Source organism: Paenibacillus sp. Soil750 (assembly GCF_001428045.1).
Taxonomy (GTDB): domain Bacteria; phylum Bacillota; class Bacilli; order Paenibacillales; family NBRC-103111; genus Paenibacillus_E; species Paenibacillus_E allorhizoplanae.
The window spans coordinates 1-56,256 of the sequence record NZ_LMSD01000018.1; the positions used below are offsets into that span (position 1 = coordinate 1).

Annotated in this window: 72 protein-coding genes and 1 other annotated feature (1 of these 73 only partly in view); of the genes, 3 read left to right on the top strand and 69 right to left on the bottom strand. The window is 43.6% G+C overall.

From position 1 onward, the window contains the following. Nucleotides 1-287 precede the first annotated feature (287 nt). Nucleotides 288-518 (bottom strand): hypothetical protein, encoded by a 231-nt coding sequence (locus ASL11_RS37520; protein ID WP_056618222.1) that lies wholly within the window; start codon nt 516-518, stop codon nt 288-290. 152 nt (nt 519-670) lie between these two features. Further along, nucleotides 671-1,282 carry a stage II sporulation protein M gene (locus tag ASL11_RS19140; RefSeq protein ID WP_056618226.1) on the bottom strand — a complete coding sequence of 204 codons (612 nt, stop codon included), beginning with the start codon at nt 1,280-1,282 and terminating at the stop codon, nt 671-673. Nucleotides 1,283-1,395: 113 nt separating this feature from the next. On the opposite strand from ASL11_RS19140, the gene pdaB reads away from it, so the two are divergent. Beyond that, nucleotides 1,396-2,178, top strand: a complete 783-nt coding sequence (pdaB, locus tag ASL11_RS19145; protein ID WP_056618230.1) for a polysaccharide deacetylase family sporulation protein PdaB — start codon at nt 1,396-1,398, stop codon at nt 2,176-2,178. Nucleotides 2,179-2,215: 37 nt separating this feature from the next. Here the strand turns inward: pdaB and ASL11_RS19150 are convergent, their stop codons facing one another. Next, nucleotides 2,216-2,812 (bottom strand): KinB-signaling pathway activation protein, encoded by a 597-nt coding sequence (locus ASL11_RS19150; RefSeq protein ID WP_056618234.1) that lies wholly within the window; start codon nt 2,810-2,812, stop codon nt 2,216-2,218. Nucleotides 2,813-2,951: 139 nt separating this feature from the next. Here ASL11_RS19150 and gerD point away from each other — a divergent pair, with 139 nt between their 5' ends. Next, nucleotides 2,952-3,725, top strand: a complete 774-nt coding sequence (gene gerD, locus ASL11_RS19155; RefSeq protein ID WP_056618239.1) for a spore germination lipoprotein GerD — start codon at nt 2,952-2,954, stop codon at nt 3,723-3,725. A 53-nt stretch (nt 3,726-3,778) separates the two neighbouring features. Here gerD and ASL11_RS19160 read toward each other — a convergent pair whose 3' ends face one another. From ASL11_RS19160 to ASL11_RS19460, 62 genes are all read right to left on the bottom strand, one after another. Beyond that, nucleotides 3,779-4,867, bottom strand: coding sequence for an Mrp/NBP35 family ATP-binding protein (locus tag ASL11_RS19160; RefSeq protein WP_056618242.1), 1,089 nt, complete (start codon nt 4,865-4,867; stop codon nt 3,779-3,781). A gap of 54 nt (nt 4,868-4,921) precedes the next feature. Next, complete coding sequence (gene cwlD / locus ASL11_RS19165) at nt 4,922-5,683, bottom strand: N-acetylmuramoyl-L-alanine amidase CwlD (RefSeq protein WP_056618248.1); 762 nt, start codon at nt 5,681-5,683, stop codon at nt 4,922-4,924. A 226-nt stretch (nt 5,684-5,909) separates the two neighbouring features. After that, nucleotides 5,910-6,602 (bottom strand): phosphoadenylyl-sulfate reductase, encoded by a 693-nt coding sequence (locus ASL11_RS19170; RefSeq protein WP_056618250.1) that lies wholly within the window; start codon nt 6,600-6,602, stop codon nt 5,910-5,912. A 214-nt stretch (nt 6,603-6,816) separates the two neighbouring features. Further along, nucleotides 6,817-7,209, bottom strand: a complete 393-nt coding sequence (gene rpsI, locus ASL11_RS19175; protein ID WP_028557465.1) for a 30S ribosomal protein S9 — start codon at nt 7,207-7,209, stop codon at nt 6,817-6,819. Between the two features lie 18 nt (nt 7,210-7,227). After that, nucleotides 7,228-7,665: a 50S ribosomal protein L13 gene (gene rplM / locus ASL11_RS19180; protein WP_029196440.1), complete on the bottom strand. Its 438-nt coding sequence runs from the start codon at nt 7,663-7,665 to the stop codon at nt 7,228-7,230. A gap of 174 nt (nt 7,666-7,839) precedes the next feature. Then, nucleotides 7,840-8,601, bottom strand: a complete 762-nt coding sequence (gene truA / locus ASL11_RS19185; protein ID WP_056618374.1) for a tRNA pseudouridine(38-40) synthase TruA — start codon at nt 8,599-8,601, stop codon at nt 7,840-7,842. Nucleotides 8,602-8,741: 140 nt separating this feature from the next. Further along, nucleotides 8,742-9,107 (bottom strand): 50S ribosomal protein L17, encoded by a 366-nt coding sequence (gene rplQ, locus ASL11_RS19190; RefSeq protein ID WP_056618253.1) that lies wholly within the window; start codon nt 9,105-9,107, stop codon nt 8,742-8,744. Nucleotides 9,108-9,131: 24 nt separating this feature from the next. Further along, on the bottom strand, nt 9,132-10,076 hold the full coding sequence (locus ASL11_RS19195) for a DNA-directed RNA polymerase subunit alpha (RefSeq protein WP_056618255.1): 945 nt from the start codon (nt 10,074-10,076) through the stop codon (nt 9,132-9,134). 125 nt (nt 10,077-10,201) lie between these two features. Further along, the gene (rpsK, locus tag ASL11_RS19200) at nt 10,202-10,597 is read right to left on the bottom strand and encodes a 30S ribosomal protein S11 (protein WP_028557470.1); all 396 of its coding nucleotides are present in this window, start codon (nt 10,595-10,597) and stop codon (nt 10,202-10,204) included. A gap of 18 nt (nt 10,598-10,615) precedes the next feature. Further along, nucleotides 10,616-10,984 (bottom strand): 30S ribosomal protein S13, encoded by a 369-nt coding sequence (gene rpsM, locus ASL11_RS19205; protein ID WP_028557471.1) that lies wholly within the window; start codon nt 10,982-10,984, stop codon nt 10,616-10,618. A 19-nt stretch (nt 10,985-11,003) separates the two neighbouring features. Continuing rightward, entirely contained in the window at nt 11,004-11,117 is a 114-nt protein-coding gene (gene rpmJ / locus ASL11_RS19210) for a 50S ribosomal protein L36 (protein WP_003333770.1), read from the bottom strand. Nucleotides 11,118-11,220: 103 nt separating this feature from the next. Further along, complete coding sequence (gene infA, locus ASL11_RS19215; RefSeq protein ID WP_009676800.1) at nt 11,221-11,439, bottom strand: translation initiation factor IF-1; 219 nt, start codon at nt 11,437-11,439, stop codon at nt 11,221-11,223. Nucleotides 11,440-11,441: 2 nt separating this feature from the next. Further along, nucleotides 11,442-11,747, bottom strand: a complete 306-nt coding sequence (locus ASL11_RS19220) for a KOW domain-containing RNA-binding protein (protein ID WP_056618257.1) — start codon at nt 11,745-11,747, stop codon at nt 11,442-11,444. Nucleotides 11,748-11,756: 9 nt separating this feature from the next. Continuing rightward, the gene (gene map, locus ASL11_RS19225; protein WP_056618260.1) at nt 11,757-12,509 is read right to left on the bottom strand and encodes a type I methionyl aminopeptidase; all 753 of its coding nucleotides are present in this window, start codon (nt 12,507-12,509) and stop codon (nt 11,757-11,759) included. Next, nucleotides 12,509-13,159: an adenylate kinase gene (locus ASL11_RS19230; RefSeq protein ID WP_056618263.1), complete on the bottom strand. Its 651-nt coding sequence runs from the start codon at nt 13,157-13,159 to the stop codon at nt 12,509-12,511. Before ASL11_RS19230 ends, map begins: the two co-directional genes overlap by 1 nt. 87 nt (nt 13,160-13,246) lie before the next feature. After that, nucleotides 13,247-14,551 (bottom strand): preprotein translocase subunit SecY, encoded by a 1,305-nt coding sequence (secY, locus tag ASL11_RS19235; protein ID WP_056618266.1) that lies wholly within the window; start codon nt 14,549-14,551, stop codon nt 13,247-13,249. Beyond that, nucleotides 14,551-14,991, bottom strand: coding sequence for a 50S ribosomal protein L15 (gene rplO, locus ASL11_RS19240; protein WP_056618269.1), 441 nt, complete (start codon nt 14,989-14,991; stop codon nt 14,551-14,553). The genes secY and rplO overlap by 1 nt, the downstream gene beginning before the upstream one ends. A gap of 36 nt (nt 14,992-15,027) precedes the next feature. Continuing rightward, nucleotides 15,028-15,216, bottom strand: coding sequence for a 50S ribosomal protein L30 (gene rpmD / locus ASL11_RS19245; RefSeq protein ID WP_056618272.1), 189 nt, complete (start codon nt 15,214-15,216; stop codon nt 15,028-15,030). A gap of 11 nt (nt 15,217-15,227) precedes the next feature. Continuing rightward, nucleotides 15,228-15,725 (bottom strand): 30S ribosomal protein S5, encoded by a 498-nt coding sequence (rpsE, locus tag ASL11_RS19250; protein WP_056618277.1) that lies wholly within the window; start codon nt 15,723-15,725, stop codon nt 15,228-15,230. 27 nt (nt 15,726-15,752) lie between these two features. Then, nucleotides 15,753-16,121, bottom strand: coding sequence for a 50S ribosomal protein L18 (rplR, locus tag ASL11_RS19255; RefSeq protein WP_056618280.1), 369 nt, complete (start codon nt 16,119-16,121; stop codon nt 15,753-15,755). A 101-nt stretch (nt 16,122-16,222) separates the two neighbouring features. Beyond that, nucleotides 16,223-16,765 carry a 50S ribosomal protein L6 gene (gene rplF / locus ASL11_RS19260; RefSeq protein WP_028557480.1) on the bottom strand — a complete coding sequence of 181 codons (543 nt, stop codon included), beginning with the start codon at nt 16,763-16,765 and terminating at the stop codon, nt 16,223-16,225. A 29-nt stretch (nt 16,766-16,794) separates the two neighbouring features. Beyond that, the gene (gene rpsH / locus ASL11_RS19265; protein ID WP_028557481.1) at nt 16,795-17,193 is read right to left on the bottom strand and encodes a 30S ribosomal protein S8; all 399 of its coding nucleotides are present in this window, start codon (nt 17,191-17,193) and stop codon (nt 16,795-16,797) included. 33 nt (nt 17,194-17,226) lie between these two features. After that, nucleotides 17,227-17,412 carry a type Z 30S ribosomal protein S14 gene (locus ASL11_RS19270; RefSeq protein WP_028557482.1) on the bottom strand — a complete coding sequence of 62 codons (186 nt, stop codon included), beginning with the start codon at nt 17,410-17,412 and terminating at the stop codon, nt 17,227-17,229. A 36-nt stretch (nt 17,413-17,448) separates the two neighbouring features. After that, nucleotides 17,449-17,991 (bottom strand): 50S ribosomal protein L5, encoded by a 543-nt coding sequence (rplE, locus tag ASL11_RS19275; protein WP_056618284.1) that lies wholly within the window; start codon nt 17,989-17,991, stop codon nt 17,449-17,451. A 33-nt stretch (nt 17,992-18,024) separates the two neighbouring features. Next, nucleotides 18,025-18,378, bottom strand: coding sequence for a 50S ribosomal protein L24 (rplX, locus tag ASL11_RS19280; RefSeq protein WP_081787661.1), 354 nt, complete (start codon nt 18,376-18,378; stop codon nt 18,025-18,027). Between the two features lie 55 nt (nt 18,379-18,433). Further along, complete coding sequence (gene rplN / locus ASL11_RS19285) at nt 18,434-18,802, bottom strand: 50S ribosomal protein L14 (protein WP_028557485.1); 369 nt, start codon at nt 18,800-18,802, stop codon at nt 18,434-18,436. 35 nt (nt 18,803-18,837) lie between these two features. Beyond that, nucleotides 18,838-19,101: a 30S ribosomal protein S17 gene (gene rpsQ / locus ASL11_RS19290; protein WP_028557486.1), complete on the bottom strand. Its 264-nt coding sequence runs from the start codon at nt 19,099-19,101 to the stop codon at nt 18,838-18,840. A gap of 27 nt (nt 19,102-19,128) precedes the next feature. After that, complete coding sequence (gene rpmC / locus ASL11_RS19295) at nt 19,129-19,326, bottom strand: 50S ribosomal protein L29 (protein ID WP_028557487.1); 198 nt, start codon at nt 19,324-19,326, stop codon at nt 19,129-19,131. Beyond that, nucleotides 19,316-19,750 (bottom strand): 50S ribosomal protein L16, encoded by a 435-nt coding sequence (rplP, locus tag ASL11_RS19300; protein WP_028557488.1) that lies wholly within the window; start codon nt 19,748-19,750, stop codon nt 19,316-19,318. The genes rpmC and rplP overlap by 11 nt, the downstream gene beginning before the upstream one ends. Before the next feature lie 3 nt (nt 19,751-19,753). After that, a complete protein-coding gene (gene rpsC, locus ASL11_RS19305) occupies nt 19,754-20,416 on the bottom strand; it encodes a 30S ribosomal protein S3 (RefSeq protein WP_028557489.1) in 663 nt (220 codons plus the stop codon). 13 nt (nt 20,417-20,429) lie between these two features. Further along, on the bottom strand, nt 20,430-20,762 hold the full coding sequence (gene rplV / locus ASL11_RS19310) for a 50S ribosomal protein L22 (RefSeq protein WP_028557490.1): 333 nt from the start codon (nt 20,760-20,762) through the stop codon (nt 20,430-20,432). A gap of 29 nt (nt 20,763-20,791) precedes the next feature. Continuing rightward, the gene (gene rpsS, locus ASL11_RS19315) at nt 20,792-21,070 is read right to left on the bottom strand and encodes a 30S ribosomal protein S19 (RefSeq protein ID WP_028557491.1); all 279 of its coding nucleotides are present in this window, start codon (nt 21,068-21,070) and stop codon (nt 20,792-20,794) included. A 48-nt stretch (nt 21,071-21,118) separates the two neighbouring features. Next, nucleotides 21,119-21,949 (bottom strand): 50S ribosomal protein L2, encoded by an 831-nt coding sequence (gene rplB / locus ASL11_RS19320; RefSeq protein ID WP_056618285.1) that lies wholly within the window; start codon nt 21,947-21,949, stop codon nt 21,119-21,121. A gap of 29 nt (nt 21,950-21,978) precedes the next feature. After that, complete coding sequence (gene rplW / locus ASL11_RS19325) at nt 21,979-22,269, bottom strand: 50S ribosomal protein L23 (protein ID WP_056618288.1); 291 nt, start codon at nt 22,267-22,269, stop codon at nt 21,979-21,981. Next, a complete protein-coding gene (gene rplD, locus ASL11_RS19330; protein ID WP_056618294.1) occupies nt 22,266-22,892 on the bottom strand; it encodes a 50S ribosomal protein L4 in 627 nt (208 codons plus the stop codon). Before rplD ends, rplW begins: the two co-directional genes overlap by 4 nt. A 16-nt stretch (nt 22,893-22,908) precedes the next feature. Further along, nucleotides 22,909-23,532, bottom strand: a complete 624-nt coding sequence (gene rplC, locus ASL11_RS19335; RefSeq protein WP_056618299.1) for a 50S ribosomal protein L3 — start codon at nt 23,530-23,532, stop codon at nt 22,909-22,911. Nucleotides 23,533-23,575: 43 nt separating this feature from the next. After that, the gene (rpsJ, locus tag ASL11_RS19340) at nt 23,576-23,884 is read right to left on the bottom strand and encodes a 30S ribosomal protein S10 (RefSeq protein ID WP_028557496.1); all 309 of its coding nucleotides are present in this window, start codon (nt 23,882-23,884) and stop codon (nt 23,576-23,578) included. Between the two features lie 412 nt (nt 23,885-24,296). Next, nucleotides 24,297-25,487, bottom strand: a complete 1,191-nt coding sequence (tuf, locus tag ASL11_RS19345; protein WP_028557497.1) for an elongation factor Tu — start codon at nt 25,485-25,487, stop codon at nt 24,297-24,299. Nucleotides 25,488-25,526: 39 nt separating this feature from the next. Then, on the bottom strand, nt 25,527-27,602 hold the full coding sequence (gene fusA / locus ASL11_RS19350) for an elongation factor G (RefSeq protein WP_056618302.1): 2,076 nt from the start codon (nt 27,600-27,602) through the stop codon (nt 25,527-25,529). A gap of 39 nt (nt 27,603-27,641) precedes the next feature. Continuing rightward, nucleotides 27,642-28,112, bottom strand: coding sequence for a 30S ribosomal protein S7 (gene rpsG / locus ASL11_RS19355; protein ID WP_028557499.1), 471 nt, complete (start codon nt 28,110-28,112; stop codon nt 27,642-27,644). A gap of 44 nt (nt 28,113-28,156) precedes the next feature. Next, entirely contained in the window at nt 28,157-28,576 is a 420-nt protein-coding gene (gene rpsL / locus ASL11_RS19360) for a 30S ribosomal protein S12 (RefSeq protein ID WP_028557500.1), read from the bottom strand. A 162-nt stretch (nt 28,577-28,738) separates the two neighbouring features. After that, nucleotides 28,739-28,990, bottom strand: coding sequence for a ribosomal L7Ae/L30e/S12e/Gadd45 family protein (locus tag ASL11_RS19365; protein WP_056618306.1), 252 nt, complete (start codon nt 28,988-28,990; stop codon nt 28,739-28,741). A 181-nt stretch (nt 28,991-29,171) separates the two neighbouring features. Further along, a complete protein-coding gene (gene rpoC, locus ASL11_RS19370; protein WP_056618310.1) occupies nt 29,172-32,792 on the bottom strand; it encodes a DNA-directed RNA polymerase subunit beta' in 3,621 nt (1,206 codons plus the stop codon). A 69-nt stretch (nt 32,793-32,861) separates the two neighbouring features. Further along, nucleotides 32,862-36,401 carry a DNA-directed RNA polymerase subunit beta gene (rpoB, locus tag ASL11_RS19375; protein WP_056618311.1) on the bottom strand — a complete coding sequence of 1,180 codons (3,540 nt, stop codon included), beginning with the start codon at nt 36,399-36,401 and terminating at the stop codon, nt 32,862-32,864. 356 nt (nt 36,402-36,757) lie between these two features. Next, nucleotides 36,758-37,354, bottom strand: coding sequence for a class I SAM-dependent methyltransferase (locus ASL11_RS19380; RefSeq protein ID WP_056618315.1), 597 nt, complete (start codon nt 37,352-37,354; stop codon nt 36,758-36,760). Between the two features lie 188 nt (nt 37,355-37,542). Next, nucleotides 37,543-37,905, bottom strand: a complete 363-nt coding sequence (gene rplL / locus ASL11_RS19385; protein WP_056618322.1) for a 50S ribosomal protein L7/L12 — start codon at nt 37,903-37,905, stop codon at nt 37,543-37,545. Nucleotides 37,906-37,970: 65 nt separating this feature from the next. Further along, nucleotides 37,971-38,480 carry a 50S ribosomal protein L10 gene (gene rplJ, locus ASL11_RS19390; protein WP_056618329.1) on the bottom strand — a complete coding sequence of 170 codons (510 nt, stop codon included), beginning with the start codon at nt 38,478-38,480 and terminating at the stop codon, nt 37,971-37,973. A 68-nt stretch (nt 38,481-38,548) separates the two neighbouring features. Then, nucleotides 38,549-38,702 (bottom strand) — a sequence feature (ribosomal protein L10 leader region). 54 nt (nt 38,703-38,756) lie between these two features. Beyond that, on the bottom strand, nt 38,757-39,449 hold the full coding sequence (gene rplA, locus ASL11_RS19395; RefSeq protein WP_028557507.1) for a 50S ribosomal protein L1: 693 nt from the start codon (nt 39,447-39,449) through the stop codon (nt 38,757-38,759). Nucleotides 39,450-39,565: 116 nt separating this feature from the next. Continuing rightward, nucleotides 39,566-39,991, bottom strand: coding sequence for a 50S ribosomal protein L11 (gene rplK, locus ASL11_RS19400; RefSeq protein WP_028557508.1), 426 nt, complete (start codon nt 39,989-39,991; stop codon nt 39,566-39,568). A gap of 135 nt (nt 39,992-40,126) precedes the next feature. Beyond that, complete coding sequence (gene nusG, locus ASL11_RS19405; protein WP_028557509.1) at nt 40,127-40,660, bottom strand: transcription termination/antitermination protein NusG; 534 nt, start codon at nt 40,658-40,660, stop codon at nt 40,127-40,129. 24 nt (nt 40,661-40,684) lie between these two features. Continuing rightward, nucleotides 40,685-40,897, bottom strand: coding sequence for a preprotein translocase subunit SecE (gene secE, locus ASL11_RS19410; protein ID WP_047683213.1), 213 nt, complete (start codon nt 40,895-40,897; stop codon nt 40,685-40,687). Between the two features lie 19 nt (nt 40,898-40,916). After that, the gene (rpmG, locus tag ASL11_RS35900) at nt 40,917-41,066 is read right to left on the bottom strand and encodes a 50S ribosomal protein L33 (protein ID WP_079418041.1); all 150 of its coding nucleotides are present in this window, start codon (nt 41,064-41,066) and stop codon (nt 40,917-40,919) included. Between the two features lie 223 nt (nt 41,067-41,289). Further along, nucleotides 41,290-41,934, bottom strand: a complete 645-nt coding sequence (sigH, locus tag ASL11_RS19415) for an RNA polymerase sporulation sigma factor SigH (RefSeq protein WP_028557511.1) — start codon at nt 41,932-41,934, stop codon at nt 41,290-41,292. A 119-nt stretch (nt 41,935-42,053) separates the two neighbouring features. After that, nucleotides 42,054-42,566, bottom strand: coding sequence for an NYN domain-containing protein (locus tag ASL11_RS19420; RefSeq protein ID WP_056618332.1), 513 nt, complete (start codon nt 42,564-42,566; stop codon nt 42,054-42,056). Nucleotides 42,567-42,571: 5 nt separating this feature from the next. Then, nucleotides 42,572-43,312, bottom strand: coding sequence for a 23S rRNA (guanosine(2251)-2'-O)-methyltransferase RlmB (rlmB, locus tag ASL11_RS19425; RefSeq protein WP_056618335.1), 741 nt, complete (start codon nt 43,310-43,312; stop codon nt 42,572-42,574). Between the two features lie 35 nt (nt 43,313-43,347). Continuing rightward, a complete protein-coding gene (locus tag ASL11_RS19430) occupies nt 43,348-43,782 on the bottom strand; it encodes a Mini-ribonuclease 3 (protein ID WP_327205106.1) in 435 nt (144 codons plus the stop codon). Continuing rightward, on the bottom strand, nt 43,779-45,179 hold the full coding sequence (gene cysS / locus ASL11_RS19435; RefSeq protein ID WP_056618340.1) for a cysteine--tRNA ligase: 1,401 nt from the start codon (nt 45,177-45,179) through the stop codon (nt 43,779-43,781). Before cysS ends, ASL11_RS19430 begins: the two co-directional genes overlap by 4 nt. After that, a complete protein-coding gene (gene cysE, locus ASL11_RS19440; protein ID WP_056618342.1) occupies nt 45,176-45,832 on the bottom strand; it encodes a serine O-acetyltransferase in 657 nt (218 codons plus the stop codon). Before cysE ends, cysS begins: the two co-directional genes overlap by 4 nt. Before the next feature lie 344 nt (nt 45,833-46,176). After that, on the bottom strand, nt 46,177-47,634 hold the full coding sequence (gene gltX / locus ASL11_RS19445) for a glutamate--tRNA ligase (RefSeq protein WP_056618343.1): 1,458 nt from the start codon (nt 47,632-47,634) through the stop codon (nt 46,177-46,179). A gap of 39 nt (nt 47,635-47,673) precedes the next feature. Then, a complete protein-coding gene (ispF, locus tag ASL11_RS19450) occupies nt 47,674-48,159 on the bottom strand; it encodes a 2-C-methyl-D-erythritol 2,4-cyclodiphosphate synthase (protein ID WP_056618346.1) in 486 nt (161 codons plus the stop codon). Beyond that, nucleotides 48,156-48,911, bottom strand: coding sequence for a 2-C-methyl-D-erythritol 4-phosphate cytidylyltransferase (ispD, locus tag ASL11_RS19455; protein ID WP_235550515.1), 756 nt, complete (start codon nt 48,909-48,911; stop codon nt 48,156-48,158). Before ispD ends, ispF begins: the two co-directional genes overlap by 4 nt. A gap of 52 nt (nt 48,912-48,963) precedes the next feature. Further along, nucleotides 48,964-50,031 (bottom strand): PIN/TRAM domain-containing protein, encoded by a 1,068-nt coding sequence (locus ASL11_RS19460; protein WP_056618349.1) that lies wholly within the window; start codon nt 50,029-50,031, stop codon nt 48,964-48,966. Nucleotides 50,032-50,184: 153 nt separating this feature from the next. Here ASL11_RS19460 and ASL11_RS19465 point away from each other — a divergent pair, with 153 nt between their 5' ends. Further along, nucleotides 50,185-50,580: a hypothetical protein gene (locus ASL11_RS19465; protein ID WP_056618352.1), complete on the top strand. Its 396-nt coding sequence runs from the start codon at nt 50,185-50,187 to the stop codon at nt 50,578-50,580. A 79-nt stretch (nt 50,581-50,659) separates the two neighbouring features. Here ASL11_RS19465 and pssA read toward each other — a convergent pair whose 3' ends face one another. From pssA to clpC, 4 genes are all read right to left on the bottom strand, one after another. Continuing rightward, complete coding sequence (gene pssA / locus ASL11_RS19470) at nt 50,660-51,418, bottom strand: CDP-diacylglycerol--serine O-phosphatidyltransferase (RefSeq protein ID WP_056618353.1); 759 nt, start codon at nt 51,416-51,418, stop codon at nt 50,660-50,662. Nucleotides 51,419-51,503: 85 nt separating this feature from the next. Then, nucleotides 51,504-52,583 (bottom strand): DNA integrity scanning diadenylate cyclase DisA, encoded by a 1,080-nt coding sequence (gene disA, locus ASL11_RS19475; protein ID WP_082595602.1) that lies wholly within the window; start codon nt 52,581-52,583, stop codon nt 51,504-51,506. Between the two features lie 39 nt (nt 52,584-52,622). Continuing rightward, complete coding sequence (radA, locus tag ASL11_RS19480; RefSeq protein ID WP_056618365.1) at nt 52,623-53,990, bottom strand: DNA repair protein RadA; 1,368 nt, start codon at nt 53,988-53,990, stop codon at nt 52,623-52,625. Nucleotides 53,991-54,207: 217 nt separating this feature from the next. Further along, nucleotides 54,208-56,256, bottom strand: partial view of an ATP-dependent protease ATP-binding subunit ClpC gene (gene clpC, locus ASL11_RS19485; protein WP_056618369.1) — the 3' portion only. 396 nt of this gene lie beyond the right edge of the window; the window shows 2,049 of its 2,445 coding nt (coding positions 397-2,445); its start codon lies beyond the right edge, outside the window — the gene reads right to left on this strand; it ends in the stop codon at nt 54,208-54,210.

The following is a 56,256-nucleotide window of genomic DNA, read 5'->3' on the forward strand; positions in this document are numbered from 1 at the left end:
TTAATTGCTCATTTGAAGCTAGCGAGATTTTGCAATCTCTTTTATAGTCGATTGCTCGACTGTGCTTACTCACTCGTTGTTCAGTTTTCAAAGATCAATTTCTTCCACATTACATCGCCATCCGTTTAGCGGCGACTTTTTAAATATATCACAGTCACACCAGAGATTGCAAGTTTTTTTTGAAAGTTATATGTAACCTCTTCTGTAATAAGACTCACTCGCTTTTGTTACGAAGTGACGAGTTATAAAATAACACAGGTGGAGAGGGTAAGTCAAGCACTTACCCCCTATTTTTTCTGAGCTTGGTAATTACGGTTTCTGGCGTACTTTGATATTTCCTTTGGTGTCGCTAAGCGAGCATACATCCTGAAGATGACCTTGTATCTGGATTCTATAGCTCCCTTTATCTCTTGATCAATTCTCTTATCATTGAGATCGAATAGCATTTCGTCTAATTCTTTACGCAGTACATAATCTAATTCTCTGCATTCTCTCTCATTGAACAAAAATCCGAGCATACATCCATCCAAACCCCTCTCGACTGTAGAGATTCATGGCACTAACAAATTTAGTTAGACGTGGAGAGTTGAGCCAATTATGCCCCTCTTCTTTTACGCCTTATTGTTATGCTCAGATTTTGCCAATTTTATGACGAGAGATTGAAAATATTTTACAAATGCACCAACCAGTAGGTAAGTGTGCTCTCAATTATAGCCGCAATCAAAAGAAGTATAACGATTCCCATACTGAGCGGTTTGGTTAATTGAAAAATTCTAATCAATTCAATTCGAGCACTTCTTTTCTCAGCAGGCACGAGTAGCTGTACACCCATTTTCCAAACCAACATCCCTATCTTCAAGCCATATGCGCACGCAAGCAATATAACAGGGATCTCAATGATACCATGCGGCAATATCCCTTTAAGAACGATGGACAATGTACTTTCATGCGTCTGCAAAGAAAGAACATAACCTAGAATCATTCCATTAGCGATTAGCATAAAGAGCGGTAATACACCTAGGAAAACCCCACAGAAAACAATAAGCACCGACTTAATCGCGTTATTTAAAAAGATAAAAATGAACAGCCAAACCTGCGGGTTTTCTTTGGTACTTATCGATTTAATCATAGGCTGGAGTCCCTCTAATTGCTTTTCCAAGAAATGCGTAAATTGGTCGGAATTTGCCCAACCCATATACAAACTAAATCCAAAAACAAGAACAACCACAATAAAGTAATGCTTCATTTCTTTAAAATGTCTAAGCAATGCTGGAAAATTCATTTTGTAATTCCTCCAATTTCGGAAGCATAAGTACCATGTGTACGAGCATACATTATTTACTAAAGGTTATACAAGCTATCTATGGCTTGACATAAAGGAGGTACAAGCTGTTTATGAACTACTTTTTTGTAATCAACGCACGCAAATTTAAACAATATTTATTCATTGCTCTTGCCATCATCTTCTCCGCGGCCATTGTATATTCCGAACAAAGTAATGTATCCGTCTTTATGAACTCCGAGCCATCGGCTATCTACAGCGTGCAGACCGAAAAGAAAGTTATCGCCCTTACCTTTGATATTTCTTGGGGGGATACTCGAGCTGAACCGATCTTGAAAATCCTAAAGGACAATGGTGTTAAGGATGCAACATTCTTCTTATCCTCGCCCTGGAGTAAGAGCCATCCCGACATTGTCTCGCACATCAAAAGCTACGGATTCGAGATTGGTAGTCACGGAAACAAATTTGACAACTACAGCGATCTAAGTGACGAGGAAATTCGAAACGAAATTACTACTGCACATGGCATTTTAACAGAATTAATTGGTAAGGAGCCTAACCTCATTCGCCTACCTAATGGCGACTTCGACAAGCGTGTGTTGCGCATTGCTGATGATCTCGGCTATTCCGTCATACAATGGGATACAGACTCTCAGGATTGGCTGAATAAAGGCGTCGACACCCTTGTAAACCGTGTAGTGAGCAAGGCACATCCTGGCGATATCGTTCTTCTACATGCGAGCGACTCCTCCCAACAAACACATGAGGCTTTGCCCGCCATCATTCAACAACTAAGAGAAAAAGGATATCAGTTCGTAAGTGTTAGTGAGCTCATTAAGCAAACCCAGGTGGAGACAACCCCTGTTGAGGATCAAGCCATGAAACAAATCCATTAGTATTTATGAATAAATTTTAAAAAAAGAGCTAATCAAATTAGCTCTTTTTGTTATCCAATATTTTATGTAGGGTAAGAATCTGCCATGCATTACAGACGAACAATGGTGCCAACATAAATAGACTTGATGCCGTGTTATCCAATTTCAATGCTGGTACAGCCTCAAGCACAGTAACTGCCGTCATGAAAAATAAAGTAGGAATGAATGCATTCCGATTCGTCATTTTTACCTTCCAATAACTTACTGCTAAAGAAATCACTAATACGCACACAGGCAAGATAAAATATCCAAGCAGCGATTCTGAACTGTTGAAATTCGTTTTCCTCAAGTAGACAAGGTCGAATAAAACAACAATAACAACGGCAAGCTGCAACAAGTCCCATACTGTTTTAGATCGTATAATACCAACAGCAATGAACCTAACTATTAAATATGCGAAGAAGCCCATTTGACTCAATACACTTATCGTAGCTCCACCAAGAATCATATTAATCAAATTAAATCCGACCGCCGATAAGCCCATTACAGAGAATTCTTTGTCTGAAAATTGAAGGATAAGTCCAACCCCAGTGGATACTACAATCCCTAATACTAATGTTGTCCAAAATAAGTGAAACCATTTACGTAAAGTCACGTTTTATTCCCTCCACACATCAACTCTAATTGTTAATTGTACCAATCTTTACGTTAAAAAGCCAATAATGTCCCCTTATATTCTGACCCTAACCACACATACTAAGACCATTAAAGTTCAGGGAAGGGAGCATGTAGTTATGTTAAAGACAAGACTTAGAAAGCTTCAGGTCCTACCGGCTATATCATTGGCTTTTCTTCTCGCCTCTTGTGGTACAGATAACTCATCTCAAGGCCAATCTCAAGCCAACACGTACAAAGAACAAAAGACAATGATCCTTGATATTCTGAAGTCAGATGATGGTAAAAAAGCAATAAGTGCTGCAAATCGAAGTATCATGAATGGAGATGTAGGTGCTAACAGCGTTGCTGGCCAATCACAAATTAAACTACTATCTGCGAATGAGTCCCTGCAGCTTCAAATGGCTGTCAAGGATGTACTGACCGCTAAGGAAAATAATATGTTTTTGACCGATATGATGAAGGACCCTAAGTTCGCAGGTGACTTTGCCACGGCAATCCAAAAAGAAACCAAACAGATGTTCAAGGAACTGCTCAAGGACCCTACCTACCAAAAATCACTGATTGATGTTATGAAAAACCCAGATTATGAGAAAATGGTCCTTGATGTTATGAAAACAGCACCATACCGCCAGCAAATGATGACAGTCATGGAGGAATCCATCCAAAGCCCTCTTTTCAGGGCGCAAATGGTTGAATTACTTAAGTCTGCTATCGCCCAACAAAGCAAGCCTGATCAAATGCCTTCCGCAAAGAGCACAGAAAAAAGTGATGATAAAGCCAAAGAAGGAGATAAAAAACAAGACGGCGGGGATGAAAAACAGAAGGATGATTCCTCAGGGGACTCCGATAAACAAGGTGAAGAGAAGAAAGATGGAGGTTCTGATTCATAAACGAAAAAGGAAGAGTTGGCAGATTCCTTCTGCTTCCTCTTCCTTTTTTCGCACTATTTATCCAGCTTCGTAATTATCCGATCCGCTATTTCCAAATAGATTTGACCCGCTTTGGATTCTGCCTTATATACGGACGGCGAGTAATCTATTTCAGATATATGATTATCAGGCGCTCCTAATGGAATTTGCGCTAATAGCTCACTGTGTAGATCTTCAGCAAGTTTAGCACCTCCACCTTTACCAAAAACATGCTCAATGCTGCCATCCTTACTTTCATAGTAAGACATGTTCTCAACGATACCCAAAATTTCATGATTCGTTTGAATGGCCATAGCACCGGCTCTAGCAGCTACAAAAGCTGCTGTAGCATGTGGTGTCGTAACAATGATCTCTTTGCTTTGCGGTATGAGCTGATGCACATCAAGTGCAACATCGCCAGTACCCGGAGGAAGGTCTAGGAGGATGTACTCCACATCTCCCCAATTTACTTCATTGAAGAAGTTGCGTAGCATTTTACCTAACATCGGCCCACGCCATACAACAGGTGCATTGTCTTGGACAAAGAACCCCATCGATATCACTTTTACTCCAAATTTCTCAACAGGAATAATCACGTTTTCTACCAACTGCGGCTGTTCTTCAATCCCCATCATATCCGGAATACTAAATCCATAAATATCCGCATCGATGATCCCTACCTTTTTCCCTTTACGAGCCAGTGCGACTGCTAGATTAACTGTGACTGTTGATTTACCAACGCCACCTTTGCCACTCGCAACAGCGATGAACTCCACCGTAGAAGATTGTCCAAGAATCGGCTGCTGAATCGGAGGTTGAACAGGCTTCTGCTGGTTTGTATCCGCCTGATGTGAAGTTCCTTCCAAACGACTCCGCTCATGGTCCGTCATCAATCTAAACCGGATATGAACTTGAGGTACTCCTATATTTGCTAAAGATTGTTGAATAAATGCTCTGGCTTGCTCCTTATATCCTTCATCCTCGGTTACTACGAGCAAACTTAAGGATACCGCATCTTCTTTCACCATTACATCACGAATCAAATTTAATTCCACTACACTTTTATTAAACTGGGGATCTATTAGCTTGCTCAACGCTTCTAGAATTTGATCTTTATGTACCATAGCCACATCACACCTTTATTGGGACATTGTATTCGCGGCTTTTATTATAACATATTATGAAGCAGAACCCACTTTTTCACCTGCATAATATCTCAAAATTCCTTGATAAACTGATGCTGCCAGTATCTTCTGGTAGTTCTCATCAGCTAATAACTTCGCCTCTTCTGGGTTTGAAAGAAAGCCTACCTCAACAAGTGCACTTGGGATTTTCAACGTTTTTAACAGATACACAGTCTTATCCGCCAACTTAGCAACACGATCGGTATTTTCTAAATTACGCTTAAGCTCGGACTGAATGAGTGCCGCTAGATTGGGATTATCAGGATTATTCAAATAATAGAACGTTTGTGCGCCTCTCCATTTATCCGATGGAATACTGTTCAAATGAATACTCAAAAACATATCGGCATTATTGTTCTGAATCAAGTCCGCGCGGTTGTGGAGATCCTGCGTCTTACGTTTGCTGTAGCCTTTCGTACCCGAATCCGCTAGATCAGTATCCGTTTCTCTTGTTAAAACCACAATCGCACCAGCTTGTTGTAAGTAGTCGCGTAGCCGCAAGGTTATAGCTAAATTGATGTCCTTCTCGATGATACCACCCTTACTCTCCGCCCCACCGTCTGGCCCCCCATGACCGGCGTCTAGCGCTATTGTCTTACCCGATAAAGGGAGCGTCCAATCCGACCAGGTCTTCGTTGTAGGGAGCTCGTACGCATAAATAAAGACAACCAAGGCAACCAGCATAGCTGAAAGCAATAGCTTCAGACTACTGTGAAAGGTCAGCCATACCACCAACCTCTTCTTCCTTTTACGCATAAAAAATCCACCTCTGTTCCCCTATAGACTCTGTAACATCTATATGGGACAGGGTGGACAAATATACCAGACTTATACGCGATATTCAGGGTCGCTTCAACCTTCCACCTACACCCGTGTAATCGCGTCATACGATGAAATTCGAACAACAATTAGTCCTAAGTACAATCGCATGTAGAATCGCTTCACGAGGCCTTGTATTGTGCATTGCAGTGTTGAAACAAACTTACTTATGGAGACCACATTCCGTTTTCTCAATACTTGCCCAACGTCCCGCGCGCGGATCTTCACCTTCGGCGACTTGGCGTGTGCAGTGCGTGCAACCGATACTAGGATAGTTACGATCATGCAACGGGTTGTATATCACATCATTGTCGCGGATGTATTGCCATACGTCTTCTGAAGTCCATCCAGCTAGTGGGTTGAATTTAATTAGACCAAATTTCACATCGTATTCAACTTTTTTAGCATTTGCTCGAGTAGGTGCTTGATCGCGGCGAATACCAGTAATCCACGCATCATAGTTTCTAAGGATATCTGTAAGTGGATCAACTTTACGTATGTTGCAGCATTGGTTCGCGTCACTTTTCCATAGCTCATCCCCAAATTTCTCCGCTTGCTCATCAAGAGTTAACTTAGGCAATACTTGAACGAATTTCGTACCATAGTGCTTCTCAAGACGATCTTTCGTTTCATAAGTCTCATCAAAGTGCACATTCGTATCCAAGTAGAAGATATCTACGTTTGGGTTAATCTTTTGCAGCATGTCGACCAACACCACATCTTCCGCTCCAAAACTACAAGCAAGTGTCAATCTTTGAAATGTATCTACAGCTAATTTCAATATGGCTTCAGGCGATTGATTTTCGAATTCTTCCGCAGCTTTCGTTACAAATGCTTCTTTCTCAAATAGATTCATCTTCCGATTCCTCCAATAGTCGACAATCCCGACTGATTTTGTATGATTTATAACTTCATTATATCTGACTTCTACAAGGTGTCAATTACTTTTTATCATTTTGGTATTAACTTATTCTATTGGGATAAAGTTGGATCATGATGAACATAAAAAAGAAAAACCTCTCCAGCCATAAGCCGAAAAGGTTCTTCTTGTGTGCCAAAGGCACAATATCTTAACGTTTGGAGAATTGAGGAGCACGACGTGCTGCTTTCAATCCGTATTTTTTACGCTCTTTCATACGGGAATCACGTGTTAAGAATCCAGCTTTTTTCAAGGATCCACGGTATTCCGGATCAGCTTTCAACAATGCACGGGAGATACCGTGACGAATTGCGCCAGCTTGTCCGCTGATTCCGCCGCCATTTGCAAGAACTAGAACATCGTATTGACCGATAGTTTCAGTAAGAGCAAGTGGTTGTTTTACGATTAGCTTCAATGTTTCTAGACCGAAATACTCATCTAGATCACGTTTATTGATGATGATGCGTCCTTCACCCGGTATTAAGCGAACACGCGCTACCGAATGTTTACGACGACCCGTTCCATAATATTGAACTTGTGCCACGAAACGTTCCTCCTTATATTAACCGCGAAGATTCCAGACTTCTGGTAGTTGTGCTTGGTGCGGATGCTCTGCTCCACCGTAGACTTTAAGCTTAGTTTTCAAGCTGTCGCCTAGACGGTTCTTAGGAAGCATACCATGAACTGCGAATTCGATCATACGATCAGGCTTGCTGTTAAGCAAGTCTTGAGCGGAAGTCACTTTCAAACCACCTTGGTACAAAGAGTGACGGTAGTACATTTTGTTTTGCATTTTCTTACCAGTAAGCTTAATTTGGGAAGCATTGATAACAACAACGAAATCACCAGTATCTACGTGTGGAGTGAACTCCGGTTTGTGCTTACCGCGGATAATGCTAGCAACTTCACTTGCAAGACGGCCAAGTGTTTGGCCTGCAGCGTCAACAATGTACCATTTACGCTCTACTTCATTTGGCTTAGCCATATATGTGGTGCGCATGCTTAATCCTCCTAAAAATATATCTGAAATACATAAGTTATAGTTGTTAATTATTCATAAGCGATGGATAGTTATGGTCATTTGTGATCAGGGGCTGTGGGGTAGCCGATCACGAAACGCCAAGTTATATTTTACACGATAACGTCTTAATAATCAAGTAGTAATGATAACTTTTTAATAGTCGACTTTCCACAAGGTTAATCCCATGGCTTCAGCTGTAGGACCCGCTTGAGAGCGATCTCTGGCCTCGAGAACACGTTGCATATCGCTAGATGGTCTCTTACCCTCACCGATCTGTATCAACGTTCCTACGATGATCCTCACCATGTTATAAAGAAAACCATTTCCCGTTATGATTAACCGGATACGTTCTACTTTACCTGTTGCCAACAACTCATCTGATTCGGTCTCCATACGTACCTCATATAAGGTTCTCACTTTGATTTCCTTATCCGTTCTCACTGTGCAAAACGAAGTAAAATCATGCTCACCTAGCAAACAAGGGAGCGCCTCTCTCATGGCTTCCACATTTAAATGCGTGGGGTGATGATACTCGAAGTTGCGGTGAAAGACATCAGGGAAGCGCGCCGAACGAATCGTATAACAATAAGTTTTACGTTTCGCGGCTTTGCGAGAGTGAAATGTAGGGAGGACTTCTTCTGCAGTATGTGCGACGATGTCCCTGGGTAGTCTAGCATTTAGAGCTAAACACCAACGTTCTACTGGAATCTTAGAACTCGTTGTAAAATTAATAACTTGCGCCTTGGCATGAACACCGGCATCTGTCCGACCTGATGATATGACTTTCACTGTCTCACCTGTCAGCAAGAACACGGCCTGCTCTAAACGATATTGCACCGTATCAGATCTAGGCTGTATCTGAAAGCCAGAGTAAGATGTACCATCATAGCTTATGGTAAAACGTAGATTTCTCAAGGCTTGTTCCTCCATGAGTCATCCTTTCTACCTAGCTTGAGTTGCTTAAGCAGCTCAAAACACTAGAACGCGATCCAAGACTGCAAAAAAAGGGCTTCACCAGAATCTAGTGATTCCGTCCACCCTTTCCCATCCGTCTTCTATGCGCGATCTACTAGCTCTAGGTAAACCATTGGTGCTGCGTCACCGCGGCGTGGTCCCAGTTTAAGGATACGAGTGTATCCGCCTGGACGCTCGGAATAACGTGGTGCCAATTCAGAGAATAGTTTTTGAATCGCATCTTGATTTTCGTTAGCAGCTTCTCTACGAACAAAAGCAGCAACCTGACGGCGTGCGTGAAGATCTCCGCGTTTCGCAAGAGTAATTAACTTCTCAGCGATTGAACGAATTTCTTTAGCTTTTGCTTCTGTTGTTTGAATGCGCTCATGTATGAACAGATCCGTTACCAGATCACGAAATAATGCTTTACGATTACTGGAATCGCGGTTCAATTTTCTGTAGTTCATTGAGTTAACCTCCTTCTGACAAGATTATTCCTCGGTACGTAGACCCAGACCCAGCTCTTCGAGCTTCTCTTGAACTTCTTCAAGGGATTTGCGTCCTAAGTTCCGAACTTTCATCATGTCTTCTTCTGTTTTGGTAATCAGCTCTTGTACGGTATTAATCCCTGCACGTTTGAGACAGTTGTAAGAGCGAACGGAAAGGTCTAGTTCTTCGATCGTCATCTCAAGAACTTTTTCTTTCTTATCTTCTTCTTTTTCAACCATGATCTCAGCGTCTTTTGCTTCATCCGTCAAACCAACGAACAAGAGCAAATGTTCAGTTAAGATTTTAGCGCCCAAGCTTACTGCTTCTTCTGGACGAATACTTCCATCGGTCCACACTTCGAGGGTCAACTTATCATAGTTAGTCACTTGGCCGACGCGAGTATTCTCAATAGCGTAGTTTACCCGAGTAATAGGCGTGTAGATCGAATCAATTGGAATTACACCAATTGGTTGCTCTTCATGCTTATTTTTGTCTGATTGGACGTAACCGCGCCCTCTGCCCGCATGAATCCTCATATGAAGACGTGCATCTGGAGACAAGGTAGCGATGTGTAAGTCCGGGTTAAGGATTTCAACATCACTATCACCGCGGATATCAGCCGCTGTAATGTTACCTTCTCCTTCAGCATCAATTTCTAGCACTTTCTCCTCATCGGAGTGAATCTTCAACGATAAACCTTTGAGATTGAGGATAATTTCCGTAACATCCTCAAGCACGCCAGGAATCGTTGAAAATTCGTGCAAAACGCCATCGATTTGGACAGAGGTTACTGCTGCCCCCGGTAAGGAGGACAGTAAGATACGACGTAGTGAGTTTCCTAAGGTTGTACCGTAGCCACGCTCCAACGGTTCAATGATAAATCTACCATAAGCGCCATCTTCACTTAATGCTACAGTTTCTATTTTTGGCTTTTCAATTTCGATCATGAAATGTACCCTCCATTCAATACGTCGGTTCCCTCTGGATACTTCGTTGAAAATTTCATAGTATGCCTATCCTTCAAACCATTATTCACGATTTTGGAATAATTATACTACAAAGTGATCCTGAATTATACGCGACGACGTTTTGGAGGACGGCAGCCATTATGAGGAACCGGCGTCACGTCTTTAATCAGGTTTACTTCAAGACCTGCTGCTTGCAAAGAGCGGATTGCTGCTTCGCGGCCAGCGCCTGGACCTTTAACCATAACTTCAACAGTTTTCAAGCCGTGCTCCATTGCTGCTTTTGCTGCTTTTTCAGCTGCCATTTGTGCTGCGAAAGGAGTGCTTTTACGGGAACCTTTGAATCCAAGGTTTCCTGAACTTGCCCAAGAAATTGCGTTACCATGCGGATCCGTGATCGTTACGATCGTGTTGTTAAATGTTGAACGGATGTGTGCTACACCGCTCTCAATATTTTTCCGGTCACGACGTTTCGTACGGACGACTTTTTTAGGTTTTGCCATTAGCTCTAACCCCCTTTATTATTTCTTCTTATTAGCTACTGTACGACGAGGACCTTTACGTGTACGAGCATTAGTTTTAGTACGTTGACCACGAACAGGAAGACCACGGCGGTGACGAAGACCACGGTAGGATCCGATTTCGATTAGACGTTTGATGTTTAGGGAAATTTCACGGCGAAGATCGCCTTCTACTTTAAGGGTTTTGTCAATTACATCACGGATTTTGCTCACTTCATCTTCAGTCAAGTCACGAACGCGAGTACTCGCATCGATACCTGTGGAAGCAATGATTTTCTGAGCAGTTGTAGTGCCGATACCGAAAATGTAAGTCAACGCGATTACAACTCGTTTGTCACGAGGTAAGTCAACTCCAGCTAAACGTGCCATCTACAGAATGCACCTCCTTTTAACCTTGTTTTTGTTTGTGCTTAGGATTTTCGCAAATTACCATTACATTGCCTTTACGGCGAATGACTTTACATTTTTCACAAATCGGTTTTACTGACGGTCTTACTTTCATTTTAAGCCCTCCTTTTTATCGTAAGCAACCATGTTGCGTTTTCGTTAGAAAACTTGCTTCGTAAGCATACGCCTTGAGAGAGTATTACTTCTAAGCCGAACATTTATTTGAAACGGTAGGTTATACGGCCTCTCGTCAAATCATAAGGCGATAATTCTACGGTAACCTTATCTCCAGGCAAAATGCGAATAAAATGCATTCTGATCTTTCCTGAAACATGGGCTAGGATTTTATGACCATTTTCCAATTCAACTTTAAACATTGCATTCGGAAGAGGTTCAATCACTGTACCTTCTACTTCAATTACATCTTCTTTGGCCACAGTCATTCTCCTTTCTCTTGTGCTTCAACTTGCATAAGTTCAACAAATTTGGCGATTGCAAAGCGCAATTTCCCATTAGTCACACGACCTGTTTCCCTAATGCTTGACGCTACTTCACTGCTAATCGTTTCTTGTAAATGAAGATGATTCAGGTTCTTCTTCTTCGGTTGATCGAATTTACGACGATCGCCGTCGGCAAGCCAGACAAAACGATGATCTTCAATCCCAATCACGACCGCATATTCTCCGGGATCTCTACCGCGAAGCACCTTTACGATTTGACCCACTTGAGGAATCTTACTATCCACTCAGTTCACCTACGATCTAGGCAAAGTTAGTATTTCATAACCAGCTGCCGTAATAGCAACCGTATGTTCGAAATGAGCACATAGGGTACGATCTGAAGTGACTACAGTCCAATCGTCTTCGAGTGTTTGGACAAATCTTTCGCCAACAACCACCATGGGTTCAATGGCTAGGACCATGCCTGGTTTGAGTCGAGGACCTTTGTCAGGTATACCATAGTTCGGAATTTGTGGTTCTTCGTGAAGATCCGTTCCAATACCATGACCGACATACTCTATAACCACGGAGAAGCCTGCGTCTTCAATACAAGTTTGGATTGCATGCGACAACGTGTAGAGTCTAGCATCCGGTTTAGCTTCTGCAATGCCTCGATAGAGTGACTCTTCTGTCACAGTCAACAAGCGCTGAGCTGTTTCAGAAATTTCACCGACAGGATATGTCCAAGCAGAATCTCCATGATAACCTTTATATTGAGCACCAATATCAATGCTGATAATGTCGCCCTCAACTAGCTTTCTTGGACCAGGAATACCATGAACTAATTCTTCGTTGACTGAAGCACAAATGCTCCCAGGAAAACCATTGTAACCTTTGAAAGATGGAATTGCTCCCTGACTGCGAATGAATCCCTCTGCGATCTGATCAAGTTCTTTCGTTGTAATGTTCGGACGAATCGCCCTTGCCAATAAGCGGTGCGTTTCGGCTACGATACGACCAGCTTCTCGCATTAGGTCTAGTTCAACCTCGGACTTACAAATGATCATTACGCTAGACCTCGTAGCAGTGAGCTAATTTGTTCGGTTACCGCATGAATGTCTTGTTCCCCGTTAACCTCACGCAATAATTCCCTCTTTTGGTAGTAATCCAGAAGCGGAGCCGTTTTGTTAATGTATTCATCCAAACGTGTTCCGACTTTCTCTTCCGTATCATCAGATCGTTGGTACAACTCACCGGAACATTTATCGCATACGCCTTCTTGCTGAGGTGGGTTGAAGATTACATGATACGTAGAACCACAGGATTTACAAATTCTTCGGCCAGTTAGTCGTGCTAACAGATAACTGCGATCAACAGCTAGATTGATTACGACCTCAATCTTCTTACCAAGTGAATCAACGATTTCAGACAATGCATCAGCTTGAGCTACCGTTCTAGGGAACCCATCTAGCAAAAATCCTTTATCGCAATCCGGTTGGGCAAGACGCTCTCTCACAATACCGTTCGTAATTTCATCAGGAACAAGAAGCCCCTTATCTACATATCCTTTAGCTTCAATACCCATTGGAGTACCTTGGCTCATTGCTGCGCGAAATGCATCGCCAGTTGAAATATGAGGAATTTGAAACTCAGAAACGATTTTCTCTGCTTGCGTACCTTTGCCTGCACCAGGAGGCCCCATAAATATTACGTTCACAATTAAAACCTCCCCATCGCACTCGGCATTACGAACAGCACAATAGGTGCCGATGTCGCAGAAACTTGCCCCATCAGTACCTATTAGCTATTTATTGATGAACCCTTTGTAATGACGCTTAATCAATTGGCTCTCGATTTGCTTCATTGTCTCAAGACCAACGCCTACTACGATAAGCAAAGATGTACCACCTATTTTAACCGAACTAGGCAATCCAGCAAGTCCTCCAAATAGCATTGGAAGAATGGAAATTGCTGAAAGGAACAAAGCTCCAGAAAGAGTAATTCTAGTCATTACGCGTGTCAGATAAGTCGACGTTGTTTTACCTGGTCTGATACCTGGTATGTATCCGCCGTTCTTCTTCATCTGATCAGCCATTTGAACTGGATTAATTTGTACGAAGGTGTAGAAGTAGGTGAAACCGATAATCAGCAGTACATACAGTACAATCGCTAATGGTGCAGTTTGGTTAATACTCAAGTTGTTAATAATCCATTCTGCGACTACATTCCCTCTCCAGTAGCTTGCAATGGTTGGAGGAAACATCAAAAGTGATAATGCGAAGATTACAGGGATAACACCAGCAGCATTCACTTTAAGTGGAATGTGTGTTGTTTGCCCACCATACATTTTACGACCAACTACTCGCTTAGCATATTGTACAGGTATCTTACGAACACCTTGTTGTACGAATATAACGCCAGCAATAATCAGGATAACAACTAAAGCAATAATGATTAGTTTCACAATGTTCAGGAACAGAGCTCCATCGGTTGCAAAGAGTGATTTGTAGATTTGTTGAATGCTTGTTGGAATCGCTGAAACGATACCAGCAAAGATGATAATGGAAATACCGTTACCAATCCCGTATTCCGTGATTTGCTCACCTAGCCACATCAAGAAAGCTGTACCAGCTGTCAACACGATAGCGATTAATGCGAAAGTTGTAAACCCAGCATCAATGACCAAACCACTGTATAAGCGATTAAAGCCAATTGAAAGACCGAAAGCTTGAATCAACCCTAGAACAATCGTACCGTAACGAGTCACCTGCGTCATTTTCTTTCTTCCGACATCTCCTTCTTTTGCCCACTGCGCAAAGCGCGGGATAACATCCATGGACAAAAGCTGAACAATGATCGAAGCCGTGATATAAGGCATAATTCCCATCGCGAAGATGGAGAATTGGAAGAGCGCACCGCCGGAGAACGTGTTAAGCAAACCAAAGACATCGCTCTGATTCGCTTGATCTTGAAGTTTCAGAACATCTGTATTAATGTTTGGTACCGGAATAAAGGCACCCAAACGGTAGACGATTAGCAAGATAAGCGTGAAGAGAATTCTTCTGCGTAAATCTTCTACTTTGAAGATGTTGGCTATGGTATTGAACATTAAATCACCTCGGTTTGACCGCCGGCAGCTTGGATTTTCTCAATCGCTGATTGAGAGAACTTATTCGCTTTAACGGTTAATTTTACTGTGATTTCACCGTTTCCTAAAATCTTAATGCCGTCTTTAGGAGCTTTAACAATACCAGTCTCCATTAAAACTTCTGGAGTAACTTCAGTACCAGCTGCGAAATTGTTCAAGTCTTCAAGATTAACGATCGCGTACTCCGTACGGAAACGGTTCGTAAATCCACGCTTAGGTAAACGACGATACAATGGGTTTTGTCCACCCTCAAATCCAGGACGAACGCCTCCACCGGAACGTGCGTTTTGACCTTTGTGTCCGCGAGTTGATGTTTTACCCATACCACTACTTGTTCCACGTCCAACACGCTTAGGTGATTTACGAGCGCCAGTAGCAGAACTTAGCTCATGTAACTTCATCGTTGCACACCTCCTCTAGATCTTAAATTCGTATTTCTATGCTTCGATTTCTTTAACTTCTACCAAATGGCTTACTTGGTTAACCATACCTCTGATTGCAGCATTATCTTGGTGAAGAACAGTTTGGTTAATCTTACGAAGACCAAGAGTTTTCACTGTAATGCGTTGCGTTTCAGGGCGGCCGATCAAGCTGCGTTTTAGGGTAACTTGTAATTGTTTAGCCATGTATACCCCTCCTAACCTAATAGCTCTTGAACAGTTTTACCACGAAGCTTTGCAACTTCTTCCGCTTTTTTCAAGCGGCTTAAGCCTTCAAGCGTAGCGTTAACCATGTTCATGGAGTTCGATGAACCTAGGGATTTTGTCAAGATATCGCCAACACCAGCAAGTTCAAGTACTGCACGAACTGGTCCGCCTGCGATAACTCCTGTACCTTGGGATGCTGGTTTCAATAGAACGCGTCCCGCGCCAAATTTACCAGTAACAAGGTGAGGAATCGAAGTGCCTACGATAGGAACATGAATCAAGTTCTTTTTCGCATCTTCAATACCTTTACGGATTGCATCTGGAACTTCGGAAGCTTTACCGATTCCTGCACCAACCCAGCCATTGCCATCGCCAACGACAACAAGTGCGCTGAAGCTGAAACGACGTCCGCCTTTTACTACTTTAGCTACGCGATTAATATTTACGACTTTTTCTGTTAGCTCTAAAGTATTAGGATCTACACGCAAGTCTTTTACCTCCTTATTAATGTATTTCTAGAATTCAAGACCAGCTTCACGAGCTGCGTCAGCCAATGCTTGAACACGTCCATGATAAAGGTATCCACCGCGGTCAAAAACCACTTTGTCTAAACCTTTTTCTTTCGCACGTGCTGCGATTAATGCGCCAACTTTACGAGCAGCTTCAACGTTACCACCGTTACCAATTTCACTTTTAAGCTCTTTATCTTGAGTCGAAGCTGCAACGATTGTTACACCAGTTGTATCATCGATTAATTGAGCATACATATGTTTGGATGAACGGAAGATGTTCAAACGTGGGCGAAGAGTTGTTCCTTCAATTTTCTTACGAACACGAAGGTGTCTTTTCAGACGAGCTTTATTTTTATCGCTTTTAGTAATCATCTATACTTACACTCCTTTCATCATCTTATGATGCGAGGCTTATGCTTACGTAGCAAGTTTTCATCAGAAAACTCTTAGCTATTACCCGCGATCTTTCGATCTTATTTCTTCTTACCAGCTTTACCTTCTTTACGAAGAATACGTTCGCCTTCATACTTGATACCTTTACCTTTATACGGCTCTGGTTCACGTACGGAACGAACTTTTGCTGCCATTGCGCCAACTAGCTCTTTATCAATACCTTTAACGATGATTTTCGTGTTCGTTGGAACATCGAACTCAATGCCGTTTTCAGGGTTGATTTCAACTGGATGGGAGTACCCAACGTTAAGAACCAATTTGTCACCGCTTTTGTTTGCACGGTAACCAACGCCTACTAGATCCAAAGATTTCGTGAAACCTTCCGTAACACCACTTACCATGTTGGCAACAACACTACGTGTTGTACCATGCAGGGAACGGTGGAGTTTGTTATCGGAAGGACGCTCAACGGAAATCTCGTTTTCTAGAACATTAACTTTCATATCAGTATGAAGTACACGGGACAAGGAACCTTTAGGTCCACTAACCGTGATTTGAGTATTGTCTAGTGTTACATTTACACCACTTGGAATGGTGATTGGCTTACGACCAATACGAGACATGTTTGCACCTCCATTCAATTACAATTGTATTACCAAACGTAGCAGATAACCTCTCCGCCAGCTTTGGATTGACGAGCATCTTTATCCGTCATAACTCCTTGAGACGTGGAGATGATGGCAATCCCTAATCCGCCCAGAACACGAGGGACTTCTTGTGATTTTGTATAAACGCGTAGACCTGGTTTCGAAATTCTTTTCAAACCAGAGATAACACGCTCATTGTTTGAACCATATTTCAGGAACAAACGAATGATACCTTGTTTGCTATCTTGAACGTACTCAGCATCACGGATAAATCCTTCTTTTTTAAGGATTTCAGCGATTTCCCTCTTCACTTTTGAAGCTGGGATTTCAACTGTCTCATGACGTACGATGTTCGCATTACGAATGCGTGTTAGCATATCTGCAATTGGATCTGACATGACCATTTTGTGTAAACCTCCTTCCCGAAAATAGGGTGATTACCAGCTTGCTTTTTTCACGCCTGGAATCTGACCCAAGTGTGCTAATTCGCGGAAACAAATCCGACAAATTTTGAACTTGCGAAGCACTGAATGCGGACGTCCGCAGCGCTCACAACGTGTGTATGCTTGCACTTTAAACTTCGGGGTACGTTGCTGTTTGACTTTCATCGAAGTTTTTGCCACTTAATATAACACCTCCTGATAGGTACAACTGGTAACCTATTTTACGAAAGGCGCTCCGAGTTGTGTTAAAAGCTCGCGAGCTTCCTCGTCGGACTTAGCCGTCGTTACGATAACAATATCCATACCACGAACTTTATCGATTTTATCATACTCAATTTCAGGGAAAATGAGTTGTTCTTTCAAACCTAGCGTGTAGTTACCGCGACCATCAAATGCTTTGTTGGAAATACCGCGGAAGTCACGTACACGTGGAAGTGATACGTTAAATAATTTATCCAAGAAGTGGTACATGCGCTCGCCGCGAAGAGTTACTTTCGCACCAATCGGCATGTTTTCACGAAGTTTGAAACCCGCGATCGCTTTTTTGGATTTTGTTACAACTGGTTTTTGACCAGAGATCTTTTGAAGATCTTCTACTGCAGTATCAAGTACTTTGGAGTTTGAAACAGCTTCACCAACACCCATGTTGATTACAACTTTCTCAATTTTCGGCACTTGCATAACTGTCGTGTAGTTGAACTTTTGAATTAATGCTGGTGTAATCTCGTTCAAGTAACGATCTTTCAATCTTACTGCCATAACTTAGTTTCCTCCTTTCCATACATGTGTGTATTAGTCGATAACTTCGCCGGATTTTTTCGCGATACGAACTTTCGTTCCGTTATCTAATACTTTGTATCCTACGCGAGTAGGTTTGCCGCTCTTAGGATCAATTAGCATCACGTTAGAAACGTGGATCGCAGCTTCTTGATTCAAGATACCGCCTTGTGGGTTAAGTTGGGATGGTTTCGCATGTTTCTTAACCATGTTTACACCTTCAACAAGAACACGATTTTGACGAGGGTAAGCAGCGATAACGCGGCCTTTCTTACCTTTGTCTTTGCCAGTGATAACGAAAACAGTATCGTCTTTTTTCACGTGCAATTTATTGTTATGAGATTCTAGTCTCTTTTTAAGTCTTGGCATTAGCTTCTACACCTCCTGGGGTTCTCCACAATGGAAAACAACATCGTAACACGTCTTAGATAACTTCTGGAGCCAAGGATACGATCTTCATGAAGTCTCTATCGCGAAGTTCGCGAGCAACTGGTCCGAAGATACGAGTACCACGTGGGCTCTTATCTTCTTTCACGATAACAGCTGCATTCTCATCAAATGAGATATATGAACCGTCTTTACGGCGAGCACCGCTCTTCGTACGAACGATAACTGCTTTAACAACGTCACCTTTTTTGACAACGCCACCTGGTGTTGCTTCTTTTACTGAACATACGATCAAATCACCAATGTGACCAACGCGACGACCAGTACCACCCAAAACGCGGATACACATTAATTGTTTCGCACCTGAGTTGTCAGCGACAGCCAAACGAGTAAATGGTTGAATCATCGTATTCCCTCCTTTCGGGGTTCATATCTAGAATATTAGATAACAACTGCCACTTCAAGAATTTCAACCAATCTCCAACTTTTATCTTTGGACAACGGTCTAGTTTCACTGATTTTCACAGTGTCACCAATCTTAGCTTGGTTGTTTTCATCATGTGCTTTGAATTTTTTTGTAGATTTAATTCTTTTGTGGTAGAGTTCATGTTTTTTGTAAGTTTCAACAGCAACAACAATGGTTTTATCCATTTTATCGCTGACAACTTTACCGATCAGAACTTTACGATCGTTACGTTCAGTCATCTAAGGAACACTCCCTTCTAGATTTGGTTACCCAATACCCAGTTCTCTTTCACGCAAAATAGTCTTGGCACGAGCGATCTCTTTACGCAAATCACGAATCTGAGTCGGGTTGTCCAATTGACCAGTAGCTAGTTGAAAACGGAGGTTAAAGAGTTCTTCTTTAAAACCATTAACTTTTTGCTCGATTTCAGCAGTGGTTAAGTTCCGGAATTCACTACCCTTCATTTGCTTCACCGCCTACTTCTTCTCTTTTCACGAACTTCGTTTTGATTGGAAGCTTGTGAGCTGCAAGACGCATTGCTTCGCGAGCAACCTCTTCGCTTACACCAGCTAGTTCAAACAAAATTTTGCCCGGTTTTACTACGGCAACCCATTTTTCCACGCTACCTTTACCACTACCCATACGAACTTCAAGCGGCTTTTGTGTAACTGGTTTAGCTGGGAAAATTTTAATCCATACTTTACCGCCACGTTTGATGTAACGTGTCATGGCAATACGTGCTGCTTCGATTTGACGGTTGGAAACCCAAGCCGGTTCTACCGCTTGCAGACCATATTCGCCAAAAGCAACTTCCGTTCCGCCTTTAGCGCGACCTTTCATGTTACCGCGGTGTTCTTTACGGTGTTTTACACGTTTAGGTACTAACATGATTTAATTTCCTCCTTCCGGCTGAGCCTTTTTCTTAGCTGTCGGAAGCACTTCTCCACGATAAATCCATACTTTTACACCAATACGTCCATAAGTAGTGGCTGCTTCAGCCGTACCATAGTCGATATCCGCACGAAGTGTATGAAGTGGAACAGTTCCTTCGCTATATCCTTCCGTACGAGCAATCTCAGCACCGCCAAGACGTCCGCTAGTTGCAACTTTGATACCTTTTGCTCCGGATCTCATAGTTCTTTGCATTGCTTGCTTCATAGCACGACGGAAAGATACGCGACGCTCCAATTGAAGTGCAACTGCTTCAGCTACTAGAATAGCATCAAGATCAGGGTGTTTGATTTCAGAAATGTTGATATGAACTTTTTTGTTCGACATTGCTGCGATGTAGTTACGAATAACTTCAACTTCAGCTCCGCCTTTACCAATAACCATTCCTGGTTTAGCAGTATGAATCGTTACGTTAACACGGTTAGCCGCGCGCTCGATATCGATATGGGAAACTGCAGAATCTTTAAGTTTATTCTTTAAGTATTCGCGGATTTTGACGTCTTCAAGCAGCAGAGTTCCGAAATCTTTTTCTGCGAACCATTTGGACTCCCAATCACGAATGACACCAATTCTAAAACCTATCGGGTGTACTTTCTGACCCACACGTTACCCCTCCTTATTTTTCAGATACCACGATTGTAATGTGGCTGGTACGTTTTTTGATCGCGCTAGCGCGGCCCATTGCACGTTGTTGGAATCTTTTCATTGTTGGCCCTTGATTTACGAAAGTCTCGGAAACAACAAGTTTATTTGGATCTAATGAATAGTTATGCTCTGCATTGGCAATTGCGGAATTCAATAGTTTCTCCAGAATTGGAGAAGCTGCTTTTGGTGTATGACGCAAAATTGCGATCGCTTCACCTACCGCTTTTCCCCGAATCAAGTCAACAACTAGCTTTGCTTTACGAGGAGCAATCCGAGCGTGGTTCAATATTGCTTTAGCTTGCATGGTAGTACCTCCTCTCGGTTAAAAATGAATTAACGTTTTCCGGTTTTCTTATCGTCATCGTGGCCTTTATACGTACGTGTTGGAGCAAATTCACCAAGCTTATGCCCAACCATATCTTCCGTTACATATACTGGCACGTGTTTTCTTCCGTCATATACTCCGAAAGTGTGACCAACGAATTGCGGGTAAATTGTAGAACGACGGGACCACGTTTTGACAACTAATTTCTTGCCAGAAGTGTTTAAGTCTTCTACTTTTTTCAGTAAGTGACCATCGATAAATGGACCCTTCTTTAAGCTGCGACCCATGGGTGTTCCTCCCTTCCTTGAACCTCAAGAGAATGTCTATATCCTAGATTACTTCGTACGGCGACGTACAATGTATTTATCGGATGCTTTACCTTTTTTACGAGTTTTGAAACCAAGCGTCGGTTTACCCCATGGAGACATAGGTGATTTACGTCCGATTGGTGCGCGTCCTTCACCACCACCGTGTGGGTGATCATTCGGGTTCATAACAACCCCACGAACTTGAGGACGATTGCCTTTCCAACGATTACGTCCTGCTTTACCGATTTTCACTAGTTCGTGATCTTCGTTACCAACAGAACCGATTGTTGCGCGGCAAACTTTTAGTACTTTACGAACTTCACCGGATGAAAGGCGAATTGTAACGTAAGATTCTTCTTTACCAAGCAATTGAGCTTCAGTACCAGCAGCGCGCACAAGTTGTGCACCTTTACCAGGTTTCAACTCAATGTTGTGGATAACTGTACCAACTGGAATGTTTTCCAATGGAAGAGCGTTACCTACTTTGATATCTGCTTGTGGTCCAGAAACGATACGATCATCCACTTTAAGACCTTTAGGAGCGATGATGTATTTTTTCTCGCCATCAGCATAGTGAATCAATGCGATGTTCGCGGAACGGTTAGGATCGTACTCAACTGTAGCAACGCGTCCTGGTATTCCATCTTTAGTACGTTTGAAATCGATAATACGGTATTTACGCTTGTGTCCACCACCGTGGTGACGAACCGTAATTTTACCTTGGTTGTTACGACCAGCATGCTTGAACAAAGGAGCAAGCAATGATTTCTCGGGTGTTGATGTTGTGATTTCTTCAAATGTAGAAACCGACATCGCACGACGAGCTGGTGAGGTTGGTTTGTATTTTTTAATTGGCACTCTGTTTCCTCCTTACTTCAAGAAATGGGTTATACCGTTTCGAAGAATTCCAATTCTTTGCTCTCAGCGCTTAGGGACACGATAGCTTTCTTCCAGATGGAAGTGTAACCAGAGTGTTTGCCATAACGTTTAGGCTTAGCTGGCATTCTGAGTGTGTTTACATTTGTAACTTTCACTTTGAAGATTGCTTCGATAGCTTGTTTAATTTCTGTTTTGTTAGCGCGAAGATCCACTTCGAAAACATACTTTTTGTTAGCCATTAGGTCGCTTGTACGCTCAGTGATGATCGGGCGCTTGATAATGTCGCGTGGATTTTTCATTGTGCAAGCACCTCCTCAACTTTCTGTACAGCCTCTTGCGTTAAGATCAATTTGTCATAAAGCATGACATCAAGAACGTTAACTCCATCAGCAGCAACAAATTTCACACCTGGGATATTACGAGCAGATAACGCTACATTGGAGTCGTTAGGTACGCCTACAACTAGTACTTTTGTATCTACTTTCAGGTTGTTCAAAATAGCAACGAATTCTTTCGTTTTCGGAGCATTCAATTGAAGTTGATCCAGAACGATCAAGTTGTTATCGATAAGTTTCGAGGACAAAGCGGATTTGATCGCTAAGCGACGAACTTTTCTTGGCAATTTGAAACCATAGCTACGAGGAGTTGGTCCGAATACGGTACCGCCGCCTTTCCACTGTGGAGCACGAATACTACCTTGACGCGCACGACCTGTACCTTTTTGTTTCCAAGGTTTACGACCACCGCCGCGAACTTCTGAACGACCTTTTGTTTTGTGAGTTCCTTGACGCACAGCTGCTTGTTGTAAAAGAACAGCTTCGTGAATCGCATGAACGTGAGGCTCAATTCCGAAAACAACGTCAGACAGTTCAATTTCTCCTACCTGAGCACCTGTTACATTATATAAAGCTACTTTTGGCATCTGTCTTCCTCCTTTCTTACTTTTTCACAGCAGACTTCACGCTAACGTAGCTGTTTTTAGGACCCGGAATGGAACCTTTAACTAGCAATACATTACGCTCAGCATCTACTTTAATGATTTGAAGATTTTGCAAAGTTACCGTCTCGTTACCCATATGTCCTGGCAATTTCTTACCTTTAGGAACGCGGTTTGCTTGAATGGAACCCATCGAACCTGGTCCGCGGTGATAACGTGATCCGTGTGCCATTGGCCCAGTGGATTGGTTATGTCTTTTGATGTTACCTTGGAAACCTTTACCTTTGGAAGTACCCGTTACATCAACGAATTCGCCCTCTGCGAACAGATCTGCCTTCAGTTCTTGACCTACTTCATAGTCACCCAACTGAATGCCACGAATTTCTTTAACGTAGCGCTTAGGCGTTGCCCCTGCTTTTTTCGCATGGCCAAGCTCTGGTTTAATGATACGGCTAGCTTTTACATCATCAAAACCGATTTGGATCGACTCATAACCATCGTTATCCACATCTTTCTTTTGCAGTACCACACATGGTCCTGCTTGAATGACAGTTACCGGAACAACATTACCCTCCGGAGTAAACAACTGTGTCATCCCAAGTTTTTTCCCTAAGATACCTTTCATCGTTGACACCTCATTTCCTTCCATTGTTAACTCTATAGTTGTTTTACAGTTTGATCTCGATATCAACGCCAGACGGTAAGTCTAGACGCATTAGAGCATCAACTGTTTGTGGTGTTGGATTCACAATATCGATTAGACGCTTATGCGTACGCATTTCGAATTGCTCACGCGAATCCTTGTACTTGTGCACCGCACGAAGAATCGTGATGATTTGCTTCTCTGTCGGAAGCGGAATCGGACCGGATACACCTGCACCGGAACGCTTGGCAGTTTCCACGATTTTCTCAGCTGATTGATCAATAATTCTGTGATCATAAGCCTTCAAACGGATACGAATTTTTTGCTTTGCCATTTAAAAGTCCCTCCTTCTATCGCCCAATTTATTATCGGACATACTCCGCGAAAATTCTCCAACAGCCATCCCCATGGCAAAGGGGCCTGGTGTGTCGGCAACCTTTCGCATCATCGCAACGTCACAGACCAACGTTTAATATTATATAAAATTATAAAACGAAAAGCAAGTGAAATTTTAGGCATATACACATATTTATTTACACGTGATTTTCTCTTCTATATAAGTAACAATCCGCTGTCGTTTTCTGAATCCGTTTCTACATTATAATAAAAGATTATTATTAAAACCACTGCATTCTGTTTCCAATCGATCTTAGCAGCAGAGCATTATTATCTTAGCCGCGGTTATCCTATAAACAAAAAAACATCCACCGATAAATCGATGGATGTTTCGATCTCTCAAAGAGAGATTATTTTTGAATTGTAGCAACCGCGCCCGCACCAACTGTACGTCCGCCTTCACGAATCGCGAAGCGTGTTCCTTCTTCGATTGCGATTGGGTTGATTAGTTCTACAGTAACTGTGATGTTATCACCTGGCATAACCATCTCAGTACCTTCTGGAAGGGAGATGATACCCGTTACGTCAGTTGTACGGAAGTAGAACTGTGGGCGGTAACCAGTGAAGAAAGGCTTATGACGGCCACCCTCTTCTTTAGTTAGAACGTAGATTTGTGCTGTAAAGTTCGTGTGTGGTTTAACTGAACCCGGTTTCGCAAGAACTTGTCCACGCTCGATATCTTTACGATCAACACCACGAAGCAATGCTCCAATGTTGTCACCAGCTTGAGCGGAATCAAGCAATTTACGGAACATCTCTACACCAGTTACGATGCATTTACGAGTTTCTTCAGCGATACCAACGATTTCAACTTCTTCTTGTACTTTAACAGTACCACGCTCAACACGACCAGTTGCAACTGTTCCACGACCAGTGATTGAGAATACATCCTCAACTGGCATAAGGAAAGGTTTGTCTGTTTGACGCTCAGGAGTTGGGATGTAAGTATCAACTTGCTCGAACAACTCGATGATTTTGTCAGCCCAAGGACCATCTGGGTTTTGAAGAGCTTCACGAGCTGCTCCACGGATGATTGGAGTATCATCGCCTGGGAACTCATATTCGTTAAGAAGGTCGCGAACTTCCATCTCAACCAATTCAAGCAACTCTTCGTCTTCAACCATGTCACATTTGTTAAGGAATACCACGATGTATGGTACGCCTACTTGACGGGAAAGAAGAATGTGCTCACGTGTTTGTGGCATAGGGCCATCAGCTGCGGAAACAACTAGGATAGCGCCGTCCATTTGAGCAGCACCAGTGATCATGTTTTTAACATAGTCAGCATGTCCTGGGCAGTCTACGTGTGCGTAGTGACGGTTAGGAGTTTCGTACTCAACGTGAGCTGTGGAGATTGTGATACCGCGCTCGCGCTCTTCTGGTGCTTTATCGATTTGGTCGAATGCTACTGCAGCTCCACCGTATCTTTTGGACAGTACAGTTGTGATTGCAGCTGTCAAAGTAGTTTTACCATGGTCGACGTGACCGATAGTACCGATGTTAACATGCGGTTTGTTACGTTCAAATTTAGCCTTTGCCATTTTAAACGATTCCTCCTTAGAGTGACTATTAGTTTTATATTAAGCGCCTTTGCCTTTTGCAATAATTTCTTCTGCAATGGACTTAGGTACTTCTTCATAATGTGAAAGTTCCATGGAGTAAACACCACGGCCTTGTGTTCTTGAACGAAGTGTTGTGGAATATCCAAACATTTCGGACAAAGGCACCTTAGCGCGGATGATTTGCGCGCCATGACGGTTATCCATACCTTCGATACGTCCACGACGGGAGTTAAGGTCACCCATAACATCGCCCATGTACTCTTCTGGTACAGTAACTTCAACCTTCATGATTGGCTCAAGAAGAACCGGTTTACATTTTTCTTTTGCAGCTTTAAGTGCCATGGAACCCGCGATTTTGAACGCCATTTCATTGGAGTCAACATCATGGTACGATCCATCAACAACTGTAGCTTTGATATCCACAAGCGGGAATCCTGCGATTACACCGTTTTTCATGGATTCTTCGATACCAGCTTGAATAGGTGCGATGTACTCTCTTGGAATAGATCCACCCACTACTTTGCTTTCGAAAATGAAACCTGTGCCAGCTTCTTGAGGTTCGAACTCAACCCAACAATGTCCGTATTGACCACGACCACCGGATTGACGAACGAATTTACCTTCAACTTTAGCTGCCGCGCGGAATGTTTCACGATAAGCAACTTGTGGTTTACCTACATTGGTTTCTACTTTGAACTCGCGAAGCATACGGTCAACTAGGATCTCAAGGTGAAGCTCACCCATACCTGCGATGATCGTTTGTCCTGTTTCTTCGTCTGTGGAAGCACGGAAAGTAGGATCCTCTTCAGCAAGCTTTTGCAATGCGATACCCATTTTATCTTGATCGGCTTTCGTCTTCGGCTCAACAGCAAGCTGGATAACCGGTTCAGGGAAGACCATTTTTTCAAGGATAACTGGGTTTTTCTCATCACAAAGTGTATCACCAGTCGTTGTATCTTTCAATCCAACGGCAGCGGCGATGTCACCAGCGTAAACAATGCTGATCTCTTGACGGCTGTTCGCATGCATTTGCAGGATACGACCAACGCGCTCACGTTTGCCTTTTGTCGCGTTAGAGACATAGGAACCGGAGTTCAAGGTACCAGAGTAAACACGGAAGAACGTAAGACGACCAACGAAAGGATCTGTCATGATTTTGAATGCAAGCGCTGAGAACGGTTGATCATCAGCAGACTTACGAACCACTTCAGTACCATCGTCAAGTACACCTTTAATATCAGGTACATCAAGTGGTGATGGCAGGTAGTTAATTACCGCATCCAACATCAATTGAACACCTTTGTTTCTGTAAGAAGACCCTACGATAACTGGGAAGATTTTCACTTCGCAGACACCTTTACGTAGAGCTGCTTTGATCTCGTCAACAGTAATTTCTTCGCCTTCGAGATATTTCATTGTAAGCTCTTCATCAAGCTCAGCAACTTTCTCGATTAGTTCCAAACGAAGTTCTGCAACTTGATCTTTGAACTCAGCAGGAATTTCGATTTTCTCGATGTCCTTACCAAGATCGTCTTTGTACATATACGCAACTTCATCAACCAAATCGATGATTCCTTTGAAATCACTCTCAGCACCGATTGGAAGTTGAATAGCTACAGCATTTGCACCAAGTTTTTGACGCATGGACTCAACAACTTGCAGGAAGTCTGCACCGATGATGTCCATTTTGTTTACGTAAGCAATACGTGGAACGTTGTATTTATCAGCTTGTCTCCAAACTGTTTCGGATTGAGGTTCAACGCCCTCTTTCGCGCTAAATACACCAACTGCTCCATCTAACACACGAAGGGAACGCTCTACCTCAACGGTAAAGTCAACGTGCCCTGGGGTATCAATAATATTGATGCGGTGACCTTCCCATTGCGCAGTTGTAGCGGCGGAAGTAATCGTGATTCCGCGCTCTTGCTCCTGCTCCATCCAGTCCATCGTAGCTGCACCTTCGTGCACTTCTCCGATTTTGTGAACTTTACCAGTGTAGTACAAGATACGCTCTGTTGTAGTCGTTTTACCAGCATCGATATGAGCCATGATCCCGATATTACGTGTGTTTTTTAAGGAGAACTCTCTAGCCATAGGTCGTTATGTCTCCTTTCTGTTAATTGTATTTGAATTCTACCAACGGTAGTGAGCGAAAGCTTTGTTAGCTTCAGCCATTTTGTGTGTATCTTCACGTTTCTTAACGGAAGAACCTGTGCTATTGCTAGCATCGATAATTTCGTAAGCCAATCTTTCTTCCATCGTCTTCTCACCGCGAAGACGGGAATAGTTAACCAACCAACGCAAACCTAATGTCGAACGACGGTCAGGTCTAACTTCGATAGGCACTTGATAGTTTGCTCCACCAACACGGCGAGCTTTAACTTCTAGTACTGGCATAATGTTTTTGATAGCAGCTTCAAACACTTCCATCGGCTCTTTACCTGTACGATCTTTCACGAGGTTAAAAGCGTTGTATAGAATCGTTTGTGCTACCCCTCTTTTTCCATCAACCATAATACGGTTGATAAGACGAGTAACTAGTTTGCTATTATAAATAGGATCTGGCAATACGTCTCTGCGAGTAACTGGACCTTTACGAGGCATAGTTATCCCCCTTTCTTATAAGAATCATCCCTGATTATTATCTCTTATTTTTTAACTTTCGGACGTTTCGTACCGTATTTGGAACGGGATTGCTTACGGTTGTTAACACCGGAAGTATCTAGAGCTCCACGAACGATGTGATAACGTACCCCTGGAAGATCTTTAATTCTACCACCACGGATCAATACAACACTGTGTTCTTGCAAGTTGTGACCGATACCTGGGATATAAGCTGTCACCTCTACGCGGTTCGTTAAACGAACACGTGCGTATTTACGAAGTGCGGAGTTAGGCTTCTTAGGAGTCATAGTACCTACACGCGTGCAGACACCACGTTTTTGAGGAGCGCTCAAATCCGTTGCTTCTCTTTTCAAAGCGTTAAAACCTTTTTGTAAAGCTGGTGATTTGGACTTATCCACCTTCGCTTGACGACCTTTACGTACTAGTTGGTTAATTGTTGGCATATCGCCACCTCCTCCCTACATTCATAACATGATGTGCTTCTTGCAAGCCCACAGATCCAGGCGAGTCATAAATGAGCAAAGAGAAAGTCTTTGTTATGGAGAGCTGTCAAAGTCACGAAAACTTGCACAAACTTCTTCCACTAACAAAAACGCCTTTAGCACTTATTCATTTACAACAGCTGCTACCGCAGCTCCAACTTCAATTCCACATGCTTTACCTAGCATCTTCATAGAATCTACGTAGGTTACAGGCACACCCATCTGCGTACAGAGAGCTACCAGATTTATCGTCAATCGCGGATCTGCATCTTTAGAAACAAAAACTTCTATCGCCTTACCTTGCTCGACTGTTTTTGTAACCTTCTTCGTGCCTACACATCTATTCTTCGCCTGTTTGACTATTTCATAAGACATTAGGCACCCCCTTCAAAGAAAGGAAAGAATATCGACTTAGGCACACTTCGATATATTATCATTTTGATTGGGTAGTGTCAAGGGTTAGTTTAAGTAATTCTAGTAAGAAGATGACCTTTTCGTTAAATAAAAAGAGATAGCGCACCCCTAATCAAGTGGCTACCTCTTTCTCTATATTTAATTACTCAACAGCAACTGTTTCTTTTTCCAAATCTTCATCCAAAACGACAACCTCGTTCGGGTTCGTGATTCGAATATTACGGTATCTTGGCATACCTGTTCCCGCAGGGATCAGTTTACCGATGATAACATTCTCTTTCAAACCTAACAATTGGTCGACTTTCCCCTTAATCGCTGCATCTGTCAAGACACGTGTAGTCTCTTGGAAAGACGCCGCTGATAAGAAGGAATCTGTTTCAAGGGAAGCTTTGGTGATACCGAGCAAGATCGGACGAGCAACCGCAGGTTCTGTGCCAGCGAACAAAGCAACTTTATTAGCTGCTTCATACTCATGAATATCAACAAAGGAACCAGGTAGAAGCGTAGTATCACCCGCGTCTACGATGCGGATTTTACGTAGCATTTGACGAACCATAACTTCAATATGTTTATCGTTAATTTCTACCCCTTGGTTACGATATACACGTTGTACTTCTTGAAGAATATAGTTCTGAACGCCGCGAATACCTTTGATGCGAAGCATTTCTTTCGGATCGATAGATCCGTCCGTTAACTCGTCACCAGCTTCAACTTGTTGATTCAACGAAACACGTACACGAGATCCGTAAGGAACTGCATATACTTTGGATTCCGCTTCACCTTGAACTTCGATTTCACGACGATCCTTAGCTTCACGAATTTCCTTAACGACACCGTCGATTTCGGAAATGATCGCTTGACCTTTCGGATTACGTGCTTCAAAGAGCTCTTGAATACGCGGCAAACCTTGTGTAATATCGTCTCCGGCAACACCACCGGTATGGAACGTACGCATCGTCAACTGTGTTCCTGGCTCACCAATGGATTGCGCGGCAATAATACCAACTGCCTCACCAACCTCAACGAATTGACCAGTAGCCAAGTTACGACCATAACATTTCTTACAAACACCATGATTGGTGCGGCAGCTAAGTACAGAACGAATTTGAAGTTTCTCGATACCTGCTTCAATAATACGATCTGCAATACCAGATTCGATAAGCTCATTACGTTGTACAATCACTTCACCTGTTTGTGGATGACGAAGCGTTTCATATGCGTAGCGTCCTTCAATACGATCGTAAAGATCCTCAATAACCTCTTTACCGTCTTGAATTTTGCTAACCATAAAGCCTTTATCAGTTCCACAATCATCTTCACGAACGATAACATCTTGTGCTACGTCAACTAGTCGACGAGTCAAGTAACCTGAATCCGCTGTACGAAGTGCTGTATCGGCAAGACCTTTACGCGCTCCGTGCGTGGAAATAAAGTATTCTAAGATTGTCAGACCTTCACGGAAGTTCGATTTAATCGGCAACTCCATAATTTTACCGGATGGATTCGCCATCAAACCACGCATACCGCCAAGCTGTGTAATCTGTGATTTGTTACCCCGTGCCTTGGATTCAACCATCATGGAAATAGAGTTGTATTTATCTAGGGATTTCATCAAAATCTCAGTGATTTCATCCTTCGCCTTACTCCAGATCGCAATAACGCGGTCGTAACGCTCTTCATCCGTAATCAAACCACGACGGTATTGGTTCGTAACTACACGTACTTTCTCTTCACATTCCTTAAGGATTGCTACTTTTTCGGTTGGAACTACAACGTCAGAGACAGCTACAGTAATACCGGCTTTTGTTGAATACGTGAATCCAAGCTCTTTAATTTTATCAAGAATCATCGATGTTTGCGTTGTGTGGTACTTACGGAAGCACTCAGCAATAATCGATCCTAAATATTCTTTACCTACCGCTTTGTTCTCATCACGTTCCAACATGATTGCTTTCAGATCTGCACCTTTTTCAAATACGAAATGTGCATCTGGAATACCATTCAAGAGGTTCGTTTTGGTCGGCTCATTGATGAATGGGAAATCAGCTGGATAGATTTCGTTCATAATGATTTTACCGATCGTTGTGATCAACATAGCGTTTTGTTGCTTCTCTGTGAAACTTGTTTTGTTCAATGCTTTTGCAGGGATAGCTACACGTGCGTGTAGTGCCATTTTGCCCGATTGGTAGGAAGAAACTGCTTCATGAACGGTTCTAATGATAGAACCAGCACCTTTAGCAAATTTGTTATCCGTCGTTAAGTAGAAACTTCCCAGAACCATATCCTGTGAAGGTGTAACAACCGGTTTACCGTCTTTCGGATTCAAAATGTTACCCGATGCTAACATGAGCAAGCGAGCTTCAGCTTGTGCTTCTGAGGACAATGGAACGTGAACCGCCATTTGGTCACCGTCGAAGTCAGCGTTGTAAGCTGTACAAACAAGCGGGTGAAGTTTAATAGCGCGGCCTTCCACCAGAATCGGTTCAAAAGCTTGAATACCCAATCTATGCAACGTAGGTGCACGGTTCAGAAGAACCGGATGCTCCTTAATAACTTCTTCAAGAACGTCCCAAACATCTGGACTTACGCGCTCAACTTTACGCTTCGCACTCTTGATGTTATGAGCCAAACCTTTATTCACAAGCTCTTTCATAACGAAAGGCTTAAACAATTCAAGTGCCATTTCCTTCGGAAGACCACATTGGTACATCTTCAGGTTAGGTCCTACTACGATAACGGAACGACCAGAGTAGTCAACACGTTTACCGAGCAAGTTTTGACGGAAACGACCTTGTTTACCCTTCAGCATATGGCTGAGGGATTTCAAAGGACGGTTACCCGGACCTGTTACTGGACGGCCGCGACGTCCGTTATCGATCAATGCATCAACCGCTTCTTGAAGCATCCGTTTCTCATTTTGAACAATGATATCCGGTGCGCCTAGGTCGAGCAATCTCTTTAGACGGTTGTTACGGTTGATAACACGGCGATAGAGATCATTCAAATCGGATGTCGCAAAACGACCACCGTCAAGCTGTACCATCGGGCGAAGCTCAGGAGGGATAACTGGCAGTACATCCAGTACCATCCAACCAGGCAAGTTCTTCGAGTTACGGAATGCTTCCATAACTTCCAGACGCTTAATCGCACGATTACGACGTTGACCTTGTGCTGTTTTGAGCTCTTCTTTGAGTGTGTCTACTTCGCGTTCGATATCAATATCGATAAGCAGCTTTTTGACAGCTTCCGCACCCATGCCTGCTTGGAAAGCATAGCCGTATTTCTCACGATAGCTACGGTATTCTTTCTCAGACAACAGTTGCTTTTTCTCAAGTGGCGTATCACCTGGATCCGTCACTACGTAGGATGCGAAGTAGATGATTTCTTCCAAAGATCTTGGAGACATATCTAGTGCAAGACCCATACGGCTAGGAATCCCTTTGAAGTACCAAATGTGTGACACAGGAGCAGCAAGCTCAATGTGCCCCATGCGTTCACGACGTACTTTTTGACGGGTTACTTCAACGCCACAACGGTCACAAACGACGCCTTTATAACGAACACGTTTGTATTTACCGCAATGACATTCCCAATCTTTCGTAGGTCCGAAGATCTTTTCACAGAAAAGACCTTCTTTCTCAGGTTTTAAGGTTCTGTAGTTAATCGTTTCCGGCTTCTTTACTTCCCCACGGGACCAAGAGCGAATTTTATCGGGTGATGCCAAGCCGATTTTCATAAACTCGAAGTTGTTAACGTCCATCAAGGAGCAACCCTCCTTTAAGAAATTTAAACCCACTTTACAGTGAATCGTTCTCGTTCTAATGCAGTGTTACTATTCGTTGACCCCAAGCTCGGAGCCCTCAATGTTTAGGTTTAATTTATCGCTCGTCACTTCGTCGTCGTCATCAGCTTCGCGCATTTCGATCTCTTCTTCGTCGCCAGACAGGATCTTAACATCCATACCTAAACTTTGAAGCTCTTTGATCAAAACTTTGAAGGATTCCGGAACGCCTGGTTCTGGAACGTTCTCGCCTTTGACAATGGATTCGTACGTTTTCACACGGCCCACAACGTCATCTGACTTAACGGTAAGAATTTCTTGCAATGTATAAGCAGCTCCATAAGCCTCGAGTGCCCATACCTCCATCTCCCCGAAACGTTGTCCACCGAACTGCGCTTTACCACCCAGCGGCTGCTGAGTAACAAGGGAGTAAGGTCCTGTGGAACGAGCATGGATTTTATCGTCAACCATGTGTGCCAATTTAATCATGTACATCACGCCAACGGTTACTTCACGTTCGAAGGACTCCCCTGTACGACCATCGTACAGAATCGTTTTACCGCTACGTTGCATACCTGCTTCTTCCATGGCATCAAATACGTCATACTCACGCGCACCATCGAATACCGGTGTTGCAGCATGAATACCCAAATACTTGGAAGCCATACCTAAGTGAACTTCAAGTACTTGACCGATGTTCATCCGGGAAGGAACCCCTAGTGGATTCAGAACGACTTCAACCGGCGTACCATCTGGAAGGAAAGGCATATCCTCTTCAGGGAGAATACGTGCTACTACCCCTTTGTTACCATGACGTCCCGCCATTTTGTCGCCTTCGGAAATTTTCCGCTTTTGAGCAATATAGACACGAACAAGTTGGTTTACACCTGGAGGCAGCTCATCGCCATTCTCACGCGTAAATACTTTCACATCAACGACAATACCATCTGTACCATGCGGTACGCGTAGGGACGTATCACGAACCTCACGAGCCTTCTCACCGAAGATTGCGTGTAGCAATCTTTCTTCCGCTGTTAACTCCGTTACACCTTTCGGTGTTACTTTACCCACAAGGATGTCGCCAGCGCCGATTTCAGCACCAACACGAATGATTCCGCGCTCATCAAGATTCTTAAGTGCGTCTTCCCCTACGTTCGGGATGTCGCGAGTAATTTCTTCAGGTCCAAGCTTCGTATCACGAGCTTCAGACTCGTATTCCTCAATATGAATGGAGGTATACACATCTTCTTTAACAAGCTTTTGGCTAAGCAAAATCGCATCCTCATAGTTGTAACCTTCCCAAGTCATGAAAGCTACGACTACGTTACGTCCAAGCGCCAATTCACCTTGTTCAGTAGATGGTCCATCAGCAAGGATATCGCCGGCTTTAATCAATTGACCTTTTTTAACAATCGGACGTTGATTAATGCAAGTACCTTGGTTAGAACGCATAAATTTGTGAAGCTTATATTTCACGATGTTGCCACTTACTAGCTTGCCATCAACCATTTCTTGGCGACGCAACCAAATTTCATTCGCAGCAGCTTTCTCAATAATTCCATCAAATTTGGAGACAATACATACTCCTGAGTCCTTAGCAACCTTGTGCTCCATTCCTGTACCTACAAGCGGAGCTTTAGGGATAAGAAGTGGAACTGCTTGACGCTGCATGTTGGAACCCATTAACGCACGGTTGGAGTCATCGTTTTCAAGGAACGGGATTAACGCTGTTGCGACAGAAACAACCTGTTTCGGAGAAACGTCCATGTAGTCGACACGTTCAACCGGAAGTGTTAAGTTGTCATCTTTGTAACGAACGATAATCGCATCTTCGACGAACTTGTTTTCTTCCGTCAATTTCGCATTCGCTTGCGCGATAACGTAGTTATCTTCTTCATCCGCAGTCAGGTAAGCGATTTGATCAGTAACCAAACCAGTCTTCGGATCTACCCAACGGTACGGAGCTTCAATGAAACCATACTCGTTAATGCGGGCAAACGTAGACAAGGAGTTGATCAAACCAATGTTCGGTCCCTCAGGCGTCTCAATTGGACACATACGGCCATAGTGAGAGTGATGCACGTCACGAACTTCCATCCCTGCACGCTCTCTCGTCAAACCGCCGGGTCCGAGTGCAGACAGACGTCTCTTATGCGTCAATTCAGCAAGTGGATTCGTTTGATCCATAAACTGAGAAAGTTGGGAACTACCAAAGAACTCTTTGATCGATGCGATAACAGGACGAATATTGATCAACGCTTGCGGCGTGATCACGTTAGCGTCTTGAATCGACATACGCTCACGAACTACACGTTCCATACGGGAAAGACCGATACGGAATTGATTTTGAAGCAATTCACCTACAGAACGAAGTCGACGGTTACCAAGATGGTCAATATCATCCGTATTTCCAATACCATGAAGTAAGTTAATAAAGTAGTTAATGGAAGAGATGATATCGGCAGGCGTGATGTTTTTGACAGCTTTATCAATAACACCGTTAGAGATAACCTTAACTACCTTGCCTTCTTCTGTTGGTGAGTAAACATTAATGCACTGAACAGGAATTGTATCCGCGCCAGTTACACCTTTAGGAATTGTAAACTCTTTATATCCTGCACCTTTTTCAATAAAAGGTAGGATCTCATCTAACACACGACGATCCAATAATTGACCAGCTTCAGCAATGATTTCTCCCGTTTCGGAATCTACCAATGTTTCAGCTAAACGTTGATTGAACAAGCGGTTTTTGATGTGTAATTTTTTGTTGATTTTGTAGCGACCTACGTTAGCCAAATCGTAACGCTTCGGATCAAAGAAACGAGCAACGATCAAACTTCTTGCATTATCAAGCGTAGGCGGCTCACCTGGACGAAGACGCTCATAGATTTCGATTAACGCTTTTTCCGTAGAATCCGTGTTATCTTTATCTAGCGTGTTACGAATATATTCGTTGTCGCCAAGCAAATCTAGAATCTCAGCATCCGTACCAAATCCTAATGAACGAAGCAATACGGTAACTGGAATTTTACGCGTGCGATCAATACGAACATAGATGATATCTTTCGCATCTGTCTCAAGTTCCAGCCATGCTCCACGGTTAGGAATCACTGTAGCTGTGTAAGTTTTTTTGCCGTTTTTATCCACTTTCGTGCTATAATAAACACTGGGAGAACGAACGAGCTGGGAGACGATTACACGCTCCGCACCGTTAATAATGAACGTTCCCGTATCAGTCATAATAGGGAAATCCCCCATGAACACTTCTTGTTCCTTGACCTCACCGGTTTCCTTATTAATCAAACGGACTTTGACTCTTAACGGCGCCGCATACGTTACGTCGCGTTCTTTGGACTCATCAACGGAATACTTAGGATCCCCTAAGCTATAGTCAATGAACTCCAGTACTAGGTTCCCTGTAAAATCCTGAATCGGGGAGATATCCTGAAACATCTCACGAAGTCCCTCTTCCAAAAACCACTCATAGGATTTTTGCTGGATTTCAATCAGGTTTGGAATGCCCAGAACCTCATTAATTCGTGCATAAGTCCTGCGTTTACGTCGTCCAAATTGAACAAGATGTCCCGCCAACTTTCATTCACCCCTCAACTCTACTCAATAAATAAAAAGAAAGAAGAAAAACTTCGACCGACGTACACTCAGGACGCCTCCGTTATTGGAGCCCGTCCGAATTAAGCGACTGTATGGATGAAGGTTTTTTTCTGTATTCAATAACTTTTTCAAGATTTTCTTCCCATCCTGTTAGAATTTCCCAAAATTCAAACATTATACGTTATGGGTTCAAATTCCATGCATAAAGGCTGAAAAAAAGACTTGACATTTTTACTAACTAAAGACATGTGTCCCATCTTAATACTGACATTTTTTAATAATATCACATTTGAAATGTCAAGTCAAACAAATTCCCACGTATATTCACAAGAGATTTACTTCGTCGCTTTAAGAATGCGGTAGCCTTTGTCCTTTGAAACCTCAACCACTTCACTATACATGGTTTCCAGCTTCTTCACTGCCGATGGCGCCCCTTGCTTCTTCTGAATTACAACCCATATAGAGCCTCCATCTTTCAAGCAATCGTAAGCATCCACGAAAATCTTATGGACCGTTTCTTTCCCCGCACGGATCGGCGGATTGGTCAGAACAGCGTCAAACTTCTTATCCTTCACCTTTTCCAACAGATCACTCTGCAGAATAGTGACATTGGTAATACCATTTCGCCGCGCATTTTCTGCCGAAAGTTCAACTGCTCTTTCATTGATGTCGAGCATTGTCACATGTCCTTTCGGACACATCACTGCTGCACTCAGCCCCATCGGTCCGTAGCCACAACCCACATCGAGAACACTAGCATCTTCCGATAGTTCCATCGTTTCTATTAAATGCTTACTTCCATAATCGACACCTTTTTTAGAAAACACACCCGCATCTGTTAAAAACGTATATGTCTTACCACGAAGCATTTCCTGCGTTGTATGGACATCGCTTTTTACGGTCGGCTTTTGTGTGTAGTAATGCTCTGACACGTTTGAATTCCCTCCTTTTCTACCTATAGGAAAATCCAATAACCACGTGCGTTCCTAAGGCTTTCCTAAGGGTAAAAACTTAGGCACAATAAACAGCAATGCCGTTCATATCCTGTGAACTACCGTATTTAAATGTTGAAAAAAACCTCTTGAAGTCAAGCTTCAAGAGGTTTCCTAAGAAAAAGAAATTACTTAACTTCTACGGAAGCGCCAGCTTCAGTAAGCTTAGCTTTAACAGCGTCTGCTTCTTCTTGGCTAACTTTTTCTTTAACTGCTTTTGGAGCTCCGTCAACAAGGTCTTTCGCTTCTTTCAGGCCAAGACCTGTGATTTCGCGAACTACTTTGATTACGTTGATTTTGGATGCGCCAGCGCTTGTCAAGATAACGTCAAACTCAGTTTGAGCTTCTTCAACTGCTACTGCTGCTACGCCTGCTGCTACTGGAGCTGCCGCTGTAACGCCAAACTCTTCTTCGATTGCTTTAACCAGGTCGTTCAATTCCAAGATTGTCATGCCTTTGATTGCTTCTAGGATCGTTGCATTTGTGCTCATGGTTAAACCTCCATTATCATTAATAAATTAGTTTTTTTGTTTGTAAGACAGGTAGAGCGTTAATATTAAGCTTGACCTTCAGCTTCTTTTTTCTCTGCAACTGCTTTAACAGCAAGAGCAAAGTTACGAACTGGAGCTTGAAGAACGCTAAGCAACATGGAGAGAAGACCATCTCTGGATGGAAGTTCTGCAAGTGCTTTGATTTCACTGGATCCAACTACGCGACCTTCGACCACGCCAGCTTTCACGCTAAGTTTATCGTTCTTTTTCGCAAATTCAGTCAAGATTTTAGCTGGAGAGATTACATCGTCTTTGCTGAAAGCAATAGCTGTTGGTCCTGTTAAGAACTCATCCAACCCAGTCAGTTCAGCGTTAGCCGTTGCGCGTCTCGCCAAAGAGTTCTTGAGAACTGTAAATTCGATACCAGCTTCACGTAAGCTTTTGCGCAGCTGAGTTACTTGAGCTACGTTCAAACCACGGTAATCTGCTACGATTGTACAACTGCTAGCTTTAAACTTCTCAGTTACTTCAGCTACAGCTTGTTCTTTCTCTGCAAGAATTTTCGCGTTTGCCATAGTACACCTCACTTCTTATGCATTTATCTTTCAAGATCGCAAACAGTAGGAGCATTAGCATTTCTTATCTATGAATAAGAAATGCCTTCGTAGACGCTACGAAGGCATGATGTGTTCACTTTTTCCCTGATGTACAAAGAAATCGTTATATATATCATAACACCTCGGTAGGAAATTAAGCTGTTCAGCACCTACTGTCTACGGTTTGCATATTCATTTTTAGGACCTTTGATAGAGTATCACGCCCAGCAACCGAAGTCAACTGGTAGCTTTTACTTATCTGAAGGATGACAGGTTCACACGTACGCTTGGACCCATTGTGGAGGATACAGCAATGTTCTTAAGGTATACACCTTTAGCCGCTGCTGGTTTCGCACGAACAAGTGCATCAACCAATGCTTTGAAGTTTTCGTTCAACTTGTCTGCATCGAAAGATACTTTACCAAGTGGAGCATGGATTTGGCCTGCTTTATCAAGACGGTATTCGATTTTACCAGCTTTGATCTCTTGAACAGCTTTGGTAACGTCGAAAGTAACTGTTCCTGCTTTAGGGTTTGGCATTAAACCTTTACCCCCGAGGATACGACCCAGTTTACCAACTTCGCTCATCATGTCCGGAGTAGCTACGCAAACATCGAACTCGAACCAACCTTGTTGAATTTTGTTGATCATGTCTGCATCACCAACAAAATCTGCACCAGCTGCTTCAGCCTCTTTTGCTTTCTCGCCTTTTGCAAATACGAGAACGCGTTTTGTTTTACCAGTACCGTGTGGAAGTACAACAACACCACGAACAGCCTGATCTTGTTTTCTTGGGTCTACACCCAGACGAACTGCAACATCTACAGTTTCATCGAATTTAGCAGGAGCTGTTTTCTTAACAAGCTCGATTGCTTCTGACGGATCATACAAAGTTTCAGCATTTACAAGCTGAGCTACTTCGCGGTATTTTTTACCGTGTTTAGGCATAATATTTATCCTCCTTAGTGGTATTAGCGGATAATCCTCCCACCGAGCGACCTCCATGTTTTCGTAGAAAACACTTCTGTAGGCTTCGAGCTTACACAGTCGCATTCCTTGCGGAATTAATCTTCGATGACGATTCCCATGCTGCGAGCAGTACCCTCAACCATACGCATTGCAGCCTCAACGGATGCAGCATTTAGGTCAGGCATTTTTTGTTCAGCGATTTCGCGAACTTTAGCGCGTTTCACAGTTGCAACTTTCTTCTTGTTCGGTTCACCTGATCCTTTTTCGATACCAGCAACGACGCGAAGAAGAACTGCAGCCGGAGGCGTTTTAGTGATGAATGTAAAGGAACGGTCTTCGAAAACTGTGATTTCAACTGGAATGATTAGACCAACTTGATCAGCAGTACGAGCGTTAAACTCTTTACAGAAAGCCATGATGTTCACACCTGCTTGACCCAATGCTGGACCGATCGGTGGTGCTGGATTTGCTTTCGCAGCTTGAACTTGTAGCTTCACGATTTTAATAACCTTTTTTGCCATGATAGACACCTCCTTGCAGTAATATAGGAGTCTTCGACGAATCAAAGCCTCGCTATTCAGGAAACTAATGCGATCCCACTAACGTAGGTCTATCCCAAGGAATAGACCTGGTAGACCCTTTTGGTTGTCATGCCCTTAGAGTTTTTCCACTTGGTCGAAATCGAGCTCAAGCGGTGTTTCTCTTCCGAACATGTTGACATGTACCTTCAGTTTACCCTTATCGGCAATAATCTCTTCGACAGAGCCAACAAAGTTTGCAAATGGACCCACCTTGACGCGTACGGTTTCTTTCAGTTCGAAGTCAATTACTTCCTTCGGTTCTTCCATTCCCATATGCTTCAGAATCGATTCAACTTCCTCAGGTAATAATGCAGTTGGTTTAGAGCCAGATCCTGTAGAACCTACGAATCCAGTTACTCCTGGCGTATTACGTACTACGTACCATGAGTCGTCGGTTTGAATCATTTCCACGAGAACATACCCTGGATAAACTTTACGCATAACGACTTTTTTCTTGCCGTCTTTGTTTACCAGTTCTTCTTCCATAGGCACAAGCACACGGAAGATCTTGTCCGTCATTTCCATAGACTCAACGCGCTTCTCTAAGTTGGCTTTCACTTTGTTCTCATACCCTGAATAGGTATGTACGACGTACCATCTTTTTTCCATGAATAAATTCACCTATAGTCCTGTTTATTTAAAAACAAGGCGCAGCAACTCAGAAATTCCTAGATCCAGCACAAAAAAATAAATAGCAACAAAAGTTACTGTACCTATAACGACAAGCGTATAAGTAGTCATCTCTTTGCGACTTGGCCACTTGACCTTTTTGAGTTCTGACCAACTGTCGGTGAAGAAGGAAAAAGTGGATCCGAAGCTTTGTCTCATTCTAGCCAAGAACGCCACAAACTACACCTCCAAAGAACTACCTAGTCTCGCGATGAGCAGTATGTTCATTGCAAAATTTGCAATATTTCTTCAACTCAATACGGTCGGGATTGTTGCGCTTATTTTTAGTGGATGCATAGTTTCTTTGTTTGCAATTTGTGCACGCTAATGTGATGATGACCCGCATGATGTACACCTCCTACAGACACTTTCTAATTAAAGCCCTTCTAAGCGCATCAAAAAGAAAGCGACTTTTAGGGCTACCTGAAACACTTTATCACAACTGTCCCCCGAGTGTCAAGGTAGAAGTCTCACAAATGCAAGAGTATCACCAGTATAGGCTCTCCCGAGGGTTACTAAACATACTAAGAAAGAAAAACACCCGTACAGCTCATGCGGCACGGGCATTTCTATAAATCTCTGACTTCCAAATACCGCTCAAGCTTACGCTTAACACGTTGGAGAGCATTGTCAATTGACTTCACATGGCGATCGAGATCCACAGCAATTTCTTGATAGGATCTGCCATCGAGATAGAGCATAAGCACTCTACGCTCTAAGTCACTTAAAATCTCTCCCATTTTATCTTCAAGTCCCGTAAACTCTTCTTGATTAATAACCAATTCCTCGGGATCTGTTACCCGGGAGCCGCTAATAACATCGAGCAGTGTACGATCAGAATCTTCATCATAGATGGGCTTATCCAAGGACACGTAGGAATTAAGAGGTATATGCTTTTGACGAGTTGCTGTCTTAATCGCCGTGATGATCTGCCGCGTGATACACAGTTCAGCAAAGGCTTTGAATGAAGCAAGCTTGTCTCCTCGGAAGTCGCGGATAGATTTATATAAACCTATCATGCCTTCCTGCACAATATCTTCTCGGTCTGCACCTATCAAAAAATAAGAACGCGCTTTAGCACGAACAAAATTCTTATACTTGTTGATAAGATATTCCAAAGCTTCGCTACTGCCTTCACGGACTGCTTCGACAATGTCTTCATCTGGCTTGAGGTCATAATCATACATTCTCAGTTCTTTGAGGTCGACACTCACCAACAATCCCTCCGGCCTGCAAGACTACCCAGATTTCACTATAAAAGTTAGGTTAAGTATACATGATGAAATCTCACACCGTCAACGGGGAACCCCACCATTTCTAGCATTTGGAGGATTTACTCCCCTCTTCGCCATCGTTCTAACTTCGCTTTCATCTCGTCACTCAGCTTGCCTCCGAATGGATTTCGTTTAGTTGTCGTCTCAGTTACTATACGTTCACGAACCTCTTTACGATTCTGTTTAATTTTCACTAGCAATTCTTTCGCGGGCATGCGGAGCGCTCCCTTACCAAATATGACATGCTGCTCAATCATATCTGACGTCGCCACGAATATTTCCTTGCGCCTTCCCATCAGATTCGTAACCAATCGCTCGATTCGCTCATCTGCGGTTTCCTTCTCTTTGGTATAGAGCACAGCTAGTTTATTCTGCACGTATTTCTTGCCCAGTCCAGGTACCATGTAGGCATCAAAAACTAAATAGACCTTCATACCTGAAAAGGATTGAAATTCTGCAAGCATATGGATCAAACCGTCACGTGCACCTTCAAGATCGGTATCCTTTAATTTACTCAACTCAGGCCAGGCGCCGATAATGTTGTAGCCATCTACAATTAGGATCTGTTCCATCCCATTTAGCTCTTATTGCGCTGTCTTACCACTTCATACATCAATACACCCGCGGCAACAGAGGCATTCAATGAATTAACATGTCCCGCCATTGGCAGCTTGACTAAGAAGTCGCATCTTTCTTTAATGAGTCGACCCACACCTTTACCTTCGTTTCCAATAACTAAGGCAATCGGAATCGTAAAGTTGGCTTTATAGACATCTTGAGCAGCCGTAACATCCGTACCTGCAACCCAAACACCTTGTTCCTTTAATTGCTCAATCGTTTGCGAAATATTCGTCACACGTGCCACCGGCACATACTCAACTGCGCCAGCAGATGTTTTGGAAACTGTTGCCGTTAACCCTACGGACCGGCGCTTCGGTATAATCACACCATGAACCCCCGTACAATCAGCTGTACGCAGAATGGACCCTAGGTTATGCGGATCTTCAATTTCATCGAGTATCAAAATGAACGGTTCTTGCCCGAGCGCTTTCGCCTTGGCTAAGATATCCTCCACTTCTACATAGGCATACGCTGCAACTTGTGCAACGACGCCTTGATGTTGGAGTCCCTCTGCCATTTGATCCAGCTTACGCTTGTCCGTAAATTGGACAATAATGCCTAGATTCTTGGCTTCTGCCACAATCGGTCCTGCGAATTGCTTCTGAGCACCTTCGGCAATCCATATTTTATTAATCGTCCGTCCGGCACGAAGCGCCTCCAATACGGAGTGCTTCCCGCCGATAATGTCTTCATCCATCCTAATTCCTCCTAAAAGTACGTGCGAATGCTTGTCTATTTCTGTTTATCTTTAAACGAGATTGCGAAGTCTAATATCTCTTTCAATCGCTCAAAGGATTGTTTGTAATATAAATATCCGATTAAGCACTCAAACGCGGTGCTGTGCCGGTATTCCAGCACATCCGCGTTTTTGGCTGTTGTTCCTGACTTGGCATTACGCCCCCGCTTCACGATGTCTACTTCTTCTTCCGTTAATGTGGGCATCAAGGCCGTCAATAATCTGGACTGCGCTTTGGCAGACACAAAACCTGTTGAAGCCTTATGCAAATGATTAGGGCGATGATTCGCCCCTGAGATGACATATTGTCGGATGTAGACTTCATACACCGCATCCCCAATATACGCCAGTACTAGCGGATTTAATAAATGCGGACTTTTCGATGGCGGGAAGGAAAACAAGTTAGCAGCATCAAGATTCATTTCGGTCATTTGCGGCGCCAGCGGATACCCTGTGGTGTATCTTCAAGGAATATCCCTTTCTCCGTCAGCAAATCACGGATTTCATCCGCGCGTGCCCAATTCTTCGATTTCCGTGACTCCGTACGTTCAACGATCAACTGCTCGATCTCTTCATCCAGCAATTCATCTGCTTGTTGTGAAAGAATGCCCAGAGTTGCATCGAATGCTTCTAGCTGTTCCATATACAATTTTACTGCATCCGCATGTACCCGCTCCTGTTGCAAGTACAAATTCGCTTCCGCAACAAGATCGAACACCGCGGTAATCGCATCCGGCGTATTGAAATCATCATTCATTTTATCCACGAATTGTTTCGAAATTGCCTGCAGTTTATCTGTAATTTCCGCTTCAACTTCACCAGTAGCAGAAGCTGTAGCTAGTCGGTGCTTCATATTATCATAAGCGTTCTGAATCCGTTCCAACGCATTCGCCGCTTGCTTCAAACTCTCATCACTGAAATTAAGTGGATTTCGATAATGAGCCGATAACATGAAGAAACGGAATACTTGCGGTTTAATTTGTTTGACTAGATCGCGAATTAAAATACCATTTCCGAGCGATTTCGACATTTTCTCATTATCGATATTTAGAAAAGCATTGTGCAACCAATAATTGGCCATTGGATGACCGGTTACCGCCTCGGTTTGAGCAATCTCACATTCATGGTGAGGGAACGTTAAATCTTGCCCGCCTCCGTGAATATCAATCGTTTCACCCAAATATTTGCGCACCATCGCGGAGCACTCAATATGCCAGCCTGGGCGACCTTGGCCCCAAGGGCTATCCCAATAAATCTCACCTGGTTTCGCCGCTTTCCATAGGACAAAGTCCTGAGGATTTTCTTTACGCTCATCCACCTCAATGCGAATTCCGTGCTGAAGTTCTTCCAAATTTTGTTTAGAGAGCTTACCGTAATCCGTGAATTTCGACGTTCTATAATACACATCACCACGCGCTTCGTATGCGAAATCCTTCTCAACAAGCGCAGCTATGAAATCGATGATTTCTTGAATGTTCTCCGTTACACGCGGATTCAGCGTGGCATCATGAACACCCAAAGATTGGATATCTTCTAAGAATGCCGCGATGAACGTTTCAGCAAGTTCGGGTACAGAAACTGCCATCTCTTCGGCTTTGCGAATCATTTTATCATCCACATCGGTAAAGTTCGTAATATAGTTGACTTCATAATTCTGCGATTCCAAATAACGGCGAACCACGTCGAAAAATATTACAGGACGTCCGTTGCCAATATGAATATAGTTGTATACGGTTGGACCACATACGTACATCTTCACTTTGCCAGGTTCAATCGGAACAAACTCTTCCTTCTTGCGCGTTAAGGTATTATATACTTTGAGTGTCATGTTCTCCTCAATTCTCCATTCTGCTTCCGTTCTTCTTCCAATTGGAATTTCAACTCATTAATTTGATTTTGTAATTCTTGGAAAATATCGACGATCGGATCGGGCAAATTGCCATGATCTAATCTATTCACACGCACACCGTCTCGCTTCACAAGTTTGGCAGGTATCGTAACGACCGTGCTATTGGATGGAACCTCCTGAATCACTACTGCATTAGAGCCAATACGTGAGTTTTCACCTACGAGGAAGGACCCGAGAATTTTGGCACCAGAACCAATAACTACATTATTGCCAATTGTTGGGTGTCTCTTACCTTTCTCTTTCCCCGTTCCACCTAAAGTTACACCTTGGTACAAGATCACATCATCCCCGATCTCGCAGGTTTCCCCGATGACAACACCCATCCCGTGGTCAATAAACAACCTTCTGCCAATTGTTGCTCCTGGATGGATTTCAATGCCTGTCATGAATCGGCTAATTTGAGAAACGATACGTGCCAGGGTAAACATCCTTCTTGTATAAAACCAATGTCCAATCCGATGCGACCAAATCGCATGAAGTCCCGAATACGTAAAAACAACCTCAAACCAACTGCGCGCTGCGGGGTCATTATCGAATACGGCGGATATATCAGATTTGATCGTTGACCACATATGCTCACCTTCTTGCCTAGAATGATGTTGGAATAAAATAAAAAAAAGCCCCTGCAGCCCTAAGGCTGCAGAGGCGTGGTTATCGCGGTTCCACTCTGCTTGGTGACTCGGAAGTCTCCCAACTCAAACCCGTAACGTGGGTGTTCCGGCTGCGCCTACCCTACTCAATGAGTATTCGGCGCGGCTGCTCCCAGGTGCATTTCTGATTACAAGGATTGGATAACTCACAGCCAAAGCCTCACGGCCTTGATTATCCTCTCTGACAAATCCTCACTTAACCATACTCTCCTGATCATGGCATTTTCGTATTTCATTGAGTTAAGTATAGCGAAAAGAACCTCGCTTTACAATAAGCTCTGAAGACGTGAAACGACTTTTTCTTTCCCAAGTAGGAAAAGGGACACATTCAGATCCGGTCCATGGACTTGACCAGTCAACGCGGAGCGAACAGACATGAACAGCTGCTTTCCTTTGAAGCCTGTTTCCTTCTGTACTGCTTTAAGAAGCGCCGGCATGGCTTCAACTGTGAAAGCTTCCGCTTGCTCGACTTGAGCTAAGAAACTAGTCAGCACAACAGGGACATGCTCTTCTTTCAATACAGCAGCCGCTTCATCATCGATGACCAGCTCCTCTTTGAAGAAGATCGCAGACAATTCCACGATTTCAGCCGCGTAGCGCATTCTTTCTTGATTAAGGCTAACGAGTGCCTCCACCCATGCCCCAGTAGCAGCATTCAAGTCACCTTGTTGCAGGTAGCCGGCTTTGCGCAAATGCGGTACGCATAGGTCAACGATGCGGGATAGCGGAGCTTTTTTTAGATACGCATTGTTCATCCAATTCAATTTATCCATATCAAACACAGCCGGGCTCTTGGATACACGATCCAGATCAAACTGTTCGATTAATTCTTCCTTCGTGAATATCTCTTCTTCCCCGCCTGGTGACCAACCTAGCAATGCGATAAAGTTAAGCACCGCTTCTGGCAAATAACCAAGCTCTTTGTACTGCTCGATAAACTGGATGATGGACTCATCCCGTTTGCTCATCTTTTTACGATCCGGATTCAAAATCAAAGCTAAATGCGCGAAGTCAGGAATCGGCATATCCAACGCTTCGTACATCAGAACTTGTCTTGGCGTATTGGATAGATGTTCTTCCCCACGAATAACCAAGTTGATTTTCATCAAGTGATCATCCACAATAACGGCAAAGTTGTAGGTCGGGATCCCATCTGGGCGCGCAATAATGAAATCGCCAATCCCATTGGAATCGAATTCCACATGTTCGCGAACTTTGTCTTCGATGGCAATGATACGATCCGCTGGTACACGGAAACGCGTTGAAGGCACACGGCCTTCCGCTTGATACGCGGCGATTTGCTCAGGCGTCAAATTACGGCATTTGCCGGAGTAGCCGCCCATTTCCCCGCTTGCCTCTTGCTCAGCGCGCTCTTGTTCTAGATCGGCTTCAGAGCAATAGCAGCCATAGGCGTGATCGCTCTGTAACAGTTTATCTAGGTAGGTCTTGTAGATATCAAGTCTCTCCATTTGACGGTAAGGACCATAAGGACCTCCGATATCCACACTTTCATCCCATTCTAGGCCAAGCCATCTCAGACCATTCAACTGGTCATCGATGCCAGACTCCTTATGACGCGTTTGATCCGTATCTTCAAAGCGCACAACAAATGCGCCGCCGTTCTTACGAGCTAATAGATAATCAAACAGTGCCGTACGGGCACCGCCAATATGTAAATGTCCAGTCGGACTAGGTGCATAACGCACGCGTAAAGGCTGACTCATCGTTGTATCCCCTTTTCTTCTTCCATGCATGAATACCTGCTATTTTATCACATCGCGAATTAAACAAACAACCGATTGTGCTGCGATTCCCTCGCCACGGCCAGTAAATCCAAGCTGTTCTGTTGTTGTCGCTTTCACGTTCACTCGATCAGTCTCTGCTTCTAGTGCGGCAGCAATGATTTCAACCATTTGTGGGATATACGGCAGCATCTTCGGTTTCTGAGCAATAATCGTGGAATCTGCATTCCCTAATTTGTAACCCTTCTCTTTCGCCAATTGCCATACCCGCTTCAATAAGACTAAGCTATCCGCATCTTTGTACTCGGCAGCTGTATCCGGGAAATGCTTACCGATATCGCCAAGACCGAGTGCGCCTAAGATCGCGTCACTAATCGCGTGCAACAGCACGTCCGCATCGGAGTGTCCCAGCAACCCTTTTTCATAAGGAATCGTTACACCTCCAATGATGCACTTACGTCCTTCTACCAATTGATGAACATCGAATCCATTTCCTACACGAATCATGTGCGTTCCTCTCCCCTTACGTTATGTAAAATCCATTCTGCCCAAGGTAAATCTTCTGGGGTCGTTATTTTGATATTATAATAGTCCCCTTCTACTACATGCACCGCTGCGCCCAGACGCTCCACTAAACTCGCGTCATCTGTCCCCATGAACATATCCTGTTGGGCCTTCTCGTGCGCCTCCTGTAGGAGAGAAAGACGAAAAGCCTGCGGCGTTTGGATGGCCCACAAGCTTCGTCTATCCGGTGTTGATTGAATGCGCTTATCTGCTGCATCCACAACTTTAATTGTATCCTTGACGGGAACGGCTAAGACAGCTGCCCCTATTTCTTGTGCCTTTTTCAGACACTCGAACATATGTTCTTTTCTTACGAAAGGGCGAACACCGTCATGCACAAGCACCCATTGCGTACCCTCTTGCAAGGCATGGAGACCTTGTCTAACGGAATCTTGCCGCTCTGCGCCACCCGCCAGCACACATGTTACCTTCGTAAGTGCATAACTCGCGACATAGCCACTACAGCGAGCCACATCATCTGCACCCACAACGAGAATAATTTCATCCACTTCATGTATGTTTTGAAATAATTGCAAGGTATGTACCAGAATTGGCTTCTTTCCCAGTTGCAGGTATTGTTTGCTTTCTGCTGTACCCATGCGCGAACCTTTGCCCGCTGCTACGATGATAACTCCTAGCTTCCCCATAAGTCCTCCAACTTGGCGCTTCCAAACGAAAGCTTTCTTCGTAATCATAAGCCCAAGTCAACTTGAAAGAGCTATGTTACATCTCCTTATCATACTGGTTTTACTGTGCTTTTTCCAATAGTTTTGGTTTCGCAAAAATCATTCGACCCGCCGAAGTCTGAAGCACACTCGTTACCATCACTTCAAGCGTCATACCGATGAAATCACGTCCGCCTTCAACAACGATCATCGTACCATCATCGAGATAAGCTACACCTTGTCCATGTTCCTTGCCGTCTTTAATGACTTGAACAATAATTTCTTCTCCCGGTAGGACAACTGGCTTCACCGCATTCGCAAGATCGTTGATATTGAGCACCGATACACCTTGAAGTTCACATACTTTGTTCAGGTTAAAATCGTTCGTAATCACTTTCCCTTGAAGCACCTTGGCTAAGCGCACCAGCTTGCTGTCCACTTCGGCGATTTCTTCGAAATCCCCTTCATAAATGAGGACCTTCACTTCAAGTTCTTTTTGGATTTTGTTCAAAATGTCCAGTCCGCGACGCCCACGGTTTCGCTTCAGTAGGTCTGATGAGTCTGCAATATGCTGCAGCTCTTCCAATACGAACTCCGGAATCACCAGGGTTCCCTCGATAAATCCCGTCTTGCAAATATCTGCGATCCGGCCATCGATGATGACACTCGTATCCAAAATCTTATGTTCCTCGTACGGACGATGGGTCTGCTTCTCAGGACCTCCAGATCTGCTCTTCGCAATGACCTGCACAAGTTCTTCCCGCTTGCTGTAACCGATACGGAAGCCCATAACGCCCAATACAGCCGATACAAGGAAAGGTAAGAATGGCCCTGCCCATTTGGCTTGCTCAAGCACAGGAAATAACATGACTGAAACCAATAGCCCAATCACGAGTCCTAATGTACCAGATAGTAAATCCGACACGGGAATATCCGTGACATTGCGCTCGCCTCTCATCAGCAAGTTCATGCCAATGTTAGCTACCCACGCTGAAATCAAAAACATCCCTACTGCACATAAGCTATTAATCCAAAATACTTGTCCTGCTTGACTTGTCACATCCGTCGTTTGTAGGAACGAATCGCTCCACCTATAACCTAAACTGCCACCCATGATGGCTAAAATGATTTGTACCCATTTCTTCATCACAGATTCACCTCCTGCATCAACTTTTTTTGAGCCTTATTACAATTATGTTCCAATTTATGCAACGTTAATCACTTCTTTAGTCGGAAAATTGAAATATTAGAGGGCATCCATTATAATGAAATGGAAGTTACCAACCTACCCGAGGTGGATGGAATGAGCTCCTTGACTTTAAAGCAGTTTCAAGATCAAGTGTCTGAATTGTTACTCCGTCACCGTAGTCTGCTTGATGTCTTATCCAAATTTCAACAGTCAGGCGCAGCTGCCAACCGTTCCGTGGTGAAATCCATTACTGAATGTGGATGTATTCAGGTTCATGCAGCTAAGCAAGAGTATCATCCAGAGATGACCCTGGATGAGGCTAAGGATGTTCTAGGCACCCATGTATCTGGTCACTTATGTGAACAATGCATTGAGGTCGTTAGTAGCGAACTAGGTAGGAATCTCTTCTACATGTCTGCGCTAAGTAACATTCTTGATATTAATTTGGAGCAAGTCGTTGAGAATGAGTCAAAGAAATGTACAACACTGGGCCTATTCAACATGTCATGATGATGAAAACAAAAAAAGCATTTATTTTCTTCCTGAAGATCAGGAGAAAATAAATGCTTTTTATTTTCGAACAATGCGCTTACACGTCAGATTTCACTGAATTCGTGTCATCCACGCCACGTCTTTTGTTCTTTCTGCGAAGATTACGGAGACGGATGAAGTATCCATCAACGTTTTTTTTTAGGCCGTAAAGAGCGTACATCAAAAGCGGTACGAAAATCATTTTGGAAATGGACTCAGGCCATTTAATTGCAATCAAAATCGCTGCTGCAACGATAATTGGCGTAATCCAAATCGCTGCTTTAGGAATACCCGCTTTTTTGAAGTTCGGATATTTCACTGTGCTGACCATTAAGTATGACAATAGAACTGTACTTACAAGAAGCACATAGACGTTAATATCGTTCACGAAAAGAGCTAACGTACAAAGAACACCGCCTGCTGCTGGAATCGGTAAACCGATGAAATAGCCAGGCGTACCGGCAACAACATTGAATCTAGCTAACCGCAGCGCTCCACAGATCGGGAAGATCGCTGTGACAATCCAAGCAAAAGCTGGGCTAATGACGGTAGGATCATTAAATGCAACTACATACATGATGAAAGCAGGAGCGACACCGAAAGAGATCACATCGGATAAGGAGTCTAATTCTTTACCGAACTCACTTTGAGCGTTCAACGCTCTCGCAACACGTCCATCGAGTCCATCCAATAGCATAGCGACAATGACAAGAACGGCAGCGATGCCATGTTCTCCACTGAAGGCTAGGATAATCGATAGTACGCCTAGGAATAAGTTCCCTACTGTAAAGAGACTGGGAATTGACTTTGTTAACATATGTTTTTGTCCACCTCTGGATTTACTATACCCTAAACTTGACTACATGAAACCTTAACAATGATACTTTATGATTGTATCCACTTTAAATATGTCTGTCAATGAACACTTGTTCCTGAATTCTTTTGAGACCTTCCTTAATGGCGCGGGCTCTCACTTCTCCGATTCCGTCAACTTCATCCAATTCCTCGATCGTCGCCATCATCATGTGTGGCAAGTAGCCAAACTTCTCCACTAGATTACCAATAATGATGGATGGTAACCGCGGAATTTTGCCTAAAATGCGGAAGCCACGTGGGGAAACTGGCTCTTCAGCAATCGAATTGGTATGAGAATACCCTAGCAAGCGAATAATTTGCTGGGGCTCTAGCAGCTCATCAGATGACAGACGCTTCAAACCAGCCTGCATCTCCTTGACTCTTTCTTCGGATAATTCTCTTACATAATCTTTTACGAGCAAACGCGCCTCAAGTTCCGCATTGCCAACAAGTTCTTCTAATTGCATGCTGATTAAGCGTCCCTCATTGCCAAGTTCATTAATATATCGATTAATTTCCGCTTTAATGCGTAAAACCATCTCAAATCTGGCAATGACATTGGTAATATCATGCAAGGTTACTAGTTCCTCAAACTCCGAGGCACTCAGATTCGTTAAAGACTGATCCAAAACAACCTTGTACCGCTCCAACGTTTGGATTGCTTGATTCGCTTTGGTCAGGATGACACCGATATCCTTCAACGCATACCTTAAATTACCTTGATAAAGTGTAATGACATTCCGCCTCTGTGAAATGGACACAACTAATTTATTCGTTTGCTTCGCCACACGCTCCGCTGTCCGGTGTCTAATCCCCGTTTCTGACGAAGATATGGAGGAATCCGGGATCAACTGGGTGTTCGCATAAAGGATGCGCTTGATGTCCTCGCTGAGGATAATCGCACCATCCATTTTGGCAAGCTCATACAAATAGTTAGGCGAGAAATCGCAATTGATGGAGAACCCTCCATCTACAATTTCAGTTACTTCAGAACTGAAACCTACAACGATCAGCCCACCTGTTTTGGCGCGTAAGACATTCTCCAAACCATCACGAAATGGTGTACCAGGTGCTACCAGTTGGAGCAATTGGCTCATCACATCTCGTTTCATCTCTTCTTTACTCATCATTTTCCTCCTGAAGGCTTATAGCTTGCAGAACTCACGCTAACCCAGCGCTGCTTTCAATGCCTCAGCCACCGTGTTTACCCCAATAATCTCCATGCCTTTCGGATGTGTCCACCCCTTCAAACTTTTCTCTGGCATAATCACTCTACGGAAACCAAGCTTTTCTGCTTCCTTCACACGTTGATCAATCCGAGATACGCCGCGGACTTCTCCTGTTAAGCCGATTTCACCGAACACAACATCAAATGGCTGCGTCGGTTGATCTCGGAAACTGGATGCGATACTAATGGCGATCGCCAGATCCACCGCTGGTTCATCCAGCTTGATTCCACCTGCCACGTTGAGATAAGCATCTTGATTTTGCAAGAACATGCCCATACGTTTCTCTAACACTGCAATAATTAAGGAGAGACGATTGTGATCAACCCCCGTCGCCATCCTTCTCGGAGATGGAAAATTCGTCGAGGAGACGAGTGCTTGAATCTCCACTAATACGGGACGCGTCCCCTCCATACTTGCAACAACAGCAGAACCAGCCACACCAAGTGGCCTTTCCGATAGAAACAGCTCCGATGGGTTGTTAACTTCTACGAGACCAACCTCTTGCATTTCAAAGATACCAATTTCATTTGTTGAGCCAAAACGGTTCTTTACCGCTCTTAACACACGATAGGAATGGTGCCGCTCCCCTTCAAAGTAGAGAACACAATCGACCATATGCTCTAGCATTCTAGGCCCCGCTATTGCCCCTTCCTTCGTCACGTGCCCGACAAGGACCGTTGCAATTCCCTTACCCTTAGCTATTCTCATAAAATGGCCTGTGCATTCTCGAACCTGCGATACGGTTCCAGGCGCCGAAGTGATCGCCGGGTGAAATACCGTTTGGATCGAGTCAATGACGAGAAAGTCAGGATTCGTTTCTTGTATAGCTTCCTCGATAAGTTCGAGGTTCGTCTCACATAATACGTATAGCAGCGGAGATGACGCATTTAAACGATCGGCGCGAAGCTTTGTCTGCTTAATGGACTCTTCTCCTGATATATAAAGGACTTTTTGCTGGGCTTGTGTGAGTTCGAAGGACGTTTGCAGAAGCAAGGTTGATTTCCCGATACCGGGATCTCCACCAACGAGGATAAGTGATCCAGGGACGATACCTCCACCTAGGACCCGATTTAATTCTTTATTGCTTGTGACAACTCTCGGTTCAGAGCTGCTTTCTATATGTATGATGGGGATCGCTTTTTCTTTCGTTTTGGGGATCGAAGATGTCATACCCTGCGTACGAACGACTGTTTCAATTTCTTCCACCATCGTATTCCATGACTGACAACCTGGGCATTTACCCATCCATTTCGGTGAATCATAGCCGCATTCTTGACAGCTAAATTTGGTTTTTTGTTTACTCATAGAAGAAGTTGCTCCTTAACATGGGGATATCCGTTTTGGTTATCCTTACCAATAAAGTTTACCATTTTTATGTTTCTCATGAAAGTGCTGAAACAAAATAAACGACTACAACCGTCCAGTTAGGACAGGAGCGTTTATCTAGAAATACTGCTGGCTTAAATAAAAAGCATCTCACCCCACCCTCATCGGATGAAGTGAAATGCTTCTTCACTATCTCTTATTTCGTTAATGAGACGCCTTCGCCCTTAAGGACAACCAGTTCCCCTTCATTCTCATCAATCGTGAGTGAATCACCTTTGGAAATATTACCTCTCAGCAATTCTTCCGATAGGCGATCTTCGATATGCTTCTGGATCGCTCTGCGTAATGGACGCGCACCGTAGGTTGGATCAAATCCTTCCTTGGCCAGGAACATCTTCGCTTTATCCGTTAACAAGAAATCAACCTCTTGCTCTTTCAGACGCTTGCGCAGATCATCAGCCATTAAGCTAACGATTTGAGCAATGTGTGCTTCATCCAAAGAGTGGAACACGATGATTTCATCAATCCGGTTAAGGAACTCAGGACGGAAGCTTTTCTTCAACTCGCCCATAACCTTGTCTTTCATATTCGTATAGTCTCTTCCAGCATCAAGTGCAGCTGTGAAGCCAAGCGAGGAGTTTTTCTTAATCATGTCCGCGCCGACGTTGGAAGTCATAATGATTAGCGTATTACGGAAATCAACGGTACGGCCTTTGGAATCCGTTAAACGACCATCCTCTAACACTTGCAACAGGATGTTGAACACCTCAGGATGTGCTTTCTCGATTTCATCGAGCAAGACAACGGAGTATGGTTTGCGGCGAACTTTCTCAGTTAGCTGACCGCCTTCTTCATAACCCACATAACCTGGAGGCGCCCCTACCAAACGGGAAGTCGAATGCTTCTCCATGTACTCGGACATATCGATACGAACAACGGCGTTGTCATCTCCGAAGAGGGATTCTGCTAGCGCACGTGCAAGCTCGGTTTTACCAACACCCGTTGGTCCTAAGAAAATGAAGGAACCCATCGGACGCTTCGGATCTTTCAGACCTGCTCTTGCGCGGCGGATCGCACGACTCACAGCTTTAACTGCTTCTTCTTGTCCAATGACGCGCTCATGAAGGATATCTTCCATTTTGAGCAAACGATCGGTTTCTTCTTCAGCAAGTTTGCTAACCGGAATTCCCGTCCAACTCGCTACGATTTGAGCGATATCATCTGGTGTTACTTCTGTATCCAGACGACCTTGTTTCTCTTTCCACTCATTCTTCGTCGAGTCTAGCTCTTCGCGAAGCTTTTGCTCCGTATCACGAAGGCCTGCAGCTTTCTCGAACTCTTGGCTCTGAACCGCTGCGTCTTTCTCTTTACGGATGTTTTCTAGCTTGCTTTCAAGCTGCTTCAAGGAAGGTGGTGTCGTGTAAGAACGCAATCTTACTTTGGAACTCGCTTCATCGATCAAATCAATCGCTTTATCCGGTAAGAAACGATCCGTGATGTAACGATCCGATAGCTTAACAGCTTCTTGAATCGCAGCATCGGTGATTTTCACACGGTGATGCGCTTCATAGCGATCACGCAAGCCATACAGAATCTGAACAGCTTCTTCAGGTGATGGTTGATCTACCGTAATCGGTTGGAAACGACGCTCAAGTGCAGCATCTTTCTCAATGTATTTGCGGTACTCATCTAGCGTTGTAGCACCAATACATTGAAGCTCTCCCCTAGCAAGTGCCGGTTTCAGGATGTTAGAAGCATCAATTGCCCCTTCCGCTCCGCCAGCGCCAATCAAGGTATGAAGCTCATCAATGAACAAGACGATATTGCCCGCTTGACGAATTTCGTCCATGATTTTTTTGAGACGATCTTCGAATTCACCGCGATACTTCGTTCCTGCAACAACAGAACCCATATCCAGCGTCATAACGCGTTTATCTTTTAACGTTTCCGGAATTTCATTGTTAATGATTTTCTGTGCAAGGCCTTCCGCAATCGCTGTTTTACCAACCCCAGGTTCGCCGATGAGTACAGGATTGTTTTTGGTTCTGCGACTCAATACTTGAATCACACGCTCAATCTCTTTGCTACGGCCGATAACTGGGTCCAAATGTCCTTCTTTGGCATACGCAGTCAGATCTCTTGCCAGACCATCCAATGTAGGCGTGTTCACATTTGGATTGGTACCATGACTAGGTGACACTGTTTCGCTGCTGCCTAGCAACTGAAGAACTTGTTGACGTGCCTT

Coding starts and splice junctions, on each gene's coding strand:
- ASL11_RS37520 (WP_056618222.1), bottom strand. CDS start 518: ATGCTCGGATTTTTGTTCAATGAGAGAGAATGCAGAGAATTAGATTAT.
- ASL11_RS19140 (WP_056618226.1), bottom strand. CDS start 1,282: ATGAATTTTCCAGCATTGCTTAGACATTTTAAAGAAATGAAGCATTAC.
- pdaB (WP_056618230.1), top strand. CDS start 1,396: ATGAACTACTTTTTTGTAATCAACGCACGCAAATTTAAACAATATTTA.
- gerD (WP_056618239.1), top strand. CDS start 2,952: ATGTTAAAGACAAGACTTAGAAAGCTTCAGGTCCTACCGGCTATATCA.
- ASL11_RS19160 (WP_056618242.1), bottom strand. CDS start 4,867: ATGGTACATAAAGATCAAATTCTAGAAGCGTTGAGCAAGCTAATAGAT.
- cwlD (WP_056618248.1), bottom strand. CDS start 5,683: ATGCGTAAAAGGAAGAAGAGGTTGGTGGTATGGCTGACCTTTCACAGT.
- ASL11_RS19170 (WP_056618250.1), bottom strand. CDS start 6,602: ATGAATCTATTTGAGAAAGAAGCATTTGTAACGAAAGCTGCGGAAGAA.
- rplM (WP_029196440.1), bottom strand. CDS start 7,665: ATGCGCACCACATATATGGCTAAGCCAAATGAAGTAGAGCGTAAATGG.
- rplQ (WP_056618253.1), bottom strand. CDS start 9,107: ATGAACTACAGAAAATTGAACCGCGATTCCAGTAATCGTAAAGCATTA.
- ASL11_RS19195 (WP_056618255.1), bottom strand. CDS start 10,076: ATGATCGAAATTGAAAAGCCAAAAATAGAAACTGTAGCATTAAGTGAA.
- rpsK (WP_028557470.1), bottom strand. CDS start 10,597: ATGGCAAAACCTAAAAAAGTCGTCCGTACGAAACGTCGTGACCGGAAA.
- rpsM (WP_028557471.1), bottom strand. CDS start 10,984: ATGGCACGTTTAGCTGGAGTTGACTTACCTCGTGACAAACGAGTTGTA.
- rpmJ (WP_003333770.1), bottom strand. CDS start 11,117: ATGAAAGTAAGACCGTCAGTAAAACCGATTTGTGAAAAATGTAAAGTC.
- map (WP_056618260.1), bottom strand. CDS start 12,509: ATGATCATTTGTAAGTCCGAGGTTGAACTAGACCTAATGCGAGAAGCT.
- secY (WP_056618266.1), bottom strand. CDS start 14,551: ATGTTCAATACCATAGCCAACATCTTCAAAGTAGAAGATTTACGCAGA.
- rplO (WP_056618269.1), bottom strand. CDS start 14,991: ATGAAGTTACATGAGCTAAGTTCTGCTACTGGCGCTCGTAAATCACCT.
- rpmD (WP_056618272.1), bottom strand. CDS start 15,216: ATGGCTAAACAATTACAAGTTACCCTAAAACGCAGCTTGATCGGCCGC.
- rplR (WP_056618280.1), bottom strand. CDS start 16,121: ATGATTACTAAAAGCGATAAAAATAAAGCTCGTCTGAAAAGACACCTT.
- rplF (WP_028557480.1), bottom strand. CDS start 16,765: ATGTCTCGTATTGGTCGTAAGCCAATCACCATTCCAAGTGGTGTAAAT.
- rpsH (WP_028557481.1), bottom strand. CDS start 17,193: ATGGTCATGTCAGATCCAATTGCAGATATGCTAACACGCATTCGTAAT.
- rplE (WP_056618284.1), bottom strand. CDS start 17,991: ATGGCAGTAAGATTGAAAGATCGTTACTTGAACGAGATTACACCAGCA.
- rplX (WP_081787661.1), bottom strand. CDS start 18,378: ATGCCAAGACTTAAAAAGAGACTAGAATCTCATAACAATAAATTGCAC.
- rplN (WP_028557485.1), bottom strand. CDS start 18,802: ATGATTCAACCATTTACTCGTTTGGCTGTCGCTGACAACTCAGGTGCG.
- rpsQ (WP_028557486.1), bottom strand. CDS start 19,101: ATGACTGAACGTAACGATCGTAAAGTTCTGATCGGTAAAGTTGTCAGC.
- rpmC (WP_028557487.1), bottom strand. CDS start 19,326: ATGAAGGGTAGTGAATTCCGGAACTTAACCACTGCTGAAATCGAGCAA.
- rplP (WP_028557488.1), bottom strand. CDS start 19,750: ATGTTAGTACCTAAACGTGTAAAACACCGTAAAGAACACCGCGGTAAC.
- rplV (WP_028557490.1), bottom strand. CDS start 20,762: ATGCAAGCTAAAGCAATATTGAACCACGCTCGGATTGCTCCTCGTAAA.
- rpsS (WP_028557491.1), bottom strand. CDS start 21,070: ATGGGTCGCAGCTTAAAGAAGGGTCCATTTATCGATGGTCACTTACTG.
- rplW (WP_056618288.1), bottom strand. CDS start 22,269: ATGAAAAATCCACGCGACATTATCAAGCGCCCGATCATCACTGAGCGT.
- rplD (WP_056618294.1), bottom strand. CDS start 22,892: ATGCCAAAAGTAGCTTTATATAATGTAACAGGTGCTCAGGTAGGAGAA.
- rplC (WP_056618299.1), bottom strand. CDS start 23,532: ATGAAAGGTATCTTAGGGAAAAAACTTGGGATGACACAGTTGTTTACT.
- rpsJ (WP_028557496.1), bottom strand. CDS start 23,884: ATGGCAAAGCAAAAAATTCGTATCCGTTTGAAGGCTTATGATCACAGA.
- tuf (WP_028557497.1), bottom strand. CDS start 25,487: ATGGCAAAGGCTAAATTTGAACGTAACAAACCGCATGTTAACATCGGT.
- fusA (WP_056618302.1), bottom strand. CDS start 27,602: ATGGCTAGAGAGTTCTCCTTAAAAAACACACGTAATATCGGGATCATG.
- rpsG (WP_028557499.1), bottom strand. CDS start 28,112: ATGCCTCGTAAAGGTCCAGTTACTCGCAGAGACGTATTGCCAGATCCT.
- rpsL (WP_028557500.1), bottom strand. CDS start 28,576: ATGCCAACAATTAACCAACTAGTACGTAAAGGTCGTCAAGCGAAGGTG.
- ASL11_RS19365 (WP_056618306.1), bottom strand. CDS start 28,990: ATGTCTTATGAAATAGTCAAACAGGCGAAGAATAGATGTGTAGGCACG.
- rplL (WP_056618322.1), bottom strand. CDS start 37,905: ATGAGCACAAATGCAACGATCCTAGAAGCAATCAAAGGCATGACAATC.
- rplJ (WP_056618329.1), bottom strand. CDS start 38,480: ATGGCAAACGCGAAAATTCTTGCAGAGAAAGAACAAGCTGTAGCTGAA.
- rplA (WP_028557507.1), bottom strand. CDS start 39,449: ATGCCTAAACACGGTAAAAAATACCGCGAAGTAGCTCAGCTTGTAAAT.
- rplK (WP_028557508.1), bottom strand. CDS start 39,991: ATGGCAAAAAAGGTTATTAAAATCGTGAAGCTACAAGTTCAAGCTGCG.
- nusG (WP_028557509.1), bottom strand. CDS start 40,660: ATGGAAAAAAGATGGTACGTCGTACATACCTATTCAGGGTATGAGAAC.
- rpmG (WP_079418041.1), bottom strand. CDS start 41,066: ATGCGGGTCATCATCACATTAGCGTGCACAAATTGCAAACAAAGAAAC.
- ASL11_RS19420 (WP_056618332.1), bottom strand. CDS start 42,566: ATGGAACAGATCCTAATTGTAGATGGCTACAACATTATCGGCGCCTGG.
- rlmB (WP_056618335.1), bottom strand. CDS start 43,312: ATGGATGAAGACATTATCGGCGGGAAGCACTCCGTATTGGAGGCGCTT.
- ASL11_RS19430 (WP_327205106.1), bottom strand. CDS start 43,782: ATGACCGAAATGAATCTTGATGCTGCTAACTTGTTTTCCTTCCCGCCA.
- cysS (WP_056618340.1), bottom strand. CDS start 45,179: ATGACACTCAAAGTATATAATACCTTAACGCGCAAGAAGGAAGAGTTT.
- cysE (WP_056618342.1), bottom strand. CDS start 45,832: ATGTGGTCAACGATCAAATCTGATATATCCGCCGTATTCGATAATGAC.
- gltX (WP_056618343.1), bottom strand. CDS start 47,634: ATGAGTCAGCCTTTACGCGTGCGTTATGCACCTAGTCCGACTGGACAT.
- ispF (WP_056618346.1), bottom strand. CDS start 48,159: ATGATTCGTGTAGGAAATGGATTCGATGTTCATCAATTGGTAGAAGGA.
- ispD (WP_235550515.1), bottom strand. CDS start 48,911: ATGATTACGAAGAAAGCTTTCGTTTGGAAGCGCCAAGTTGGAGGACTT.
- ASL11_RS19465 (WP_056618352.1), top strand. CDS start 50,185: ATGAGCTCCTTGACTTTAAAGCAGTTTCAAGATCAAGTGTCTGAATTG.
- pssA (WP_056618353.1), bottom strand. CDS start 51,418: ATGTTAACAAAGTCAATTCCCAGTCTCTTTACAGTAGGGAACTTATTC.
- disA (WP_082595602.1), bottom strand. CDS start 52,583: ATGAGTAAAGAAGAGATGAAACGAGATGTGATGAGCCAATTGCTCCAA.
- radA (WP_056618365.1), bottom strand. CDS start 53,990: ATGAGTAAACAAAAAACCAAATTTAGCTGTCAAGAATGCGGCTATGAT.